Source organism: Thermoflavifilum thermophilum (genome assembly GCF_900116565.1).
Lineage (GTDB): Bacteria > Bacteroidota > Bacteroidia > Chitinophagales > Chitinophagaceae > Thermoflavifilum > Thermoflavifilum thermophilum.
Genome location: NZ_FPCJ01000001.1, coordinates 288,358 through 346,028, shown reverse-complemented (window position 1 = coordinate 346,028; position 57,671 = coordinate 288,358). Strand labels below are relative to the sequence as shown.

Sequence of the window (57,671 nt, the reverse complement as noted above, 5' to 3'; positions counted from 1 at the left end):
GCAAAATAGAATCCGTATTTCTTCACACAAATAAAGTATTTCAGCCATGCCCCGGTTTTCACATTTGCATGTACATACCCAATATTCATTGCTCGACGGCGCATCGGCTATTCCCCAGCTTTACCAGAAAGCGATTGCTGATCAGATGCCGGCACTGGCTATCACCGATCACGGTAATATGTTTGGTGTGTTTCAGTTTGTGGCAGAAGCCTATCAACATAAACTGCATCCCGATGATCCGCAGGATCAGAGGCTTAAAGTTAAACCTATCGTGGGCTGTGAGTTTTATGTTGTGGAAAATCGCTTTAAGCGTCAATTCACCCGGGAAGAAAGAGATCAGCGTTTTCATCAGGTGTTATTGGCAAAAAACGAACAAGGCTATCGCAATCTGGTGAAATTATGTTCACTGGGCTACATTGAAGGTTTGTACGGGAAATATCCACGTATTGATAAATCATTGATAGAACAATATCACGAAGGATTGATTGCAACCACTTGTTGTCTGGCAGCTTCTGTGCCTCGGGCTATTGTGAAGAAAGGAGAAGAGGAAGCAGAACAGGAATTTCGCTGGTGGCTGAATATTTTTGGTGATGATTATTACATTGAACTGCAGCGTCATGGTATTCCGGAGCAGGATCGCGTGAATGCAGTACTGCTGAAATGGGCGAAAAAATATCAGGTAAAAACCATAGCCACCAACGATGCGCATTATGTGGATCAGGACGATTACAATGCACATGATATTTTGCTGTGCATCAACACCGGAGAAAAGAAAAGCACACCAGCCATCAAGGAATTTACCGATGATGATGTAGTGGTTCGCAACAAGCGTTTTGCATTTTACAATGATCAATTTTATCTGAAGACGACTGAAGAAATGAATCGGCTTTTTGCCGATGTGCCGGAAGCCATTGATAATACCAATGAGATCGTAGATAAAGTTGAGTTGCTGGATTTAAAACGACAAATCTTATTGCCTCATTTCCCGCTTCCGCAGGGCTTCCTGTCGCAGGATCAATATCTTCGTCATCTCACTTATGAAGGCGCAAGAAAACGATATGCAGAGGTTACGCCTGAAATTGAACAGCGCATCAACTTTGAGCTGGAGACGATTGAGAAGATGGGCTTTGCTGGTTATTTTCTGATTGTGGCAGATTTTATTAAAGCTGCGCGTGACCTGGGCGTGTTTGTGGGTCCGGGGCGCGGATCTGCAGCAGGCTCTGTGGTGGCTTACTGTATAGGTATTACCAATATTGATCCCATCAAATACAATTTGCTGTTTGAGCGATTCCTGAATCCCGATCGCAAGAGCATGCCTGATATCGATACCGACTTTGATGATGAAGGCCGGCAAAAAGTAATTGATTATGTAGTGAAAAAATACGGTCGCAACCAGGTTGCGCAGATCATTACGTATGGTACGATGGCCGCGCGGATGAGTATTAAAGATGTAGCTCGGGTACTGGATTTGCCGTTGCCCGAAGCCAATGCATTGGCTCGGTTGGTGCCCGAGCGGCCGGGCATCAGCCTCAAGCGCTTGCTGCAGGCCCCACTGGAAGGAGCCGGTGGATTGATGGAGAAAGAAGGGCTGCGGCCTCAGGAAATAGAAGCAGTAAAACAACTGCGCGAAATAGCTGCAGGCAACGACTTGCGAGCATCCGTGCTTAAAGAAGCAGCCATCCTGGAAGGCTCGGTACGCAACACGGGCATCCATGCGGCTGGCATCATCATCGCTCCTACTGATCTGACGGAGTTGATACCGGTTTGCACTTCCAAAGAAACGGATTTGCTTATTACCCAATATGAAGGAAGTATCATTGAAAATGCCGGCGTAATTAAAATGGATTTTCTGGGATTGAAAACCCTGAGCATCATTAAACAAGCGCTGGAAATGATCAAGAAAAATCATAATCAGGATATTGATATTGATCAGATCCCACTGGATGATCCCAAAACCTATGAATTGTATCAACGTGGCGAAACCAACGGCACTTTTCAGTTTGAAAGCCCGGGCATGCAGAAATATCTCAGGGAACTGAAGCCGGATAAGTTTGACGATTTAATAGCCATGAATGCCCTGTATCGGCCAGGTCCGCTGGAATATATCCCGGATTTCATTCGCCGCAAGCTGGGATTGGAACCGGTTACCTACGATCTTCCTGAAATGGAAGAATATCTAAAAGAGACTTATGGCATTACGGTGTATCAGGAACAGGTGATGTTGCTTTCCCAGAAGCTGGCCGGCTTTTCCAAAGGTGATGCCGACACGTTGCGCAAGGCCATGGGTAAGAAACAAAAGGCCGTGCTCGACAAAATGAAAACCAAATTTATAGAAGGTTGTCAGCGCAACGGCCATGATCTCAAAATTTGTGAAAAAATCTGGAGCGACTGGGAAGCATTCGCATCTTATGCTTTCAATAAATCACATGCCACCTGTTATGCTTTTGTAGCCTTTCAGACGGCTTATCTGAAAGCCCATTATCCGGCTGAATATATGGCAGCCGTGCTGAATCATGCCAGCAGCATCGAGAAGATTACCTTTTTCATGGAAGAATGCAAACGGATGGGATTAAAGGTGCTGGGTCCCGATATCAATGAATCCGATAAAGGCTTTGCCGTGAATACAAACGGAGAAATCCGCTTTGGGCTGGCCGGCATCAAAGGGGTGGGGGAGGCTGTGGTAGAAGCGATTTTGCAGGAGCGGCACGCTCATGGTCCTTTTCATTCAGTGTTTGATCTGGTCAGGCGAGTTGGTACGCGGCACGTAAACCGCAAGGCACTGGAATGCCTGGCTATGTCTGGCGCCTTCGATTGTTTTAAAGATGTGCACCGGGCACAGTATTTCTACAAATCTGATCGAGACCAAACCACCGGCCTGGAAAAAATTATCCGCTATGCATCCCAGCAACAGGTAACTACCATTCAGCAATCCGCATCCTTGTTTGGTGAACAGGTAATCGTGGAATCAACCGCTCCGCAACTGCCGGATTGCCAGCCCTGGTCGTTGATTGAACAGCTGGGAAAAGAAAAGGAAGTAATCGGGATTTATATTTCAGGTCATCCGCTCGATCATTATCGTTTTGAACTCAGGCATTATCCCATCACCCCACTAGAAGAATTAAACCAGTTTATACAACAACTCAACGAGCAACCCAATGGAAACGGCAGGGAAACAAATTTCCGGATAGCTGGCTTTATTGCGGAAGCAGCACACCGAACGAGTAAGAAAGGAAATAAATTTGGTTCTTTGGTACTGGAAGATTATACAGCCAAAACGGAAATCGTTTTATTGGGCGATGATTACCTGAAATTCAAAGCCTTTCTTGAACCCGGACTTTGCGTGTATATCCAGGGAGTAGTGAAATCGCGTTACAATGGCAATTATGAATTTTTTGTACAGCAGATCTGCTTGCTGGATGAAATCAAACACAAACTCACCAAAAGCCTTACGCTTTATCTCACACCTGCAGAGATTAATGAGCAGATGATTGAATTTTTCAGTCGCCATGTGCGTACCTATCCGGGAAAGACACCTTTGCTTATACAGATTGATGACAAATTGCATACAATGAAAGTAAAACTGCATGCCAACAGGCTTGTGGAGATGAATGATGAATTGATTCAGTTTCTGGAACAGGCAAAAATTGACGTTCAGGTCACAATTCAGAACGGATAAGGACGGCAGAAATTCGTAAATTGCACAATCTTAAAAACATAGAATTATGGCTTTAGAACTCACAGATGCCAATTTCAAAGAAGAAGTGCTGCAGTCCGATCAGCTCCATGTCATTGATTTCTGGGCAGAATGGTGTGGACCTTGCCGGGCAATTAGTCCTATCATTGAAGAGCTGGCGCGTGATTATGAAGGAAAGGTAAAAATCGGCAAAGTAAATGTGGATCATAATCCCCAGCTATCGTTGGAATATAATATCACCAGCATCCCGGCTATTCTGTTTATCAAAAACGGAAAAGTAGTTGATCGGCAAATCGGAGCTGTACCCCGGTCGGTGCTTGAAAAGAAAATTCAGGCTCACCTGTAAGGTGTTTTTCTATACAAGGCCACTTCCATACAAAAAGTGGCCTTGTGTTTTTTAAGAACATATTTTCTTTTGCAAAAGCTATAAGAGCCTGTTTCCCGAAAGCCTTTGCGGGCGCAGGTGTCCAGCTTTTAAAATATCGGTTGATGGTTGCTTTTGCTTGTATGCATGATGAAGGGAAGAGCCGCTCAATGCGTCCTGTCAATCAGAAAAATCAAGACTGGCCGGGGTCTTAAGTTTAGAATTTATTTTTCCACATCATGCTTTCCACGGGCTTATAGGTGCGTTGGTTATACTTTGCATCGGGTTTGCGGTTGTAAGTATTGATCACTTCTCCATCAACCGGGAAATAGATGAGCTGACCGATGGGCATGCCTGCATAAACACGCACAGGTTGTACAACAGATATTTCCAGCGTCCAGGTGTTACAAAATCCCACATCGCCTTTACCTGCTGTTGCATGGATATGAATGCCCAGCCTGCCGGTGGATGATTTCCCTTCCAGAAAAGGCACGAATGCATGTGTTTCCGTGTATTCCTGGGTTACGCCGAGGTACAGAATGCCCGGTTGCAATACATAACCTTCCTCAGGTATTTCAATTTCCTCAATCTGATTGTGTTTTTTTGCATCCAGTTCATGATCCCGATACACGGCCAGGTATTTGCCCAGATGTACATCATAGGAATTGCTGCCCAGATATTCCCGATGAAAAGGCTCGATAACAATGTTGCCTTTTTCAATTTCTTCCAGAATGCGTTTGTCGGAAAGAATCATATACGTTTGGGATGTATTTCCGCTATCAACAGGATATCTCGCAAAAATATTATAATTGTGGGATTGTTATGCCGCTGATTGAAAACATTCGGCTGGAAGGGCATGCACGCTTGGGTATCTGGCATATCACCGAGGATGAGCAATTTTTTCTTCCACATGTATCGCTAAGCCGAGAGATTACCCATCCCCACAAACGCCTGCAGCATATTGCCGGGCGTTATTTGCTTACCCGGCTATGCCCATCTTTCCCTCTGGAGCAGATTGCCATTTTACCTTCGCGGAAGCCGGTAGTTCCGGGGCATCAATATTTTTTTTCCATTGCCCATAGCCGGGATTATGTAGCAGCCCTGATCAGTGATCGCGTGCCTGTTGGGGTAGATATTGAACATAAAAATCCGGTGGTGGAGCGCATTGCACCCAAATTTCTTTCTCCGGAAGAACTAAGCTGGCTGGAAAAACGTCGGCGGTTGCTGCAGCTAACGATATGCTGGGCGGCCAAGGAAGCCGTGTACAAATGGTACGGACTGGGAGGCATCGATTTCAGGCGTGATATCAGGCTGCTGCCGTTTCATGTGGGTCCTCCCGGTGAAATGATGGCTCGATTGGTACCTTTGCAGGTGGAATTGATAGTCAGATATCAAATCCAGCGTTCCTACTGTGTGGCTTGGACTTTGGGGTCAGGGAAGAAGCTTTAAAATACCTGAGGCATATGGCTAAGATACATGTCGTTCAAGGCGATATCACCCGCTTGCAGGTCGATGCGATTGTGAATGCGGCCAACAGCAGTTTGTTAGGTGGTGGTGGGGTGGATGGTGCCATTCATCGGGCAGCGGGTCCCGAACTGCTGGAAGCCTGCAGGAAAATAGGAGGATGTCCTACGGGTGAGGCTCGCATCACGCCTGGTTTTCGGTTACCTGCCCGGTATGTGATCCATGCTGTGGGGCCGGTGTGGCGGGGTGGGAAACATGGGGAAGCGGAGTTACTGGCTTCCTGCTATCGGCACAGCCTGCAATTGGCTGCTGATCATGGTTTGAAGCAGATTGCCTTTCCGGCTATCAGCACGGGTGCCTACGGTTATCCGTTTGAAGAAGCCAGCAGAATAGCCATCCGGACGGTAAAGGAATGGTTGCAAACCCACGACAAGATTGAAGAAGTGTATTTTGTGCTGTTTTCAAATCATCATTACCAAACCTTTTTGCAGTTGTTTCAGGAAGAAGAAGCTTCGGGCAGCTGATCTTTCAGTGGCTTGATATATGTTTCCCATTCCTGAATCGTGCGAGCCTGTTCGACCCGATAAGGGCCAATAGCCAGCCTGCGCAGGGCAAACAAATAGGCGCCGCAGCCAAGCCTGTTTCCAAAATCCCTTGCCAGGGCACGAATGTAAGTGCCGCTGCTGCACTGGACTTCCACCTGCACGAAAGGCAGGGAAACAGACACAATATCAAAGCGCATAATCTGGATGGTACGGGGCTCAATGTCAACTTGCACTCCCTGCCGGGCATAGCGGTAAAGCGGCATACCTTGTTTCTTCACAGCTGAATATAAGGGAGGGACTTGTTTTTGAATACCCAGAAATTCACCGGCGATCTGATGCAACAGCGCATCATGGATAAATTCGTAGGGTCTGTGATCTTCGGGTTCGGTTTCCAGGTCGTCGCTCGGGGTAATGGCACCCAGCCGGAAAATGCCGGCATAAGTTTTAGGAAGTTTTTGCAAAGAAGCAAGCTCGCGGGTTTTCTTACCAGTGCAGCAAATCAGCAGGCCTGTAGCCAGCGGATCGAGCGTACCACTATGGCCGACCTTGGTATGCAGGAGTTTTTTCAACTTATTCACCACGTCAAATGAAGTCCATCCCAGCGGTTTGTCGACCAGCAGCAGAGCTCCGGCTGCAAAATCCTGTGGATGCGAAACCAAACGCTCTTCCATCAAAATTGTTTTCAGCAAAAATAGACTATCCCGGAATCAGTATCTTAGCGGTTTCGGATAATTATGGCATTTGCACATCACAGGGATGAAAATCTGCGTTTTGAGCAGCAGGTGCTGAATGCAGAAAAATATGTGTTGCCCTTTTTGCAGCCAGATTTTGAACCGGCAACAAACCAGCATGTGCTGGAAATAGGTTGTGGAGAAGGAGGCGTACTAAAGCCCTTTTTGCAGCGCGGTTGCCGGGCAGTAGGCGTGGAACTGGTGGAATATCGGTTGCAGCTGGCAAAAAGCTTTCTGAAACCCTATCTGGATGCCGGACAGTTGAGTCTGCATTGTGCGGATATTTATCATATTCAACCTGAAAACATCAGTGATAGTGGCTTTGATCTGATATTGCTCAAGGATGTGATAGAACATATTCCTGATCAGGAACGCCTGTTAGGCCAGTTAAAACAGTTTCTTCGTCCCCAGGGACTGCTGTTCATAGGCTTTCCTCCCTGGTATATGCCTCATGGTGGCCATCAGCAAATTTGCGAACACAAATGGCTGAGTTTGTTTCCATACCTGCATTTGCTTCCCGGGAAACTGTATCCCAACGTATTGCGCTGGTGCGGCGAACGGGAAAGTACGATTCAAGAACTGCTGCAGGTTAAATCCACAGGGATTTCCATTGAACGCCTGGAAAGTATTATCAAAAAACAAGGCTATCGCATCGTACGCAAACAGTTGTATTTAATCAATCCAATTTATGAGTTTAAGTTTGGTATAAAACCTGTCCGACAATTGCCTGTGATTCGGTCTATTCCCTATTTGCGGGATTTTGTGAGCACCTGTGCTTATTATTTGCTGCAGCCAATGTAAAGTAGCAATCTGATGCGGGTCCGATCAGGTTTCAATCTTCTGGTGTATAGAGCCATTCAATGCCTTTGCGTTTTATTTTTCTGGCCACTATTTTATCAATGGGCAGGCTTACGCTATCCTCTGAAAATGCGTTCCAGGGGATCCAGCGGGGAGCCGTCACATCGTTGGCTCCTTCTGGAATGGGGAAGTCGAAAGGCTTTTCAATGGTCTTTGCCACAAAAGGTGATTTTGCCCTGACCACATAATAGATGGACAGGATTTGTGAATGATTGTCGAATGCAGAAATCTGGAAGAAATCGGTTGTATAAAGATGCCTAACGATTTCGATTTCCTGCTGGAGCTCTTCCTGCCATTCCCGGCGCAGGCAATCGAGCGTACCTTCACCAAACTCCAATCCACCGCCAGGGAATTTGGTGAAATAATTTCCGCGGATAAATTCATCGCTCACCAGCACCTGTTGTTGTTCATTCACCAGTACACCGTAAATCCGCACGTTCAAAAAGCTCATGGGATCTGTTAATTAAAGGGTTTGCAGGAATTCCTGAAAAGCTGTGGATGTGAGATCAATGGAACCCGTAAATACGGGAGTGGCCGGGCCACACAGCCAGATATCGGTAAAGTGCTGATCATCAATTTTTTTAAAACGCACTTCCAGCCGGCCGCCACGGGCTTGTACGGGAATGCGGTAAGAGCGTGCTTCATGACCGGCTGCCAGCAGGGCTGCAGCAGTAATGCCAGTGCCACAGGCCAGGGTTTCATCTTCCACACCACGCTCGTAGGTACGGATCAGCAGCGCATCCTGGCCATATTCAATAAAATTGACATTGATACCTTCGCTGGCAAACCGCTCGCTGTAGCGAATTTTACGCCCTTCTGTCTTTACATCAACCTGATCCAGGTGATCGGTATATTTGACCAGATGGGGAGAACCTGTATTCAAAACAGCTGTGTCATAACTTCGTTCGATAGATGCTACATCTTTCATGTGCAGGGCAATCCATCCGTTTTCCATGCGATACGCCTCGTGGGGCCCATCGATGGCAAGAAAGCTGCAACGATCTTTCCAGAGTCCGAGCCGGGCAGCAAAATCGGCCAGGCAGCGGCCACCATTGCCGCACATGGTGCTCTCCCGCCCATCAGAATTAAAATATTGCATGGCAAAGTCATATCCTTCGGCGCTGAGCAACAGGATAAATCCATCAGCACCTATGCCGAAATGCCGATCGCACAACCATTGGATTTGTTCGGTGTGAAGCTGAATTTCGCCCTGGCGATTATCAACCAGAATAAAATCGTTGCCAGCACCTTCGTATTTCCAGAATGAGATTTGCATAAAATACAAATTTAACAAGCTTTTTGTTGGTTATGAAACCATGTCGCCGACATGCATCAGCCAGGCTTTTCCCGATATGTCTGCACCTTTTCGCAGATTATGATTCCCTGCTTAGCCAGCAATCCAGAAATCGGGTAATCATCCGTTCAATTGCTTTTTGCGAATCCGAACTAAAGGTACCGGCTGCCCGGTTGGCTACAATGGTGCTAATGGACAGGCAACGATGACCTAACAATCGTGCCAGTCCATACAGAGCCGAGGTTTCCATCTCGAAGTTGGTGATGCGATGATGTTGAAAGCGAAAGCTGGAAAGTTGATCAACCAGTTGGGGATAGGCCAGCGGAGCTCTTAGCTGCCGGCCTTGGGGCCCGTAAAAGCCCGGGCAACTGGCGGTGATGCCGTAGTAAGGTGAGAGCTGATGAGGCTCTGAAGTAAAGCTTTTCAGTAGATCGGGATCAGCGGCCACCAGATAGGGCTTCAAGGGTGTCTGATCCCAACCTGCGTGCGATATGAATGCCCGAATTAGCTCCTGTTCTTCGTCAGAATAGTCCGCGGCATAATAATGCATGAGGTTATCGAGTCCTAATCCATGGGTGGAGATCACCAGTGCATCGGTGGGCACATCGGCCTGCAGGCCACCGCAGGTGCCCAACCTGAACAGCTGAAGAGAAGTGTGAGTGGGCTTGGGAATGCGTTGTTTTAAATCAATGTTCACCAGCGCATCCAGTTCATTCAGCACGATGTCAATGTTATCCGTTCCAATTCCTGATGAAATCACCGTCAGTCGCTTGTTTCCAATGGTTCCGGTATGGGTTACAAATTCGCGATGGCTGCGCTGAACTTCTATCCGATCAAAATGACGGGAAACTACCGGTACTCGGCCCGGATCGCCCACGGTGATGATAGTATGTGCAATCTCTTCTGGCCTGAGATCCAGATGATATACGGCTCCGCGCTCATTAAGGATTAATTCGGATGATGCAATCATGGCTTGAATGGAATAAAAAACAAATATAAAGGTTTATCGAAATCAGTTCTTTGTATGTTGTTGTCAAAACTCTGTCAGGACGTTGCAGGCAAAGTTTTTCTGCTTATCTTTGCTGTAACATAAATGATTTTATCTGCCATACAAACTGCTATTCTATGTGAACATTCAGGTGCCAGGATGAGGCTCTGGAATGTTCATCAGCAATTTCCTGGATTACATGAGATAGAAAAATTTTTGGTTGGATTGACAATCCAGCCGAGGATGTATATATTTACTGAACGATGATGACACCTAAAGATGATTTTTTTGGAGAATCAGAGGAATTAAAAGAAATCCTTCATCAGTTTGATCGGTTGAGGAAAGGCCAGTCACATGCATTTTTAGATGAAGAAGATTTCGAACAGATTATTGACTATTTTGATGACCGGGACGATCTTAAGCAGGCCATTCAGGCTGCTGATTTAGGCATTGAACGTTTTCCTTATTCTTCAACCCTCATGTTGAAGAAAGCAGATTTGCTTATTGCTACCAAACATTACCGGCAGGCATTGCAAGTATTGGAGCAGGCAGAAATTTATGATCAAAGCCAGATTCATTTGTATTTGCTAAAAACAGAAGCATATCTTGCCCTTGGCGAGTATGATAAAGCTGTGGCCATGCTGGAAAACCGTATTGAGCATTTCGATGGGGAGGAGCAAATGGAATTATTGCTGGAACTGGCCGATGTTTATGACGATTGGGATCAGTTCAATCAGGTTTTTGATTGTTTGGTCAGGATACTAAAGATTGATCCCAATCACGAAGAAGCACTGCATAAGATTTGTTTCTGGACGGAATTCAGCGGGAGATATGAGGAAAGCATCAAACTGCATCAATGGATTATTGATGAGAATCCTTACAATGAGCTGGCGTGGTTTAATCTGGGTGCAGCTTATCAGGGGTTGAAGCTATATGAAAAAGCCATTGATGCCTATGCCTATGCCTTGGCGATAGATGAAAAATTTGATTATGCCTATCGCAATATGGCCGATGCTTACATGAAGCTGAGGAAATACGATGCGGCCATTGACGTGTTGCAACAGCAGCTGCAGGTAGCCAATCCGGAGGATGTGATTTATGAAGCCATTGGGTTGTGTTATGAAAAGCTGAAAAAATATGCCCAGGCCAGGCATTATTATCGCAAAGCCTATCGTTTAAGTCCACATGATGAAAAGCTACAGTTACGGATTGGTTTAACGTATATGCAGGAACGCAACTGGATGAATGCGGCAGATGCTTTGCAGGTGGCTCTTGTGCTGAATCCGCAAATGGTAAAATGCTGGGAAGCGCTTGGTGAGTGCATGTTACAGCTTCACAATGAAGAGGAAGCCATTCGTTGTTTTGTGAAAGCCACCCATCTGCGGCCTTCGAGTGTGCAGGCCTGGCAGTTGCTCATCCGCGCCCTGTATCTGGCTGGAGATTATGAAGAAGCTTATCGTCAGTCTTATATGGCTGAAACACATACCGGAGCCAAAGCCATTTACCATTATTACCGTACCGCCATTCTGCTGGCCATGGGAAAAAACAAAGAAGCCCTCATTCAGCTGGAAACAGGCTTGCAGCTTGCTCCCCGGCAGGTAAAAAAACTTATTGACCTATGTCCGGCCGTGCTGCAGCGATCAGCGGTCAACGATCTCATCAGCCGCTATCGGAAAAAGAAGGATTCATAGCTATTTAAAACCCTCTGATCAATCATTGCCAGCAGGTTGTTATCTTTGCGACAACAGCATTAAACCTGACAATGTATGAATTTTAACCTCACCCAGATCCCAACCCGTACCCAGAAGCCCCGTACCTATGGACTGACCATGGTCATGGATAAAGGCATGAGTGTGTATGAAGCCCGTAATTTCTGTTCCGTGGCTGCACCTCATGTAGATCTGGTAAAACTGGGCTTTGGTACCTCATTCGTTACTCCTAACCTGAAAGAAAAAATCGCCGTCTATAAAGAATATGGCATACCCGTATATTTTGGGGGCACCTTGTTTGAAGCTTTTATTATTCGCAACCAGTTTGAAGATTATATCCAATTGCTGCAGGAATATGAGATAGATTACATTGAAGTTTCAGATGGGTCAATTACCATTCCACATAGCGAAAAATGCGGCTACATCGAAAAACTTACCAAATATGGCACTGTATTGAGTGAAGTGGGTTCCAAAGATGAAACCAATATTTTCCCGCCTTACAAGTGGATTGAGCTGATGCGTGCTGAGCTCAATGCCGGAGCTTCTTACGTCATTGCCGAAGCCCGTGAATCCGGAAATGTGGGTTTGTACAGGAGCTCAGGTGAAGTGCGGCAGGGACTTGTACAGGAAATTTTGACCCAGATTCCCGATGAAAAAATCATCTGGGAAGCCCCGCAAAAAAGCCAGCAGCTATATTTCCTGGAGCTTCTGGGATGCAATGCCAACCTGGGCAATCTGGCGCCTTCTGAAGTCATTCCCCTGGAAGCTATGCGTGTAGGCTTGCGTGGCGATACTTTCCATCTTTACCTGAATGGTTATTCCCGATTCAAACGTCCTCCCAAAAACAATCCGGCTTCTTGATCATTATACCATGGCACATCGTTTTGGCATCATCGGTTATCCGCTCGATCATTCTTTTTCACCCATTTATTTCAATAACAAATTTCAGCAGGAAGGCAGGAGCGACTACTTGTATGTGAAATGTCCATTGTCGCGCATCGAAGAATTTCCGGACTTGCTGAAACAATATGATGACTGGGAAGGATTTAATGTTACCATTCCGTATAAGGAAAAAATCATCCCTTATTTGAACCGGTTGAGTGAACAGGCTGCAGCTATTGGAGCCGTTAACTGTATTCGCGTGCGGGCAGGTGAAACTATAGGTTTCAATACCGATGCCATTGGTTTTCAGCATTCGTTAAAACCTTTGCTTAGACCTATTCATAAACATGCCCTCATATTGGGTACAGGTGGTGCTTCCCGCGCAGTGGCCTACGTGTTGCGCAAAGAAAGAATATCATATCAGCTGGTGAGTCGTCGCAAACAACCGGGCATGTTAACTTACGATGAATTGAATGCAGATATTATTTCATCACATTTACTCATAGTGAATACTACGCCTGCAGGCATGTATCCGCATGTGGATGAAGCACCGCCGTTGCCCTATGATTTTATCGGAAAAGATCATCTCTTATTTGACCTGATTTACAATCCATCACTTACAAAGTTTCTGCAACTGGGACAGCAACAAGGTGCCCGTATTCAAAATGGTTATGAAATGCTGATCCGGCAGGCAGAGGCATCCTGGGAAATCTGGAATAGCTGAACAAAAAGTTGTTTCTGATTTATTGGATATCAGCTGGCATTTGTTCAATTTGCTGCATGAGTATTTTATTCATCGGATCAAGCAGAATCCGGATCGGCTGGAAAGAACAAGGAATGATGAAGCTTTGCTGTTTTTCTACCAGATGAGCAGAAAACAAATGTGATTTGCCATGCCGATCTATCGCCTGAATTTCCAATGGCAAGTCAAATGCTTCACCATGTTGCAGTTGTTTTATGTGCAATTCAATGGCATGTTTTAATGTATCATACTTTCCATACCAACCGATAACCGGATCTTCAGGGCGATATAACCATTGTTTGAAAAACGTTTGCAACGATTGATGTGAAACCCGTTCCATGACTTGTATAAAATCTTCTGTGCTTGCGTTGCGGTGACGATACTGTTGAACGTACAATCGCATGCCTTTCCAGAAAATAGAATCTCCGATCAGTTGCCTGAGCATTTGCAGCACGTAGCCTCCCTTCTGATAACTATCAGGGTTCAGCAACTGTTCAGGATGCTGAAATTGATTGTTGATAACCGGTGTTTGATGCAATGAATCATAATGCAATATCAGCTGGCGATCATGTGCAAGTATCTTTTGCAGGCTATCTTTTCCGAAAGCATGTTCTGCATACATTTCACTCATGAAAGTTGCAAAGCCTTCGCTGAGCCAGATATGGGGCCAGTCGGCTTCCGTCACACAATCACCAAACCATTGATGGCCGATTTCATGTGCAAGTATAAGCGTCATGCGTTGTTTGCCGGTAATCAAATGTTCATCATAAAAAATGCAACTGGCATTTTCCATACCGCCATAGCGGGTCGTAGATTGTACATTGGCTAATTTCTCGTAAGGGAAAGGTCCCAAGAGTGATTCAAAATAAGCTACAATAGCGGGTGCTACTTGAAAATCCGTAAATCCTTCTGTTTTATTTTCCGGATATACCCAGCTTTGTATGGGAATATCATTTCCCTGATGAAGATATTCTACAGCAAAAGGTGCCACACCTATCACCATCACTTTGGTGGGAATGGGATGCGTTTCCTGCCAGTGCGTCAACACATATCCGTTCTTCAAATCGGTTCGCTCCATCAGTTGTCCGTTGGCAATTACTTGATCATGACAGGGCGCCTGCACGAAAAAATCAACGGTGGCTTTATCGGAAGGATGATCATTAACGGGTAACCAATCGTGTGCACGAGCAGGCCAGTTATCACCAAAATACGTGCGATCACCAAACAGGTTTTTTCCGATTATCAATCCATCTGCCGGTTGGCCATGGTAGCGGATTGTTACTTCAATCGTATCACCTGCAGCAAGCATTTTGGGGAAATGCAGTTCTATTTGTTCATCACTGGCCGAATAATAAATGCGTTGCTGTTGATAGCGTACTTCATCCACCTTCATGCCGATAGAATCGGTTGTAGCAGCTATATCAAAATCGAGTTTGCATGATTGGAGGGACTGGCGGACTACAAAGCGAATGCGGGCTTCAGCCTTTATTTCAGATGAAGTATCATGTAATTCGATGTCAAAACGATAGTGCAGTACATCTATCAATGTATCTCGTGCAAAACCTGCAGCAAGCAGCTTTTTGGATTTGCCGCACCAAACGAGCGTCGTTAACAGGAACCACAAACCAAAGTATGGTAAGCGGATGTGATACATGATAACTGTTGTTTATCGGTCAATGATGGATTACATGCAACCGGATGGATGCATTTACTCCAGATTTAATTTTTCTTCAATGAGATATTGATTGCGTTCGGGGGCGTTGCGTGTGATCAGCTCACCCAAAAAGCCCGCAAGAAAAAGTTGTGAACCGATAATCATGGCCAGCAAAGCCAGGTAAAAAATAGGTCGTTCGGTCATGCGATATTGCAGGAAGATGAATTTTGCAATTGTTAAATACACGGCAATTGCAAAACCAAACAGAAAAGCTATGGTGCCCATGGTGCCAAAGAAATGCATCGGACGTTTGCCAAAACGACCCACAAATACGATGGATAGCAAATCCAAAAATCCATTGATAAATCTTTCCCAACCAAATTTGGAACGACCATATTTTCGTGGACGATGTGTCACCACTTTTTCACCAATTCGGGTAAATCCAGCCCATTTGGCGATGACCGGAATATACCGATGCATTTCGCCATACACTTCAATGCTTTTCACTACTTTTTTACGATAGGCCTTCAATCCACAATTAAAATCATGCAATGGAATATGTGAAATACGACGCGTTACCCAGTTAAAAAAACGAGATGGAATGTTTTTCGTAAACAAGTTATCGTGTCGTTTCTTTTTCCAGCCACTTACCAGATCGTATCCTTGCTTGGTAATCATTTCATAGAGAGCAGGAATCTCATCCGGGCTGTCCTGCAGATCAGCGTCCATGGTAATAACCACTTCACCACTTGCATAGCGGAAGCCTTCGTTCAGTGCAGCTGATTTTCCATAATTGCGCTGGAATCGAATGCCTTTCAAGTCCGGGTATTGATGTGAAAGTTGCTGAATCACCTCCCATGATCCATCGGTAGATCCATCATCCACCAGAATCATTTCATAACTCCATCCGTTTTCCTTCATTACCCGATGAATCCATGCACAAAGTTCAGGTAATGATTCAGCTTCATCTTTCAGCGGAATAACAACAGAAATATCCATGGCATGGTCAACTTGCAGGTGGGGCAGATTTGCCTTCCTTGCGGGCAATGGCTGCACCTATTAATGAAGCAATAGCTCCAGCAATCAGGGTTCCGAAGATAGTTCCGGCGAGCATAAATACCGTAAAATATTTAGCAGTAAAGCTCATAGCCATATTGATCTGATCTTCAGTCATATTGCCTTTTTTCTCCATGGCTTCGCGCGCCATATTCAGTGATTGTTCTTTAAACCCGGGCACAAAAATCAGGAATAAAATCAAAAACAGTACATACAGGCTGGTTGTAACTGCTGTGGTTTTAAATCCATTGGCAAACAATTCACCATAGGTTACGCGATGTGCCATGGCTTTTCCGTAAGCTTGTTGTGCAAGGATAATCAGCACCACAAAGAGCAGAGTGGGAATCCATCGTGCAAAACCTTGCTGGGGGACGGCAAAAACATAATACACAACAAATAATACTATCATGATCACGGCGATCAATATGCCCCATTGCAGATGTGTTTTAGGCGTTGCAGGTACTTGAGGTGACTGTTCCATAATTGAATGGTTTATTGAGGTGAGGAATGATGCAAAATAAGTTGGTTTTTAGTCAATATACCATAAACAAACCCTCTTAACTGTTGGCCGATAAAAGGCGTATGGTGTGATTTGGAGCGAATAAGTTTTTCTTCAAAAATCCATTCTTTATCTGGATCAAAGATAGTGAGATTTGCTTCTTTTCCAACTGATATTTCTACGGCCGGCAAACCCAGCAGGGATCTGGGTTTGGTAGTGAGCATCGCAATTTTTTGTGTCAGCTCAACCGCAGCTAATTCCCGGTTTATGATACCAAAACAAGTTTCCAGTCCGATTATTCCTGGTGCTGCATATTCAAATTCTACCTGTTTGCTTTCCATATCCTGCGGGCGATGGTGAGTGGCAAACGCATCGATCAAACCTTGCTGAATAGCTTGTTTCAGGGCATCCACATCTTCCTGGGATCGTAGGGGGGGCATCACTTTCAGGTTGGTATCGTAGCTTTCCAGGCAGGCATCGGTAAGCGCCAGGTGATAGGGCGTTACGGAGCAGCTTACCTGCAAGCCTTCTTCTTTGGCCCGGGCAATAACCTGCAGGGCTTCGCGTGTTGATATGCCGGTGAAATGAATACGGGATGCGGCATAGCGGGCCAGTTCGGTATCGCGTTGCACCTGGATGAGTTCGCTGATTGCCGGTATGCCGGGCATGCCCAGCCGTACGGAATGGATGCCTTCGTGCATAAGCCCGTGAGCGGATAAGGATTGATGATCGGGTAGTTGCATGATTAGTCCATCGAAAGCCCGCACATATTCCAGGGCTTTGAGCAACAATCCGGCCGATTGTACCGGCTGCCAGCCATCGCTGAAAGCTACGGCTCCATGGACATGCAGATCGTATAATTCAGCAAGCGCTTTGCCTTCCAGATCTTTGCTAATGGCGCCCAGCGGCCGGATGGTAACCGGCAGGTGCCGCGATTTATGCAACAGATAATCCAGCTCGGCTTTTGATTGCACCACAGGAGCTGTATTGGGCACCAGGCACACTTCGGTAAATCCTCCCGCAGCCGCAGCCGCGCAACCGCTTGTCAGGTCTTCTTTCCGTTCAAAGCCGGGATCTCCAAAATCAGCAAACAAATCCACCCAGCCGGGTGATACATGTGCATTGGGAATGCTAACCTTTTCTGCTGTTTCATCATCTATACGGTCGGCTATCCGTTCGATATATCCGTTGACAATCAAGATATCGCAGGGTGCAGAAACCGTGAGGTGTTGGGGATCCACAATCCGTACCTGTGAGAGCAATACACGCATGGGAAACAACATAGTGTAAACGGCTGTAAAAATACAGATATCCGGTTATCTGCGTCATGTTTTCAAATTAATGCTTAGCTTTGCAACCCTGATCAGGTTCGGGGAGTAGCTCAGCCCGGTTAGAGTACACGTCTGGGGGGCGTGTGGTCGCTGGTTCGAATCCAGTCTCCCCGACCACAAAAGCCGGGGTGTTAAAACCCGGCTTTTGTATTTACAAAAATCATCATAGGCTTTTGCGTTTCCCGCCGTAATTTCGTGAACCCATGAACAAGCTCTGGCAAAAAAATATTCCGGTTCATGAAGCCGTAGAACGTTTTACAACTGCCAGTGACAGGCAGTTTGATCCTTTGCTTGCGCCTTTTGATATTCTGGGTTCGCTGGCCCATATCCGCATGCTGGCAGCTGTTGGCCTGCTGGCCGAAACAGAACAAAAGCAACTGGCCACGGCTTTGCGTGAAATTTATCAACGTATTGCGGAAAAAGGATTTGCACTGGAACCGGGCGTGGAAGACGTCCATTCACAGATTGAGCTTTGGCTCACCCAAAAGCTCGGTGATATTGGCAAAAAAATCCACAGTGGCCGATCCCGCAATGATCAGGTGCTGGTGGACATCAAACTGTTTCTGCGTGCGGAAATTGAATCATTGGTGCAAGCACTGCATCGTTTTTTTCAAAAACTGATGCAACTGAGTGAGCAACACCGCAATGATCTGATGCCTGGATATACGCATCTGCAGCTGGCCATGCCCTCATCTTTTGGCTTATGGTTTGGCGCGTATGCCGAAAGCCTGGTGGATGATATGCGCATACTGCGTGCAGCATTTGACGTAGTCAACAAAAATCCATTGGGCTCTGCAGCAGGCTATGGTTCATCATTTCCGCTGAACAGGAAAATGACTACCACCTTGCTGGGTTTCGATGATTTGCATTACAATGTGGTGTATGCCCAGATGAGCCGTGGTAAAACAGAAAAAATCGTAGCGCAAGCGTTATCCAATATCGCTGCTACCTTGGGCCGAATGGCTATGGATGTGTGCCTGTACATGAATCCGCATTTTAATTTCATTCGCTTGCCCGATGAGTTTACAACCGGATCATCCATCATGCCGCACAAAAAAAATCCGGATGTGTTTGAATTGATACGTGCCCGATGCAATCAGCTGCAGGCATTGCCTTATGAAATTACCCTGATGACAACCAATTTGCCTTCAGGCTATCATCGCGATTTGCAGCTGATAAAAGAACATTTGTTCCCTGCTTTTCAGTTGTTGAAAGATTGCATTCAGATGAGTGACCTGATGTTTAGCCATCTGGAGGTCAGGAAAAATATTCTGGATGATCCTCAATACAAGTATCTGTTCAGCGTGGAAGAAGTCAACCGCCGGGTGTTGCAAGGCATTCCTTTCCGCGATGCATACCGGCAGGTGGCAAAGGAAATTGAAGAAGGCCGTTTTCAATACAGCGGTGAACTGCATCATACGCATGAAGGAAGCATTGGCAACCTGTGCCTGGACGATATCAACCGCATGATGGAAACACAGGTAAACAGCTTCCCTTTCGAAAAAATTCATCGGGCATTGGATCAATTGCTCGCAGAAGCATAAGATTTGTTTTCACGCGCTGGTGGTGAATATTCGCCAGCCCCAAAAGGGCTCGGGAGCCTTTTACCTGGCTCCCGGCGGACAGTTGGTTTCCAGAAATTGAGTGAGCAAGGTGTACAGATGCTGGGTAGTGCCCTTGCCTTCGCTGATGCCATGTGTACGATTGGGATATTCCATCATGGCAAATTGTTTTCCATGTGCAACCAATGCATTGATCAGTCGTTCCTGATTCTGATAATGCACATTGTCATCGCCGCTGCCATGCACAATCAGCAGATGTCCCCGCAAGCCTTCTACATGGTTGATGGATGAACCAGCTTCGTAATATGCACTGTCTTCGGGCATCAGGCCCATATAGCGTTCTTCATAAATGTTGTCGTAACAGGGCAGATAGGATATGCCTGCTACGGCCATGCCGGTTTTGTAGATATCCGGGTATTGAAACATCAAGTTTTGGGTGGATGATCCGCCGCCACTCCAGCCCCATACCGCAATACGGCTGGTATCAACCCAGGGCCATTCCAAAATTTTTCTGGCTGCCATGGCCTGATCATGGATATTCAGCACGCCAATACCGCGGTAAATCGCATGTCGCCAGGCTGCTCCCTTGGGAGCAGGGGTACCGCGGTTATCAACTGAAATAATCACATATCCTGCATCGGCAAGCTGCTGATACCAGGCATTTGGTGCAAATACATCACGCACGGTTGTGGAGGCCGGCTCACCATATACGTAAAACAACACGGGATATTTTTTGGTGGAATCAAAATTTGCGGGTTTAATCATCCAGCCATCCATGGTAATTCCATCGTCAGTCGTAATGCGGAAAAAGGTTTGCGGATTGCGTGTCAGAAAATGAACCTGTTCGGCTGATAAGGGATATTGAGGCAAACTTTTCAATACCGAGCCTGATGGAAATGCAACCATTTCGGCTATTGGTGGTGTGGTGTGATTGGAAAAAATATGCAGGGCAAACAGGCCATCCGGTGAAAACTGATATTGATGTGTGCCTGTTTCATCGGCCGGAGAAATTTTTTCGGGAGTGGTGCTGCTGCCATCGAGTCGCACCCGATACAAATATTGCTGGGTGGCATTTTCGGGCGATGCAGTGAAATACAACCATCCGTTTTGTTCATCGATTCCCACGATGTCAATTACATCATAATTTCCACGGGTTAGCAGGGGTTCACCCGTACCATCGCGATGCATCCGGTAAACATGTTTCCATCCGTCTTTTTCCGTTGTCCAAAGAAAATCCTGATCATTCGCAATCCAGTCCCATCCCGGCCGGTCATATTGCCAGAAATAATTCAGGTCAATCCATGTGGTATCGCCCTCGGCATAAATGCGTTTTACGGTATGATTTTTCACGTTGGCCATGTAAAGCACGCTGCTATCCTGCCGTCTGTTCAGTTGCTGAATCATGAGTTCATTTGCATTGCCGGCCCATTCCATTCGTGGCAGATAATGCTGATAGGGATCGCCGGGAATTTTGATCCATGAAGTAACCCCGCTGCTGATATCCACTACACCAATGCGTGCGGATGAGGGGTTGTAGCCCACTTTGGGATATTGTACCGGAACGGTGAAAGAGTAAATGGAATCTGTTGTATTCAGCATCAGATAATCCCGCACGTTGCTGGCGTTGATTTGCCAGTAGGCAATGGACTTGCTGTCGGGGCTCCAGCGGAAGCCATCGCGGCAAAAAAGCTCTTCTTCATAAGCCCAGTCGAACGTGCCGTTGATGATTTTTTCTGTTCCATCGTGTGTGAGTTGTTTCCTTTTGCCTGTGGTTAAGTCTTCCACGTAGATATTATGTTCACTCACGTAGGCAGCCATTTTACCGTCGGGCGAAATTTTGGCAAACTGGAGCGATGAAGGCGGAAGCCCTTTTCCTAACTGATGAAGCCGGTGGGTTTGCAGATTATAAATCCAGAAATCGCCTCGTGTATGCGCACGCCAAACGCGTTTGGAATGGGTGAAGATGAGCAACAGATGATGCGTGCGATCGTAACTGTAAGACTCCACATGCAAAGCTTGCTGGCTGCCCGGAGGAGTCAGCTCGCTGGAATTAACCAGTACTTGCGATGAAAAACCGGAACCAGGATCGTATTCTACAATTTGCTGGTTTCCGTCATCGGCAGTGATCAATTGGGTAAACAAGTGTCCTGATTTTTCCCATTGGATTCGTTCAAAGTTCTCGATGTCGGGTAAGGGACGGGGTTCATCGTCGTTCCATACAAGGCTATTGGGCGACCAGGCATGAGCAAGGGGTTGAGCAAAAGATGCATGAATTCCGAAGTAAAGGCTGCATAAGCCAAGCATCAACCAAAGTTTGCAATATTTCATAACAGGCATGTTTTGTTGACAAAACGAAAGTAGAAAAATTGTGCTGGACTGCAACGGAATTTTGATGAATGCATAGGCCATTATGAATGGTTATTTTTACAGAAAATTAGCATGCGTGTGAAAATTCCCGGAGATGATGCTGAATGGTATCAAAGCGATGAATTTGAACGGTTGCTGATCACGGTAGATGGCCGACAGGAGCCGGTTCGGGTTGATAAATATTTAACCCGGCGCATTGCAGGTATTTCGCGTAATCGCATCCAGCAGGCCATTGAAGCAGGTTTGGTGAAATGGCTTGACCCGGACGGGCAGCAACAACCACGTCCTGTAAAAGCCAACTACAAGGTGAAACCTGGCGACCGGTTTGAAGTATGGCTTTTTGTACAGCCCGATACAGAAGAAATTATCCCTGAACCCGTTCCGCTGAATATTGTATTTGAAGATGAGCATGTAATGGTAATCAACAAGCCGGCCGGCCTGGTCGTACATCCCGGCAATGGCAATTATTCCGGCACACTGGTCAATGGATTGGCTTATCATTTGCAACATGTGGCTTCGCAAGAGCTTCCCCGATGGGGGTTGGTGCATCGGATTGATAAAAATACCAGCGGATTGCTGGTGGTAGCCAAATCTGATCTGGCTCTCCGACATCTTGCCCGTCAGTTTTATGAACATACCACAGAAAGAAAATATCTGGCATTGGTGTGGGGCGATTTGCCGCAGGATAGCGGTACTATTCGCGCCCATATCGGCAGGCATCAACGTTACCGCCAGCTGATGGATGCCTATCCCGATGGAGAATATGGGAAGGAGGCTGTTACCCACTATCGGGTGCTGGAAAGATTTTATTATGTGACTTTGGTGGAATGTCAACTGGAAACAGGCCGCACCCATCAGATTCGTGTACACATGCAACACATCGGTCATCCATTGTTCAATGATGAAACCTATGGTGGCAACCGAATTGTAAAAGGCACAATATACAGGCAATACAAGGATTTTGTGAATCATTGCTTTGAAATCATGCCCCGCCAGGCTCTTCATGCCCAGACGCTGGGCTTTACCCATCCTGTCACCGGCAAGCGCATGTACTTTGAAGCTCCCTTGCCAGATGATTTTCGCTCCGTGCTGGAAGCCTGGAGAGAGTATGTATCGGCTTTACAGCGTTAGAGTGGAGAGATAAAATTTTTTGAAACTCCACAATCTTGCTATTTTTCAGCGGTAAAAAATTTTTATTGATATTCATAACAAATCAGAAATCCAGACTGAATGGTTGGTTTCGGCTAAAGGCTATAGTCGTTGATAAAATTGCAAACAAATAACCTATGGCATATTTACTGGGGTTTGACGTGGGATCATCATCGGTAAAAGCATCTTTGGTTGATGCAGAAACCGGAAGATGCGTAGCCAGCGCTTTTTCTCCATCCACGGAAATGCCCATGCAGGCACCGCAGCCGGGCTGGGCAGAGCAGGATCCGGAGCGCTGGTGGCAGGAGCTTGTAAACGCTACTCATCAATTGCAGGCAAAGGCAAATCTGCAGGAGGTAAGGGCTATTGGTATTTCTTATCAGATGCACGGGCTGGTGTGTGTAGATCGCCACCAGCGTGTGTTACGACCGGCTATTATCTGGTGCGATAGCCGGGCAGTAGATATCGGCCGCCAGGCCTTTGAACAGCTGGGCGAATCATTTTGCCTGCAGCACCTGCTTAATTCGCCCGGCAATTTCACGGCATCTAAACTGCGTTGGGTAAAACTCCATGAACCTCATATATACGAGCAAATTCAGTATATCCTGTTGCCCGGTGATTACATTGCTATGCGGCTCACAGGTGAGCCTGCAACCACTCTCACGGGGCTTTCCGAAGGTATCTGGTGGGATTATGCCACTCAACAGGTAAGCGAACAACTGCTTCGCTATTATGAAATTGATAAACAGCTTTTGCCCCCGCTGGTGCCTGTTTTTGGTGAACAGGGCCGCGTAACAAAGCAGGCAGCTGAACAATTGCATATACCGGCGGGCATACCCGTTAGCTATCGGGCGGGTGATCAGCCCAATAATGCCTTTTCACTGAAGGTACTGCATCCGGGCGAGGCTGCGGCTACGGCAGGTACCAGTGCGGTTATTTATAGCGTTACAGATCGGGCAGCTGCTGATCAACGTTCGCGTATCAACACGTTTATTCATGTTACCCATCAGCCGGGGCAACCTCGTTATGGGCTGCTGCTTTGCATCAACGGCGCCGGGATTCTGAATAGCTGGCTTCGCAAATATTTCAACAATGGGGGTTATGAAGATATGAACCTTCAGGCAGCACAAATAGAGCCAGGAGCGGATGGATTGCTTTTTTTCCCGTTTGGAAATGGTGCGGAACGCGTACTCGAAAACCGTTTGTTGCAGGCCCATCTGATGGAGCTGGATCTCAACAGGCATAGCAGTGCACATGTATTCCGTGCCGCGCAGGAGGGCGTGGTTTTCGCCCTGAAATATGGCCATGATATTCTGCAACAAACCGGATCGGCTGTGCAGGTCATCCGGGCAGGTATGGCCAACATGTTTTTGAGTCCTGTATTCCGGGAAATTTTTACCCATACAACCGGAGCCGTACTGGAACTATATGAAACAGATGGAGCCCAGGGTGCAGCGAGGGCGGCGGGCATAGGTGCAGGCTTGTATGCCTCATGGCAAGAATGTTTTACGGGTATGCACAAAGTCATGGAACTGCATCCAGAAAACTCCTATCAACAGCGCTATGCTGCTATATACGAAAAATGGAAAAATAGATTGCAGCAGATCGTGGATCTGAAGGCTCACTGACTATAAGAACACCCTGCAAGCAGCATTTCTTGTTCACACCACGAAATTAATTCTTAACTTGCAGCCCCAATGACTCTGTAGCTCAGTTGGTAGAGCAGCTGACTCTTAATCAGCGGGCCCAGGGTTCGAGTCCCTGCAGGGTCACTTAGCTAAATTCTAAAGTTGTTTTGTTGTTCTTTGGGTTAATGACCACTTTTTAGGTATTCCCTCAAAATTGTTGTTTGCGGGTGTTCAAAAATTTCTTGCGGAGTTCCCTGTTCAATCACTTCTCCCAGGTACATAAAAATCACATGATCCGCAAGCCTTTTTGCTTGGCGTAAAATATGCGTTACCAGAACCAATGTGTAATCGGATTTTAATTCCAGAAATTTTTCTTCAATCTTTTTGCTGGAAATAGGATCCAGTGCGGAAGTTGGTTCATCAGCTAAAATAATTTCAGGTTGTACCGCCAGCCCTCTTGCCAGGCAAAGTCTTTGCTGCTGGCCAATAGATAGCTTTGAAGCCGGGCTGTGAAGACGATCTTTCACTTCTTTCCACAACCCTACTTCTTCCAGGTAATGTTGAACACGTTCCCGGATTGTATGCTTGTCTGCAATACCCTGCATTTTCAATCCATATGCAACATTCTGGTAAATCGACATAGGCAGCGGATAAGGCCTTTGGGAAAGCAACCCCATTTTCTTACGAACAGCTATTACATCCACATTAGGTTGAAAAATATCTTCATCATCAATCCACACTTTACCACTAACCTGCAATTGGGGATGCAAATCAGTTAATCTGTTTAAACATTTCAGTAATGTGGTTTTCCCGCACCCCGATGGCCCCAGTATTACCGTAATTCGATTTCTTGGAATCTTAAGGTTTATATCTTTGAGTATAACCTGTGTGGCAGTTGTTACATGCAAATTTTCAATCCTGATGATATCGTTGTTGTACATGAATAAACCCCTTTAAATTTGATACTTAGATAATCTGGATGTGCATAATCTGATGAGTAAGCTAATGGCGAGAATAATCAAGGTTAATATAAATGCAGCAGCATAAGCTCTTTCGCGTACTTCAGGAATAGGAGAGCTCAATTGAAAAAATATTGCCAATGGCAAAGAAGCTGTTGGATCATCCAAACTGGTAGGTATATGATCAGTATAGCCTGTTGTAAACAATACAGATGCAGCATCACCAATGGCTCTTCCAAATCCTATTAGCGTTGCGGTTATCAATCCCGGCATGGCCTGCCGGACAAAAATATGAAAAGCAATTTGGTTACGTGTAAGTCCCATTGCGTACGATGCTTCGAGCAGCCCTTCAGGAATGCCTTGCAGAGCTTCATCAAAAGCCCGGATAATGATAGGAGTTATCAACAGAGCCAGTGTAATAATGCCAGCAAGCAATGATGCCTGAAGATGAAAAACAATCATTAAAATAAATCCAAAAGCTCCATATAGAATGGATGGTATGCCCCACAAAATATCAAGCAAATATCGAATTCCACCCTTGATACGATTATGATGCAACAAATGAATATTCAAGTACAATGCAATTGGTATTGATATCAACAAGGACAAAAACGTTGCGCCAACTGATAAATATATTGATCCAATAATGGCATTCAAAATGCCCCCTTCTTTCCCGAAATAAAATCCACCGCTTGGAATTTCACTGATCATTTCCCATGATAATGCAGGTATTCCTTTCCAGGAAATGACAAGTATTAAATAAATAAACACCAGGATAATGCTGTAAGTGGTGATTGCCATAATACTTTTCATGATATTCTCTTCCAGAATTTTTCTTTTTCTGGATCGTAAAAGATGTGGGATATATTTCATATTCTATTTATTTTATAAATAATCCAGTGTGAAACACTGTTGAATAAACAAATAATCAGAAATAAAATCAAACTTGCAAACATTAAGGCCGAAAGGTAGTGCGGAACAGACATCATTTCACCATAGTTGTTGGCTATAAGCGCGGGAAGCGGGTAACCTGCCTGAAATATGTTTTCAGGAATTTGAGGCACATTCCCAACTACCATCAGCACTGCAATGGTTTCTCCCAATGCTTTTGATATTCCTAATCCAACTGATGCTATGATGCCTCTCCTTGCCTGCCTCAGCAAAACATGTTTTATTGTTTCCCAGTATGTGGCTCCCAGCGATAATGACACTTCCTTCAGTTCAATTGGAATGGTTCGGAAGATTTCAATCTGCAAATGAAGAATATACGGAATGCTCATTACAGCAAGTACCAATCCTCCAGAAAGTATACAATATCCCGATGAGCTGTAGCCAAATGTGGGAGCCAGTTTCTGGCTTATCCAGGGTACGATCACCAGCACGCCCCATACGCCATATACTACAGAAGGAATGCCTGCAAGAATATCCATCACTATATGAATTGTGCGCATCAGCCAGGGTTTTGCATATTGTGTAACATAAATAGATACCAGTAATGACACTGGGGCAGCCATGCACAAGCTTAATCCTGTTACCCACAATGTGCCTACTATAAAACTTATCATTCCGAATTTTCCTTCTGCTGGCGACCAAGCCGAGTTGCGTATCAAACTTCCCAGGCGATATTGCTGAAGCAAGGGCATCGATTCAATCAGTAATCCAATCCCCATAGATAGGGGCAGCATGCACATCAGCAAGGTTGCCAAAAGCATCCATTTTTCAGACAGGATCTCAATCCATTTTTCCCGATTCATGTTACTGTTGTTTGAATTCCTGCAATGAGGATTGAATCGATTGTTCCGGCAATGGCACATAACCCGCCGACTTTACATATGATTGTCCATATGTAAGTACCCATTTCAGGAATTCCAGAATATCCCGATTATCAGGTTTGCCTTTTGTAATGAAATATAGCGGCCTGGCAGGAGGAGATGGATATTTGCCTTCCGAGATAGCCTGAAGTACATGATCAAAACTATCATAAAAGTTTTCATCAGCATCAATTCTGCCATTATTGTTTATATCAATGGGAATCACTTCCAGCCCTTCTCGTTTTTTGTCGGTCGTCAGGTCATAAATGTAGATAGCATTGTTGAACCCAACGCCATACACGTCTTTTAAGACGGCATCTGCTAATCCTGGATCCCCGTAAATACCTGTGCCTTTTAGATTTTCTTGTTTCACGCCCAGATATTTTGCCCACGTTTCAGCAGCACCAGAAGCATCGGAACGGGTATATACATGAAGCGGAACTGAAACGGGTGTATCCATTACAGATTGCCAGGTAAGAGTACCACTGTTTAGGAAAATGCGTTGAAATTGTGCTTTTGTTAGCCCTTTTTGTAGAATATAATGCAACAACGGATTTTTGGCATTTATCGTTGGCAGCACAGCATCTTTTGCGATGGCCACTTTCCAGATTCCTTTTCCAGATTCCTCGGGTGTAAGTTCGCGGGAAAACATGCCTATATCAACGGCACCCGTAAGTACGTCTGTTAGCCCTTTTCCGGCTCCTCCTGCAGAAATATCGAACTGGATATCTGGATGTGTTTTTTTATACTCTTCAGCCCATTTGACAACGAGTGGATACAAGGCAAAAGCACCCGATATGCGAATATGATGAGTGTGGCTTTGCCGGCATCCTGATTGCAGAATGGAAAATACAAACATTGTGGCGATGATTGGAACAGCCTTGTACATATGATAGATTTTTGAGTTAATAAATCTTTTTCAGAATTTCAATCGATGATAAAAAGTAAGTCTGATATTATCTCGATTATAGTATTGATTGCCTGAACTCCTTTGCTGAAACCAGTTCAGATATCCCAGTTCCAACTGGACATTAGGAGAAATGCCATAATTCAGACCTGCATAAATACGATTCTGATCAAATGCATTATACACAATCTGACGACCGAAATTGAGCAAGATTTCATCCGCTAATTTGGCTGTTAATCTGCCTGCAGGTTTTGATTTGTTGATAATAGGATAGGAGAGTTGTAATTGGTACCGAAAACGGAAATTAAAACTGTAGCCAGGTGTAAGCTTACTTCCAGCATAATGATGAATCCATCGCTCTTCGAGTCGATATCTGTGATCAATGGTTAATGTGCTAATATTTTGTCTGTAATCTAATTCCTGATGAGGCCTGAGCTCGGGTACTGTAACAGATGCGGATTTTTCCGGATCGGCCGGATTGGTTGTCAGATAATAAGTAAATCCCGCAGCTGCTTGCCAGCCCGATCCAAGATTATATAACACATTTATTCTGGGCAATACCCAGTATAGTTGCCTATTATGTTGGAAGTATCGCCTGTCTTCTACTTCAAGAGTAGCCGTCCAGTTGGGTGATAATACATATTGTCCATAATATCGAATCCAGTATAATTGTTGATGGGTAATTTGCTTTTGTGCATATCCTATGCTGCTTATGAAAATCTGTACGGAAAGAATGTAATAAATTCTGCTTTTCATATTTAAATAGTTTATTTATTCTATAAACTTAGTAGATTATTATATAAAAAAATAAAATTTTCTGACAATTATTATTCACAAATAACACTTTGGAAATTAAGTTGTCCCCTAGACAGGGGACAACGATGCACAGTTGGGTACTCCTTTAACCCACTACCAGAAAGCTTGATAGTATTGACTTTTATTATTCTACTTTTTATTTGACGAAAATAGGAAAACATCCAAACCTCATTTTTTATGTTGTTGTAAAATAATTAATCAAGGTTATTTTCTAATTCTATGCAAATATAATAGACTTTATAGAATTCAAAAAAAAATTTTTTGATTTTTTTCTGTTTGATCTAAAAAGAATTCATCCAAAGAGTTTGATGGGGGCGAATTTCTGGCGGTTCTTTGGAATGATTTATTTTACAGGAGGTTTTGTGGGTCTGATCTCTATCTTACTGGGCAAGGCACGTGGATGCATTTGTAGCAAATCATAAATCAGTTCGCCGATATCTTCCGGCTGTATTTTCCAGCTATCGGCTTCAGAAGGTACGTGGTTATTGAAATAACTGGCTACAGAGCCAGGCATAATGGTAGTAACGCGTACGTCGTATTGCCTGAGATCCAGCATCAGCGCCTGAGTAAAGCCCACTACGGCAAATTTGCTGGCATTGTAGGCCGTGCCCTGGGGCATAAAATTGGTCCCTGCCAGGCTTGCGATGGTGAAGATATAGCCCTTACTTTTTTTGATTGCTTCCAGGGATGCACGAACACTGTTGTACACACCATTTAGGTTGGTATCAATGGTTTCGTGCCAGCGTTCGGGCGTCATTTCTTCGAAGGGTGCGAAATGTCCTACTCCCGCATTGGCTACCAGCACGTCGAGCCTGCCCCATTGGTTCAGAATTGTCTGTACAGCCTGCTGTTCGTCACCCAAATTTCGCACATCCGATTGCAGTGGGAGCACCCGATCTGTATTTCCCAGTTCACGGGCAGCCTGTTGGGCCGATTCCAGCTTACGGCTGCTGATGGCTACCCGATATCCTTTTTGAAGCAGATAAGCAGCTACTCCTTTTCCGATTCCTTTGCTGCCGCCGGTAATGTAAACGACCTGATTCATATGCCTTGATTTTGTTCAAAGTTCTGATTTTCCAAAGCTTATTCCATCAGGAAACTGTAAAGCTTGCCTCTGCATCCTCCAAAATTTTTTACAATCGGTTGCTGAATAGTTTTGTAACTTTCTGATCTTTTTCTAATTTTCCACGCCGTTTTTCAAAAGATTTGTTTATTTGTTAAATCATTTCAATCATGCTGCCTGTTAAGAAATTTGTTTTTTCAACAATTATTCTTTCCTTCTCCCTGTTTTGTGTGAATACATCTTTTGCTCAATCGGCACGTTTGAAAGAGAATTTTGATGCCCAGTGGCGTTTTCATTTGGGTGATCCGGTAGGCGCCGAGCAGCCCGGATATGATGATCACAGCTGGCGCTTATTGAATTTGCCGCACGACTGGAGTATTGAAGGTACATTTAGCCGGGATAATCCGGCTACTCCCGGTGGTGGCGCCTTACCTGGCGGGGTGGGCTGGTACCGGAAAACCTTTACGGTGTCGGAAGCCGATCGGGGCAAGCTGTTTTTTATTGATTTCGACGGGGTGTATATGGACAGCCGGATGTGGATCAACGGGCATTACCTGGGTGAAAGGCCTTACGGGTACAGCTCATTTGAATATGAATTGACGCCTTATTTGCATATTGGGGGAAAGAATGTGATTGCCGTACGGGTGGACAATTCCCATCAACCCAATTCACGCTGGTATTCCGGCTCCGGAATTTACCGAAATGTGTGGCTGATCAAGACCCATCCCTGTTATATTGATCACTGGGGTGTTTATGTAACTACACCACACATTACGAACAATGAAGCTGTTGTGCGGGTGCAAACCACGATTCGCAATCGGTTGGGAAGTACCCGCAACCTGCAGCTGCAAACCCGGATTGAAGATGCCACGGGGAAAACAGTTGCTGAAAACAGCGTGCCTCTGGATGCAAAGGCTGATTCTTTAACTGTTGCTCAGCAGTTGCAGGTTTCCGATCCTCACCTTTGGTCCACCGATGATCCTTATTTGTATCGGGTGGTGAGTCGCATTGTGGCCAACGGCCAGACGATCGATGATGTGATTACGCCGCTGGGTATCCGGTATTTTCATTTTGATCCGCGTACCGGATTTTCTTTGAATGGGAAACCCATGAAAATCTGGGGAGTTTGCGACCATCACGATCTGGGATGTCTGGGTGCAGCCATCCACGAGCGGGCTCTGGAGCGGCAGTTGCAGATGCTGAAAAAAATGGGAGTTAATGGTTTTCGTACTTCCCACAACCCACCTGCGCCTGAACTGCTGGATTTATGCGACAAATTGGGCATACTGGTGATGGATGAGGCTTTCGATTGCTGGAAGCGAGGCAAAAACCCATATGATTATCATATCTACTGGGATCAATGGCATCGGCGGGATCTGGAAGATATGATCAGGCGCGACCGCAATCATCCCAGCGTGATTATCTGGAGCATTGGCAATGAAATTCCTGATCAGTGGGATTCTGCCGGGGCCGACATTGCCCGTGAACTGGTGGGCATTGTCAAAAGCCTGGATACAACCCGGCCCATTACTTCTGCCCTGAATGATCCGGAATCTCCCAGAAACAGCATTGCCCACAGCGGAGCACTGGATCTGATCGGCTACAATTATGATGTGGGAGCCTATGACCATTTTCCCGAAAACTTCCCCGGCATGCCTTTCATTGCCACGGAAACCACTTCTGCTCTGGAAACGCGTGGGCATTATGATATGCCATCTGATAGCATTCGGGTATGGCCGCCCCGTGGCAACAGCCATGAAAAAATGAATTCGGACTACACGTGCTCGGCTTACGATAATTGCTGCGTGCCCTGGGGCAATCTGCACGAAGACGCTTTGCGCGCTATTATGGATCATCCGTTTGCTTCAGGTATGTTCATCTGGACAGGCTGGGATTATCTTGGAGAGCCTACACCTTATCCATGGCCAGCCAGGAGTTCGTATTTCGGAATTATTGATCTGGCGGGCTTTCCCAAAGATATTTATTACATGTATCAAAGTGTGTGGACGCAAGACACCGTATTGCATATTTTTCCGCATTGGAACTGGAAGCCGGGCGATTCAGTCGATGTATGGGCCTTTTACAACCATGCCGATGAAGTGGAGCTTTTCCTGAATGGCAAATCGTTGGGGAAAAGACATAAGGAACCCGGCCAATTTCATGTGATGTGGCGCGTGGCTTATGAACCAGGTGAACTGAAAGCGGTTTCTTATCATAATGGGCAGCTTGTCAAAACGGCTGTGGTACGCACGGCTGGCGCTCCTTACCGGATTGAACTCATCCCTGATCGTAGCGAAATTCATGCTGATGGGCGCGATCTGTCGTTTGTAACTGTAAAGGTGGTAGATCAGCATGGGACGCTGGTGCCCGATGCTGATCAGCTGATTCACTTTGATGTGCAGGGCGCCGGATTCATTGCCGGAACAGATAATGGAAATGAAATCGATCATACTTCCTTCCCATCGCACGATCGGCATGCTTTCAACGGGCTGGCTCTGGTAGTAGTGCAATCAGATGGGAAAAAAGGAACTATTCAAGTGAAAGCAACTGCAGAGGGCTTGCAGCCAGCATTCATCAACCTGAGCGCACAGTAAAAGGAAAAATCATGTGTAACCGTAACCATCGCATATTTTTTTAATTATCCACTACTAAATGTGTACGTTTATGATTCAGCTTTGTTCATGTGTTCCCGCAGTTTTGCTTGCCTCTTCCAGTATCATCAGTCTGGGTTGGGCCGATGTGCTCATTATTGTGATTTATTTTGCCATGGTGCTGGGCATTGGTTATTATCTGTCGCGTTTCACCAAAACAGGAGACGATTTTTTTCTGGCGGGGCGGAAGATGACCATGTGGATTGCCGGGTTGGCATTCATTTCAGCTAATCTGGGTTCATTAGAGCTCATGGGGTGGGCGGCTTCAGCCTATCAATATGGTATTCTGGCTGCTCATTGGTACTGGATCGGAGCTATTCCGGCCATGTTATTTCTGGCCATTGTGATGATGCCATTTTATTACATTTCCCGAACTCACTCAGTTCCCGGATATCTGAAACTGCGATTTGGTGAGAGTTCCCGTATGCTGGCGGCTATTTCATTTGCCTTCATGACCATTCTGATGAGTGGAGTGAACATGTTTTCCATGGCATTGGTGATGAAGGTGATCATTGGCTGGGATATCAATTTCAGCATCTGGGTATCTTCCATCACGGTATTGATTTATGTGGCGTTGGGTGGCTTGCTCTCGGCTATGTTTAATGAAGTGGTACAGTTTGTCCTGATCTGGGCCGGGGCATTGCTCATTCCCATTATTGGTTTGGTGGAAGTAGGCGGATGGAAAGGCATGATTGCCAGAATCCATGAGAATTTTCCGCATGGCGATTATACCCATTTGTGGAGCACACTCGGGCATTTCCGGGATAATCCGATGGGCATCAACTGGGTAGGCATTGTATTCGGATTGGGTTTTATTATTTCATTTGGCTACTGGACGACCGATTTTCTGGTGGTACAGCGGGTCCTTTCTGCAAAAGATTTGCGTTCGGCCAAGATGTCGCCCATCATTGGAGCCGCTTTCAAAATGCTGGTTCCCTTTATCGTGATATTGCCGGGATTGATTGGGTTGGCTGTGATGCCAGGTCTGGTGGGGCAGGATCAGGCAGCTGCATCGGGAGCAGCCAGCTACAACGAAATTTTGCCATTGATGATGGCCCGTTACTTGGGTCCAGGATTGCTGGGATTAGGCATTACGGCACTGATAGCCGGCTTCATGTCGGGCATGGCAGGCAATATCACAGCATTTTCCACGGTTTGGACTTATGACATTTACAAGCCTATTCATCTGGCCCTGACCGGAAAGGAGGTGGATGATAAGCATTATGTGAGCATGGGACGCTGGGCTACCATTGTGGGCATATTCGTAAGCATTGGTACGGCTTACCTGGTAGAGCATGCCGCCAGTATCATGGATTATGTACAGGCGCTTTTCAGCTTCTTCATTGCACCGTTGTATGGCACGGTTATCCTGGGGATGTTGTGGAAACGCGCTACTCCTGCGGGTGGTTTCTGGGGCCTGCTGGCGGGTACCCTCTCTTCTATTGGCATGTGGGCCTGGGTGCGGCTGGATCCGCGTGCATTGAGCATCATTGCTGGATCGCCCGATGCCAAGGCTATGGCTGAAGATATGTACCGCGCCCTGTGGTCGTGGTTAATCTGCGTAGCCGTGACTGTAATTGTTAGCCTGGCTACCCGCCCCAAGCCCGAAGCTGAATTGGTGGGGCTTGTAAGAGGATGTACAGAAATTCCGTCGGAAGGGCATCTGCCCCTGGTAAAGCGACCTATCTTCTGGGCTGGAGTTGTATTTGCTGCCTTTATAGTGCTCCAAATTATTTTCTGGTAAACAAAAACTTTTCATCATGCACGAAGAACATGGTATTTCCATCTGGTTTTTCATTGGTTCATTGTTGACCATCTATGGGTTGATAATTGTTATTGCCAGTTTACCTGCTTTGTTTTCGGCGATAAATCAGCCTCATGTGGTATTGGCAGATTTACATGCAGGATTGTGGTGGGGAGCCATTCTGCTGTTACTGGGAATTTTTTATGTGATTACCTATTGGCCGGCTAAAAAAGATCAGCCGCACTCCGAATCTTGAGCAAGCCATCTTTTGGGCTCTGGAATCCTGACAGAGGGGATAATAAGCGCATGGTAAACTATATTTGCCCGATAAATCATTTCCATGCGCACTGTTATCTTGCTTATTTGTTCCAACACATTCATGACCATAGCCTGGTACTGGCATATTGGCTCCCATAAGCTTGAGCAAATTCCCCTCTGGAAGGTGATCCTGATCAGCTGGTCGATAGCTTTTTTTGAATATTGTTTTCAGGTGCCGGCCAACCGGATCGGTGCTATTGAAGGATGGACTGGCTACCAGCTCAAGATAGTGCAGGAAGTCATTACATTGGCTGTCTTTGCCACGTTTGCCACCTTTTACCTGAAAGAACCCTTGCGCTGGAACTACCTGATTTCCTTTGTATGCATGATAGCTGCCGTGTACTTTGTTTTCAAGCGATGAGTTTTGGAAAATGAAAATTTCCCATTAATTTACTTGCTGGTAACTCCTTATTCCCACCTATGAAGGTAGATGAACAGCAGTGCAGGCAGTGGTTACCGGCTATAGCAGCTGGCAGTGAAGAAGCTTACCGGGCTTTGTTTCTTCATGTGTATACCCCCTTGTACCGGTTTGCATTATCCATCATCAAGTCCCACGAAGCAGCAGAAGAGATTGTTTCGGATGTTTTGCTCAAAGTATGGCAGCAACGTGAACGACTGGCTCGAATTGAACAAATTCGGTTATATCTCTATGTTGCTATTAAGAATACTGCGTTGAATTATCAGGCCAGGGCCAGTAAAAACCTCCTCGAGCGGCTGGAAGATCATCCTGTGGAATGGATTTCAACATCTGCCGGTCCAGAAGAATTGTTTTTAACGGCAGAGATGCAGCGTCGTATCCAGCTGGCTGTTCAACAATTACCTCCTCGCTGTAGGGTAATTTATCAGTTGATTCGAGAATATGGTTTAAAACACAAGGAAGTAGCAGAATTGTTGGGAATTTCCCAGAAAACCGTGGAAGCTCAGATGGGTATCGCCCTGAGAAAAATTGCGGAAGCCCTTGCCCCACAAATGGATAAGCCTGTGAAACCTGAGGCTAAACAAAAGACGCCGGGAGAGTAAATGGGCGGATCATCCACATACGTCACGAAAAATCTAAACCTATTGCAATGAAACCCGACACAGAAATTTCTTCATCCATTCATTCCTGGTTACAAGTACTCAATAGGATCCCGGCGCTTGTATATATTTCCCATAACCTTCTTAAAACAATCTGCTGGTGTAATGCCTTTATGGAAAGGCAGACGGGCTATACACTTTCAGAGATCAGCAAAATGGGTCCTGATTTTTTCAGGTGTGTGATGCATCCGGATGATTTTCACTTAGCCTATGAAGCGCAACGTTATTTTGAAAGAGGCGGGAGGATGTTCACCGGTTGTTGCCGGATTAGATTTAAAAATGTTAAACAATGGGAATGGTTTTACGGAACAGCATTGCCATTTCCCGGTAATAAAAAAAGCCATCTTATTCTTTGTGTATTTGTGCAGATTCCACATCAAACCCATACGCTTCATCAGCTTATACAAATGTTTAAAGATATACTTCAATATAACCATCGCTCATTGTTGGGTGTATTGACAAACAGGGAGCACGATCAACTTGATCTGGACTCTTTAATCAGTTTGTTATATTTATGTTGCTGATGCGTTCTTAAATAAGGTGAGGCTGTTATTTTGCATGAGATCTAAAAAGAGTTATGGAATACTATTACCTTATTATGAATCTTATGTAAAATAAAATTTTTTTATGATGAAATCTTTTTTCACTCTGGTATTAACATTTTATGTATTTATTTTCAAGTTTGCACATGCCCAGCAGGCTTCATCTTCATCCTCCGGTTTGGGCCTGGCACTTTCGGTGGGTGTGGAGGTTGCTCAGTTTGATGTATCGCCCATCAATACCATTTTGCAACAACATGGACTGCCTGAAGTTCCCGGAGCAGTTGTTTATCCCGTGGGTACCATTGCCCTGGAACCCGTTACATCGAGGTTTTGGGGGGATGCACATGCAGGCTCATTTGCTGTGCAGCGAAGCAATAACCAGTATGAAACCCATTATTCGGGTAACCTATTTAACACAAGTCTTTTCGGGTTGATTCTGCACAAGCATCATTTCAGGCTCTGTCCCGGCCTGGGATTTGGCATCCTAGATGCGCATTTGTTGTTGCGAAGTAAGACCGACAATCCGGTAACTATTGATGATGCGGTTACCAACCTGAGTGGTAGTCGTGAATTGGCCGTAAAGAACATGGACTACCTGAATCCTCAAATTTTTACATCCTTAGGCCTGGATCGGAATGAGCATTATTTACTGGGTCTGCGGGCTGGTTATCGCATCGGCTTAAATCGTCCACACTGGCAATTGGAAAACGGAACTTCACTTGGCAATGCACCCACTGCATCAGCCAAAGGTTTGTATGCAGAGTTAGAGTTCATTATACAATAAACAGGAATGAGGGCTTTGTTTACATAAAACCCAATTCCAGTTTTGCTTCATCGCTCATCATACCCATATTCCAGGGAGGATCGAAGGTGAGCTCTACGTGCACATCTTTCACCCCTTCAATTTGACGAACTTTTTCATCAATTTCGCTCACGATGTCGGCACCTACCGGACATCCTGGAGCGGTGAGGGTAACCAGTATGAACACTTCCCCTTCCTGATTGATGTGCAATTCATACACCAGTCCCAGGTCGTATATATTCACCGGAATTTCCGGGTCATAAACGGTTTTCAGTACGGCAATAATTTGATCCTGAAGACCCGCCTGATCGTCAATTACCATAGCTCATGCATGTTTAAGTTGTGATTGGAAAGCAATGGCATACAATTTCATTTGCTTGATCATGGATACCAGCCCGTTGGATCGGGTAGGGGATAGATGTTCTTTTAATCCGATTCGGTCAATGCAATACAGATCGGCTTTTGCAATTTCTTCCGGCGTATGTCCCGACAGAATGCGGATGACCAGGCTTACCAGTCCCTTGGAAATGATAGCGTCACTATCGGCAGTGAAATAAATTTTTCCGTCTTGTTTCAGTTCGGCATGCAGCCAAACTTTCGACTGGCAACCCTTAATCAGATGATCATCTGTCTTGTATTGAGGATCAATAGGAGGCAAGTCTTTCCCTAATTGAATCAGGTATTCATATTTATCTACCCAATCCGTAAGCATGCTGAATTCGGCAATCAACTCATCCTGAATTTCATTGATCGACATGGTTGTGTTTTTCTCCAAGTTACCAAATTATTTTAACATGCTCAGGGCCTTATCCAGGCAGCTTGTGAGCCGATCTATTTCTGCGGGTGTGTTGTACACAGCCAGTGAAACACGTACGGTTCCTGGAATACCAAAGAAGTCCATCACCGGCTGGGTGCAATGGTGGCCGGTGCGCACAGCAATGCCCATTTTATCAAGCAATACACCTACATCGTAGGGATGGGTGCCTTCTATGATAAAGGAAAGAATACTTGCTTTTTCGGCTGCCTGTCCGATAATGCGCAGGCCGGGGATCTGGCTCACCTGTCGGGTTGCATATTCCAAAAGCTGTTGTTCATAGGCAAATGCATCAGCCAGGGGGAGGCTTTCCAGAAAATCAAGTGCAGCCTGCAAACACACGGTGCCTTCGATATGCGGTGTACCTGCCTCAAATTTAAAAGGGAGGTCGTTGTATTCTGTTTTTTCGAATCGTACCGATTTAATCATTTCTCCACCGCCCTGATAAGGAGGCATGCGGTCCAGCCATTCCTCCTTGCCATACAGCACGCCGATGCCTGTAGGTCCGTACATTTTATGGCCAGAAAATGCCAGAAAATCACAATCGATGGCCTGTACATCTATCGGCATATGCGGCGCGGCCTGTGCAGCATCAATCAATACCGGTATGTTGAGCTGATGGGCTTTTTCAATGATTTCCCGAACGGGATTTACGGTGCCCAATGAGTTGGAAATCCAGGTAATAGCCAGCATTCTAGTATGTTCATCCACCAGATGGTCCAGTTCATCCAGCAGCAATTCACCCCGTTCATTCATCGGAATAACCCGCAGGGTGGCGCCATGATCTTCACATGCAATTTGCCAGGGAACGATATTGGAATGATGTTCCATAGCCGAAATCACGACGTTGTCGCCCGGCTTTAAAAAAGCTTTGCTGTAGGAATAGGCCACCAGGTTAATGCTTTCCGTGGTGCCGCGGGTAAAGATGATTTCGTGAGCATAACGGGCATGGATAAACCGGGCTACACGCCGGCGGGTTTCCTCGCTGGCTTCGGTAGCCAGCTGGCTCAGGTAATGAACGCCCCGGTGCACATTGCTGTTGATGGTGGAATAATATCGGGCAATAGCATCAATGACAGTTTGCGGTTTTTGTGTAGTGGCTGCATTATCAAAATAAATCAAAGGCTGCCCGTACACTTTTTGCTGCAATGCCGGGAAATAATCAGCTATCCGTTTATGCTGATAGGTAAATGCTGATATGGTTGAAAGTGTATTCACAATTTTTATTGTTTCAGTTAAGCGCCTGCTGGCAATGCTGATTCCACATGCAGATGCTGCCTTAGCAGTTGCATCACATGATGAGCAACTGCATCGTTTTGTACTTTCGATAAAATATCATAGGCAAAAGCCTCAATCAAAAGTTGCCGGGCTGTGAGTTCACTCAATCCACGTGTTCTCAGGTAAAACAAAGCATCTTCATTCATTTGTCCGACCGTAGAACCATGCGAACATTTTACATCATCGGCAAAAATCTCAAGCTGTGGTTTGGCATGTACAGTAGCTTCCCGGCTGAGCAGAATGGCGTTGTTTTTTTGAAAGGCATTGGTTTTTTGGGCACCTTTTTCCACAAAAATTTTTCCATTGAACACGCCTGTGCTTTTATCCTGCAGAATGCCTTTGTACCATTCGTTGCTGTTGCACGATGCTACCTGATGATCAACGATGGTATGATTATCAACCAGCTGTTGACCACCGCTCAAGTATAATCCCCAAAGATTGGCTTCAGAAGAAGATCCCTGCATACGTGCGTTGATATTGTTGCGGATAAAGCCTGCACCCGGGAATGAAAAATTCACATGGTGATAAGTACTCTGGCTATGCAGATAGGTTTCACTATGATGAAATACCACAGCTGATGATGGCAGCTGGTTGATTAAAAATATATCCATCGCCACATGCTCCTTCAAAAATTGCTCTGCGACATAATTGATGAAAACAGGAGCAGATGTAAGCTGATGAAAAGTGTCTATCCACTGTGTCTGCACGCTTTCTTCTGCAACCAATAGCAATCGTTCAGGTAAAAAAGCTGGTTCATTGGCTGCATAGAAATGCATAATATGCAGCGGACGATCTGTTGATTTCTGAATATGCAATAAGTTAAATGCAGGGATAAAGGCTGTATTCATTGCTACCAACGATACGCCTGTAGGATCGGCCAGGCTTGCAAAATATTCTTCTGCATAGTAATGATGCAATGCATCTTTTCCATCCAGAAAATGCACACCATCTGGCAAGGGATCCGAAAGCTCCCGTTGCCATTTTCCGTTTAGCAGCACGATATGATAAGCATGAGCATCTTTGATGGATGCATTGGCAATGGCTGTTTTCAAATCTGCAACTGTATCGTTTGCCGGAATATGAAACACTTGTTGCAATGGCCCTGCGAGATTGGTATATTTCCAGTCTTCCTGTTTGGTAGATGGAAATCCATGTGTTTTGAAAAACTCAAATGCCTTTTGCTTGTGTTCCAGCAAAGCTTTAGGCCAGGTAACATCGTTACGCTGATTATCTTCAGGCAAACGATAGTTCTCGATTAAATACTGGTAAAACGAATTAAATATAGACTTGCTCATGTGTGACAAATGAATTTATACATCCTTTTAAAAAGGACGAAATATTCATGAATACTCAACTCAAGGAAGCCTGCACGCTTTCCTTGATCCAGTCATAGCCTTTTTCTTCCAGCTCATAGGCCAATTCTTTGGTTCCCGATTTGATGATACGTCCATCGTAAAGTACATGAACATAATCGGGAATAATATATTGCAAAAGACGCTGATAGTGGGTGATGATAATAAAGGCATTGTCTTTAGAGCGGAGTTTGTTTACGCCATTGGCCACGATGCGAAGTGCATCAATATCCAGACCCGAATCGGTTTCATCGAGGATAGCCAGCTTGGGCTCCAGCATGGCCAATTGCAGGATTTCATTGCGCTTCTTTTCACCACCGGAAAAACCTTCATTCAGCGAACGATTCACCAGGGATGCATTGAATTCCACCAGTTCTTGTTTTTCCTTAAGCCTTTGCATGAATTCCTTGGCGCTGAGCGGTGGTAATCCTCTGTGTTCCCTGATTTCGGCCAGAGCGGTTTTCAAGAAGTTGATATTGGAAACACCCGGAATTTCAACAGGATATTGAAAAGCCATGAACAATCCTTCGCGGGCACGGATTTCCGGTGCCATTTCCAGCAAATTTTTGCCTTCAAACCATACTTCACCGCCCGTTACTTCATACAGTTCATTTCCAGCCAACACAGAGGCCAGTGTACTTTTTCCGGATCCGTTAGGTCCCATGATTGCATGAATTTCACCGGCTTTTACTTCAAGGTCAACGCCTTTCAGGATAGGTTCTCCGTTTACACTTGCCTGTAAGTTTTTAATCTGAAGCATATAATTTTCCATGGTTAAAGAAATAGTATAAAATCAAAGTAAAAAATCCTGTATGACAAAGTCTTATCCGACACTGCCATCGAGTGAAATGGCCAACAGCTTTTGTGCTTCCACGGCAAATTCCATGGGCAAATTATTCAGCACTTCACGGGCGTAGCCATTCACGATGAGTGCCACAGCTTTTTCGGTGTCCAGTCCGCGCTGGTTGAGATAAAAAATCTGGTCTTCTGCAATTTTTGAGGTAGTGGCTTCGTGTTCCAGAATAGCGGTTGGATTCTGGCAATCGATATATGGGAAAGTATGAGCTCCGCATTTATCGCCCAGCAGCAGGGAATCGCACTGGGTGAAGTTACGGGCGTAATCGGCTCTGGGGCCTACCCGCACCTGACCCCGATAGCTGTTCTGGCTATAGCCGGCCGAGATCCCTTTGGAGATGATGCGGCTGCGGGTATGTTTGCCCAGGTGAATCATTTTGGTACCGGTATCGGCAATCTGGTGATTGCGGGTCATGGCCACTGAGTAAAATTCGCCCACTGAATAGTCGCCCTGCAGAATTACGCTGGGATATTTCCAGGTGATGGCCGAGCCTGTTTCTACCTGTGTCCAGGAGATCTTGGAGTGGGGGCCTTTGCAGATTCCCCGCTTGGTAACGAAGTTAAACACGCCGCCATTGCCGTTCTTATCGCCGGGGAACCAGTTTTGCACAGTCGAATACTTGATTTCGGCATGGTCCAGGGCAATGAGTTCTACCACAGCTGCATGCAGTTGGTTTTCATCGCGTTTGGGAGCTGTGCAGCCTTCCAGGTAGCTCACATAGGCGCCTTCTTCGGCAATGATCAGAGTGCGTTCAAATTGCCCTGTATTGGAGGCATTAATCCGGAAATAGGTAGATAGCTCCATGGGGCAACGCACGCCTTTGGGCACATAGCAAAAAGAGCCGTCAGAAAAAACAGCTGCATTCAGTGCGGCAAACACATTATCGGAATAAGGCACTACCGAACCCAGGTATTTTTTTACGAGGTCAGGATGATTTTTTATAGCTTCCCCCATGGAGCAAAAGATGATTCCCTTTTCGCGAAGCTTTTCCTGGAAGGTGGTTTTTACCGATACGCTATCCATAACGGCATCCACGGCAACACCTGCCAGCACTTTCTGTTCTTCGAGTGGAATGCCCAGCTTTTCAAACGTAGCGAGGATTTCCGGATCCACTTCATCCAGGCTGTTAAGCTTGCGTTTTTTGGGAGCAGCGTAGTAGGAAATGGCCTGAAAATCGATATGAGGCAGTTTGAAATTTTGCCATTCCGGCATTTCCTGGCTGAGCCTGCGGAAATGCTCCAATCCTTTCAGTCGCCATTGCAGGAGCCATTCGGGCTCTTCTTTTTTTGCAGAAATAAAACGAACGGTTTCTTCGTTTAATCCCGGTGGAAGAATTTCCATTTCCACGCGGGTTTCAAACCCAAATTCGTATTCCTGATCTGAGTATTTCTGGAGAATATCCTGATCTGTTGTGGGCATGGTGCAATGGTTTTAAATGATTCAAAAAACTTTCATTCAGACAGCAAAACTTTCGCCACAGCTGCAGGTCTTTGTGGCATTGGGATTTTTGAAAACCAAACCTTTCCCATTCAGGCCGCCCGAATAATCCAGCTCTGTACCATACAGATATAGGAGGCTCCGGAAGTCGGTCACAATTTTGAGTCCTTTATCTTCAAACACTTGATCTCCTTCCTGGAGCTGGGTATCAAATTTCAGCACATATTCCAGACCTGCGCATCCACCCCCTTTGACACTTACCCTTACAAAGGTACCTTCGGGATGACCTTCTTCTTGCAGCAATTGCTGGATATAAGTCTTTGCTTGTTCTGATACGGTAATCATGGTCTTTCCGTGCTAAATAGTTGACAATTTTTAATCATACAAAGTTCCGAAATAGTTTGTTCTTGATCAAATCTGATTCTGCAGCAAGGCGTTAAAACTTACCCTGATGTGACAGGGTGCAGATGGATTGGCTGTTGTGCTTATCTCAGGCGCTGGCTGATATCCACAACCGGGCAAACTGCAGATGGGTCGCCTGGAAGGTGCCGGTTAGTGATTCCAGTCGCTGTCAGTAAGTGAGTAGGTGTTGGTTTGAGCGTTTTTCTGGCCGATGTTTTGCCACGTTTGCTCCTGATGTCTGTTTGGCTGAAGGGCAGCTGCAGGAGCTGATGCAGCTGGCTGGCTGTACAGGTTTGCCAGCGTAGGTGCGATGACCAGTGAAACAATACTGGTGAGCTTGATCAGGATGTTCATGGACGGTCCGGATGTATCCTTGAAAGGATCGCCAACGGTATCGCCGGTGACGGACGACTTGTGAGGTTCAGAGCCCTTGTAATGGGTGATACCGTCGATGTCAACACCTTTTTCGAATGATTTTTTGGCATTATCCCAGGCGCCACCGGCATTGCTTTGGAATATACCCATCAGTACACCGCACACGGTTACTCCGGCCAGGAATCCTCCCAATACTTCGGGTCCGAAAGCAAAGCCCACAATCAAAGGCACAATGATAGCCAGCGAGCCTGGCAGCAGCATTTCCTTGATGGAAGCGTTGGTAGAAATCGCTACACAGCGGTCATATTGGGGTTTGCCTTTCCCTTCCATGATGCCGGGGATTTCACGAAACTGCCGCCGCACTTCCTGTACCATCGACATGGCCGCACGTCCTACGGCTGCAATAGCCAGCGAAGAAAAGAGGAAAGGAATCATGGCGCCAACAAACAAGCCAGCCAGCACCTTAGCCTGGTAAATATCAATATGTTGGTCAGCAGGATTGGGCATGGCAATGCCTACGAAGGCTGCAAACAGGGCCAATGAAGTAAGTGCTGCAGAGGCAATGGCAAATCCTTTCCCGGTAGCGGCTGTGGTGTTGCCCACAGCATCCAGGATATCGGTACGTGCTCTTACTTCTTTGGGCAGTTCACTCATTTCGGCAATTCCGCCGGCATTATCGGCAATAGGTCCAAAGGCATCAATCGAAAGTTGCATAGCCGTGGTGGCCATCATGCCCGATGCGGCAATTGCAACGCCATACAAGCCAGCCAATGCATAGGAACCATAGATGCCGGAGGCCAGCACAATGATAGGCAATGCGGTGGACTCCATACCTACGGAAAGCCCACCGATGATGTTGGTAGCGTGTCCGGTTGAAGATTGTTTTACGATGCGGAACACCGGCCGGCGCCCCATGGATGTGTAATATTCGGTAATCATACTCATCAGCGTACCCACAATTAAGCCTACTACAATAGAGCTGAATACGCCGGTAGAGGTAAACACATGGCCTCGCAGGGTGAGCTGTGCTGGCAGCATGTGAATGGTGATGAAATAAGATGCAATTGCCGTGAGCAGGATAGCCAGCCAGTTGCCCCTGTTTAAGGCTTTTTGCACATCCCCATTTTCCTTGATGCGCACTACGTAAGTGCTGAGTACGGAAAACAAGGTTCCCACACCGGCAATGACCATCGGCAACAGCACGGGAGAAAGGCCGCCATAAGCATCCTGCGTATCGGGATTTTTGCTGATTTCTCCGCCCAGGACTACGGTACCAATGATGGTTGACACAAAGGAGCCAAATAGATCGGCACCCATACCTGCCACATCACCCACATTATCGCCTACATTATCGGCAATGGTAGCCGGGTTGCGTGGATCATCTTCCGGAATGCCGGCCTCTACTTTTCCTACCAGATCGGCTCCCACATCGGCAGCTTTGGTATAAATACCCCCGCCCACACGGGCAAATAAGGCGATGCTTTCAGCTCCAAGCGAAAAACCCGTGAGTACCTCAAGAGCTTTCTGTAAATCGCCTGTTCGGGCATCCAGCACGCCAAATGTGTGAAGCACTATAATCAAAAGTGCACCCAAGCCGAGCACGGCCAATCCGGTTACTCCCAGGCCCATCACCGATCCTCCGGTAAAAGAAACCCGAAGGGCTCGTGCCAGACTGGTCCGGGCTGCTTCAGCGGTTCGCACATTGGCTTTGGTAGCAATCCGCATCCCGTTGAACCCGGCAAACGCCGACAGCACAGCACCCACAATAAAAGCCAAGGCGATAGTCCAACTGGAATGTGGATTTGCGTAGCCCATATATCCCAGCAGAATAGCCGCTATGATTACAAAATAAGCCAGCGTCTTGTATTCAGTTTTCAAAAATGCCATAGCCCCTTCGGCAATATGCTTGGCGATTTCGGTCATCTTTTCGTTTCCGGAACTTTGGCGGGAAACCCAGTTGATTTTAAACAGCATGAAAATCAGCGCCAGCAAACCCATTGCAGGGATGACATATAAAAAACCATGATGCATAAACTTTTCACATTTTTTTGTAGGACGGCAAAAATAGCTTTTATCCCTAAAAAATAAAACATGGCAGTCCGCATAATTTGCTTGCACTGCTCTCGTCCCGGGGGCATGGTGTGCTTGAAACTTGATGGGCGGCCGTTTTCGCCCTAATCGGAACCACACACTGGAATCCAGATTATAGGTAATAGCGTTTTTGTGGTGGCAGGGATTGATAAATTTTTTGGAAGGCTTTTCCGATATGCGTTATGATATCACCGGCCAGCAGGGCTTCTTCTGAATGAGCAGCTGCTGCCAGGTCACCTGCAAGACCATGCAGATACACGCCCAGCAAAGCTGCCTGCCAGGGTTCATAGCCCTGGGCCAGCAAGCCCGTGAGGAGTCCGGTAAGCACATCTCCGCTTCCACCTGTAGCCATGCCGGGATTACCGGTGGTATTGAAATAACAGGTGCCATCGGGAAGGGCGATACAAGTATGATGATCCTTCAGGATGAGGATGAGTTGCAGTTCTCTGGCTTTCGTGCGCAGCAGGTTGAGCCTTTCCAGGTCATCAGATTTTGCGGAGCTAAACAGTCTTTCAAACTCTTTGGGATGGGGGGTAAGCAGGCTATGAGGAGGAATGCGGGTGAGTAGTTCGGGATGTTGGGCTATGAGGTTTAATGCATCGGCATCGAGTACCATGGGATTGCGATACCAGTCGAGCGCCTGATGCAGGTGATGCAATGCCAGGCTGGAAGTGCCCAATCCAGGCCCAATGCCCAGCCCTCTGTAGCGACTGGCCGGGCCCAGTACATCTTCGAGGTGGCAAACAGGGTCAAGAATCGTGCACAAAGCTTCGGGATGAGTGGTTTGCAGGATGGCATAGCCCTCGGGAGGTACACCAATGGTTGTCAATCCTGCTCCCGAGCGCAGGCAGGCACCGGTAGCCAATACCGCTGCCCCCATTTTCCCTTTACTCCCGCAAATCAATACGGCGTGCCCATAACTGCCTTTGTGGGTAAAAGGCTGCCGCGGCCGATAAATCTGCTGAATCAACGCTTCATCAATGGTATGATAGGGCGTATCGGCAGCTTCCCAGAAAGAGCGATTCAAACCAATGGGCAACACATGTACTCTACCCGCATATTTACCTGTGTGGGGCAACAAAAGGTTTAATTTATAATTTTCAAACGTCAGGGTGATGTGTGCCTCCACAGTTAGAAATCCTGCCGCCGGGCCATCGGCTGGCAAGCCACTGGGCAGATCAATGGCAATGCGGATATTGGGTAGTTGATTGATCCAGGCAATATAAGCCGCCACCAGCCCATCTGCCGGGCGATGAGTCCCGGTACCGAGTACGGCATCGATAGCTACCTCATCTGGCGAAGGCGTTTGAAAATCGTTTGGCTCCCGGATCGTCTGCACATCAGCCCCCATGCTTTGCAGGCGCGTGAAATTGGTTTCACAATCCGGTGAAAAAGCATCGCGATAAGCGATCAGGTGGCATTTGACCCGATAGCCCCGTTGCAATAGCAATCTTGCAATGGCAAGACCGTCACCTCCATTGTTACCCATGCCGCAGTAGATCTGAAATCCGATGTTTGCAGCGAAATGTGTAGTTAGCCATTGCACACAGGCGGTAGCAGCTCTTTCCATTAAGTCAATACTGGCGATGGGTTCATGGGCGATGGTGTAGGCATCAGCAGCGCGTATCTGTTCAGTGAGCAGAATTTTCATACAACCGGAAAATAACAGAATCAGAAAGGGATTGGCTTATTTTTTACCAAAATTACATATTCCCGCCTGTGCTTCTCGTGTACAGGAAATCGCATCCGGCTATTTGTGTTTCCGGTTGGGAAAGAACGCGCGGTGTGTAATGTATCTTACCGGTTGGTGATGCTGTTGAGCACCGTAGCACCTACCAGTTCATCGGCCCGGCCTCCGATGGGGCGGTAATAAACCAGAATGGTATAGGTATTTTCTGTTTCCCACCAGTTGCCCTCTGTGGGCTCCGTGTTTAGCTGATGACTGCCCGGTGTTACCAGTCCATAAATGTAATCATAGTATCCTTCTTTCAGGAACAAGCTGCCTTCGTAGGCTCTTGTGGCGGGATTGTAGTGCAGTTCATTGGAGGGGTTGCATTCGTAGTTGGTTAATTCCCCGAAAATATACAGATGGGCATTTGCAAAGGGTTCCGGAGTTACGTAACTGAAATGAACCGTGGCATAATCGCCGTCAACATCGGGATTGTAGCCGCTTTCAAGCATTTCGGTTGTATATCTGCCATCAATATCCCGGCGTTGCTGATAACGTTGGTTAGCCCGACTGGCATCGGGTCGGGCATATACCACAATCTGGTTGTTGTTTTCATCAATGCGTTCAACCCTTTCTGTTTCCAGCCGAAAGCTTCGCAGATCAATCCATCGCCATTCTTTCATGGCCGGAAATTCACAATCGTTTTCTGCATTGTATTCCAACACGCTGCCTCTTACGAAGGTGGGGCGGATATCATGAATGGCATTATCCCACCGGTAGTTTTGCAAGATCCAAACCTTGATCTGGTCAAAAGGATTGTTCACATTCAGCCCGCGGGTATCAACCTGAAAGTTTACTTTCTGATAAGTCTGGAAGATTTTGGGATTGATGGGTTGTTCAATTTTTCCGGCAATCTGGGCTGCCTGGTTGACCACCAGAAAGCGGCGGGTTAATACCGGTTGCGATGGATCGTCATTCAGATACACTTTGAGGATATAATTTCCAGGCCTTGCAGGTGCGCAATTTGAGTTAGGGAGCGTGAGGGTATAATGGGTATAATGTTGCAGCGGGAAGGTAGAAAAGTGATATTGGGTGATGCGGTTTTCAGAAAACCCTTTGATATATTCAAACGGGTTTAGGTTTGCAGGCTTCCAATCGGCATTGCACAGTACAATAGTGTAGTAATAATCCTTCACTCCGCCTTCCAGATCATCAAAGCCTAGGGTTAGTGTTTGCCCGCTGTTCAAGGTAATGAGCGGATAGTTCAAAGGCATGTCGGACGGATACAGATGTACGGTTTTGATATAAGGTGCGTACACATGATCTGGCGTAATCCAGTTGATGCTGCTATCAGTTGTGGGTACGGGATTGGCGAGCTGCCGGGCATGAACAGGAGGTTTGGCGTTCAGCAAGAAAATGCAGATTGTAAGCAGGAATACCCATAGCCATACCTTCAGCCAAACGTGTTTCAGTGCTGTAGTGCGGGTTGCCACGCCGGATAATTTCAGGCAAGATAAGTATTTCATCGGCTAAAATGATCAATTCACATCTGTAAGCCGTAGGGAAATAAATTTGCTATTTTGCGAGCACATTACATGCCGCTATACTGCTTTGAAAATTATTTACATTGGCATTCTCCCTTGCAGCCTATATTGCCCGTCGCATAGCCCTTAACCGGGAAAAGACTTTTTCCCGCTTTATCATTCGTATAGCCATTGTAGCTACCACTTTAAGTGTGGCGGTGATGATTCTGGCCACGGCATTGGTAAATGGTTTTCAGCAGGCTGTAAGCCAAAAGATATTCAGTTTCTGGGGGCATTTGCATGTGGAGGTGTATCAGCCGGATTATGCGCCTCTTTCCGCTCCACCACCTTTTCCGGAAAATGATAGCCTGTTGAGGGTGATTCGCGATTTGCCACAGGTGGCCTCGGTGCAGCCCTATGCTACGCAGGCAGTTATCATCAAAAGCACAGATGATCTGGATGGCGTGATTTTTAAAGGAGTGAAGCGTGATTACGACTGGCACCAGCTGCAATCCTATCTCATAGCTGGCCATTTACCAGTATTTCCGGATAGCGGCTATGCTGATGAAATTCTGATTTCGGCCGATATGGCACAAAAGCTTAACCTGCGTACGGGCGACAAAGTGGTGGTATATTTTGTGCCGGGCTCAGGCCAGGCGCCGCGTCCGCGCGTATTGAAGATATCTGGCATTTACCGAACCGGCGTACAGGAATATGACCATACCTACATCATAGGCGATCTCAGGTTGATTGCCCTGATGAATGGCTGGCAACCCGATGAGATTGGCGGATTTGAAATTTTTCTCCGGCATGTGAACGACATGGATACAGTCAATCAATTGCTTGACAAACAAATTCTTCCCCAGAACCTGATGAGTGTTACCATCCGGCAGATCTATCCAAACATCTTTGACTGGCTGCGGCTGCAAACCACCAATGAATGGATTATTCTGGTGATCATGGTTATTGTAGCTGTTATCAACATGACCACCGCCATCCTGATCCTGATTCTTGAAAGAACACACATGGTAGCTATTCTGAAAGCCATGGGGATGCAAAACAGACAGATACAGATGATATTTGTATGGCATGCCACATTGATTTTCTGCACGGGCATTTTGTTGGGAAACATAGTCGGTCTGGGGTTAGCATGGCTGCAGGATACCACGCATTTTTTCAGGTTGCCTGAAGATGTGTATTACATTGCCTATGCCCCCATTGCTATACGGTTCTGGCAGGTGATTGCCATTGATGCAGGTACTTTGCTGGTGGGTGTGGGGTTGCTGAGAATCCCCGCCCTGATTATCCGGCGTATTTATCCGGTGCAGGCTTTGCGTTTTCAGTAAGACAAAGAAATCCGCAAAGGATGCCGGTCGCAATGGCTGCATTCAGCGATTCAGCATTTCCCAAGCGGGGGATGGTAATACATTCACTGACCAGGGGCAACAATTGGCGTGAAATTCCATGGGCTTCATTGCCAATGAGCAAGAATGCCGGCCGTGATAGGTCGATTTCCCTGCAGAATTGCTGGATGGCTTTGCCGGTGAGCGTAGCGGCATAAACCGGGATATCCCGATGCTGCTGAAACAGGCTGATAAGCTCCTGTTCCACCACGTGTACATGCGCCAGGCTACCCATGCTGGCCTGTACTACTTTCGGGTGGAAAGCATCGGCACAGTCGGGCGAGCAACAGATATACGGAATCCCAAACCAGTCGGCAATCCGGATAATGGTACCCAGGTTGCCCGGATCCCGGATAGCATCCAGAGCAAGTGTTAGCCCTGTAAACTTCGATGGTAAAGCATCTTGTTGGGGCAGGCGAATGAGCGCCAGCACCTGCTGGGGCGACTGCAGGCGTGAGATCTGGGCTAAAATATCGGGTTTGATGATTTCCACCGGAACCTCCCGATGCGATTGCAAAAAAGCCTCGCGCGCCTCCACCCATGCGGGCAGGGCATATATCTGCAATACCTGATACCATGGGCTTTCCAGAAAGCTGCATACCGTTTTGTCGCCTTCCGCTACAAAACAACCATATCGCTGCCGGTGCTTTTTTAAATGGAGTAACCGAATCTCTTTAATTTGCGCTTTTGAAATCAAGAGGTATTGTTTTTGTGATGCAGTAAAATTAAACAGTTATTAGGATGCAGGCTCAGGCATTTGGGTGATGCTATCCTTCCACGTACAGTAAATGATTTGAATGGATCCATAGCATAGATTCACAGGCATGAAAGATAAACTAAACTTCTTCCGTTTGAATTCGATATGGCCTGGTCTGTGGTTCGTGTGTGCCTGCATCATCATGTTTATGACTTCATGTTCCAACACCAAATACCTTGCACAAAATCAGGCATTGCTGGTTAAAAATACCATCCGATTAAAAGGTGAATATCTGACTAAAACCGAAAAAGAAAATATCCGGAACGATCTGAATTCCTCTTCCATCTTGTTGCAAACACCGAATTACAAAACTTTGGGTATTGCACGGGTTGGTTTGTGGTTATATAATCACTACGACTCCAGCAAGGAAAGTAGCCGGTTGCTGGGATGGCTTATTAACAAGAACTGGTTGAAGCCCCCGGTAATTTACGATTCCGGCCTGGCTCGCCAAACAGCCCAAAACATGGAAGATTATCTTATCAATCAGGGATATTTCAGGGCTTCGGCTCATTATGAAGCACATATCAAGAAGCAAAAAGCAAGTGTAACCTACCTCGTAAATACCGGTAAGAATTTTTTAATCAACCAGATCAGGTATGATATTCAGGACAGCTTGATTCGCAGCATTGTGGTGGCTGATACATCCCAATCTTTATTGCATAAAGGCATACCCTACAAAACGGATTTGCTGGTCAATGAGAGAGAGCGTATTACACGGCTTTTGAATGATCATGGTTATTACCAATTTAGTACGGATGATATCGTGTTTGTGGTGGATACCGTGAATACAGCATTATTAAAAACTACAACCAATCCATTTGAAAGCATATTAAATGTATTTTCTGCTGCCAAAAGCCGCGAAAAACCTACGTTGAACATAGATGTTGTTATCAGACAGCCGGAAGATTCCACCGATTATCGAAGGTATTTTATCCGGCAGATTCATATATTTCCGGATTTACCTCTGAATGCCACAAATATTGATACTACACAGTTTTACCGCATGCCATATCGTTATTTTACGATTTATACCAGGCATAACCTGTTTCGTCCGAATGTATTCTATCGTGCTTTGTATTTTCATCCCGGTGAATTGTATTCCCGTACTGCCTATGAGCAAACGCTAAGTCAGCTTAACAGCCTGAATCAGTGGAAATTTGTGAATGTGCGTTTCAGGGTTGTGCCCGATTCCTTGCTCCATGGCAGCAGGGATACCAGCTGGCTGGATGCCAATCTATACCTCATTCCCGAAAAGCGCCAGGAGGTGGGTGTTTCACTGGAAGGCACAACAGGATCCGATTATGAACTGGGTTCTTCTATCGGACTCAGTTACATGAATCGCAATGTAAATCGTGCTGCCAATATCCTCACCGTTTCCCTGAAAGGCGGCATTGAACTGGATTCTGCGCTGAATATTTATGCTCAGGAAATGAGCGGGCAAATCAACCTGAATTTTCCCCGGTTTATCGTACCGTTTGGGCTTCGCCGCATCAGCCGTTTTGCCAATGCCAAAACCAATCTGAACATGGGTTTTGATTACATGAACCGCATTGATTTTTACAAGTTTCAGAATTATTATGCCTCATTCGGATATACCTGGAATGAAACGGCTACCAAATCCTGGATCGTGAAACCCTTTGTGCTGGCCTATAACAAGTATTCCAATTTTAGTCCGGCTTTTCAACAAGAACTGGACTCCAATCAATTCCTGCGCAACAGTTTTCAGTCGGTTTTTCTGGAAGGTGAAAATATTTCTTTCATATACAATAATCAGCTTTCTGCGAGTCAACGCAGGTTTAATTATTTGCGGCTCGATCTGGATGAATCGGGTTTATTGTTAGAAGCTGTTGATGGCATTTTAAAATCAGCAAGCGGAAACAAGACGGATTTCACCAAACTTACCACGCTGAATTATTCGCAGTATGTGAAACTCACAGCCGAGTATAAACATTACTACAACTGGACACATGCCACGCTGGTGAGTCGCATCATGGCAGGCGTAGCGGTGCCTTATAGCGGATCGCAGGCTGTGCCGTATATCAAACAATTTTTCGCCGGAGGCCCCAACAGCATGCGTGCCTGGCACTTGCGCACACTGGGGCCGGGATCGTACAAATACAACGCTTCTAACCTGGTTTTTGTGGATCAAACGGGGGAAATGAAGATAGAAGGTAATCTTGAATACAGGTTTGATATTCTGCAGTTGTTTGGAGGCGTTACTTTCCTGAAAGGAGCCTTGTTTACCGATGTGGGCAACATCTGGAATTTACGCACCGATCCATCCAAGCCGGGTGCTGCTTTCCATCTAAATCAATTTTATCGGCAACTGGCTGTGGGCAGCGGATTTGGCTTGCGGCTCGACTTCAATTATTTTTTGCTGAGGCTTGATATGGCCACACCACTTAAGGATCCTGCTGTGTCTGCGCACGATGGCTGGTTCCCCAATGGCTTCCGCCCGCTGAATCTGAAATGGCTTGGCAAAAATCTGGTATTTAGCTTTGCTGTGGGTTATCCGTTCTGATGCTTTCGATGATCGGCCTGTGGAAAGCCTTTCAGATCCTGAGGCGTAAAGGAAAAAGGCAAAAGCAGCCGTGCAGCTGGAATGATGATGATTTCGCCCATCATGCCACCCAGGATGATGCGAATGGGCTGCTGCTGGCGAATTTCATATTCCAGCAACGTTTGTCGGCATATCCCACAGGGACTGATAGGATGATCGGAATTTCCGCCGGCAGGCTGATAACTGATAGCTATGGCTTGGATGATGGCATCAGGAAATTGTGAAGTGACGGCAGACAGGGCTACCCGCTCAGCACACAACCCGGCCGGAAAAGAAGCATTCTCCTGATTGGCACCGGTAATCACCTGTCCGTTTTCAAGCAGGATGGCCGCTCCTACCCGAAAGTTAGAGTAAGGTGCGTAGGCTATTCCGGTAGCTTCACGGGCTTTCTGCAAAAGCATCAACGCATCAGCAGGCAAGCCGGCATCTTCAGCAAAATGTTCATATTGCAATTGCAAATGCTGTACAGGCATCGATTGTGCGTTTAATGAATGGCTTTAAACAATCTCCTCCAGCGGATTCCATGCGCATCATAACTGAACCAGATGAACCACGCCTTTCCTACAATATGATCTTCCGGCACAAAGCCCCAGTAACGCGAATCCAATGAATTATCGCGATTGTCGCCCATCATCCAGTAATAATTCATATCAAAGGTATAATGATCCGCAGGCTTGCCATCAATGAATATTTTACCATCCTTTACTTCCAGCTTATGATGTTCATAGGTAGTAATCAGGCGTTTGTAGAGTGCCAGATTGCTGGTATCAAGTTTTACCGTTGCACCTTTTTTGGGAATATAAATAGGCCCGTAATTGTCGCGCGACCATTTAAAATGTGTGGTATCAAACGGAAAGGCGTCCGGATCTACTGTGGTATCAATTTGCGGACGAATGGAAATGACATTGGAGAAAGCTTTTAATGCATCAGCCTCGTCTTTGGTCAGATCAAAATAATAGATCAGCCGATCACCGGCCTGCTGAATATCAAGCGGCATATCAATGCCCAGATCATTCAGCCGGTTCGTATTGAAAGGAGTGGAATTGGTAACCACCTGATAAAATTTTTCCATTTCAGGTGGGTCGGGCTGAAGCTGCCCATTCACATACACTTTTCCCTGAATCAGTTGTAAAGTATCGCCTGCAATGGCCACGCAACGTTTGATGTAATTTTCCATCCGGTCAACCGGACGGGTAACAATGGTAAAGTTAGGGTTGTTCCACACGTTGGCACGGCCATAATGCCGCACAAGCCGGTAATAGCTGTCTGTTTCCTGTGTTTGCAACACCACGGTATCACCTTCGGGATAGTTGAAAACCACCACATCATTGCGTTTCACGTGGGTGAATCCGGGCAACCGATGGTAGCCAAAATGCGGCCAGTCTGAATAACTTTTGAAATGAAAGATCGGAAAAGTATTTAAGGTAAATGGAATAGCCAGCGGCGTCATAGGCAGGCGCGGGCCGTAGCTGATTTTATTGACAAACAAAAAATCATTCACTAACAGGGTTTTTTCCATGGATGGAGTTGGAATTGTATAAGCTTCAAAGAAAAATGTGCGGATAATGGTTGCAGCAATGATGGCAAAAATCAAGGCTTCCGCCCACTCCCGTAAGGCAGACTTTTTCTTTTTAACCCGCTTATCCGAATGTTTGGAGTGGGGAACTGATGAACTTGTTTTCATTTAAACTATATTAGGTTTACAAAAATACCATTCCTTGTTTCTTTCAGAAAACGATTCTGTAAAAGTTTTCTTAAACCCATGGCTATGATGAAGCCGGGACAAAGGATAGAATTTTCAAAAATATGTAATTTTGGTGATCAGAATGTGTCTGATAACATTATGAATACCAGGCTTCGGTTCATGCAGCGACTTAAAGATTTTATGGAATGGCAGGCCTTTGGCGTTTGTTCTGCGATTGGTGATAGGCTGGGCATTGCCAGTTCGCGCATCCGCATGTGGTTCATTTATATCTCTTTCCTTACCGTTGGCTCACCATTGATTATTTACATGATTCTGGCTTTCTGGTTAAACATGAAAAAATATATTTGGTATGCTCGCCGAAATCCGCTGTGGTATTGGTAATCAAACATGAATCAGAAAACAATAACCTGAAAAAATTTTGTCATTCATTCTATTTTCGCTTATCTTCCTTTTCATAATTTCATTCAATTGTACACTTACACATGCGTAACTTGTTGTCCATCCATGCCGGAAATCTCTTTTTATGCACACTTTTGATTATCGCTGCCTGCCATTCATCTCATCAACCGGCTGCACCTGATCGCCATGCCGCCCGTTTTGCAGATTTGCTGGCATTGTTTCCGCAAAGGCAATTGCCTTATCAGGTCAATCAGGATAGTTTGCACAAACCTTTATCTGATTCCGTGCAGTTATTGCCAGATGTAGTAAAACGTTTCTTCCCGGACAGCATTTGGAAAAATACTTTCCCGAAATCATCTGTACAGGTATTTCCGCTGGCTGCAATGGCCTATGATCGCGGACATTTTCTCGTTATCCGGGTACAGCAGGGGAGCCGCATAGCTGCTTATCTGTGTTATTTTGATCGGAAAGATCAGTTTCATCAGGCCCTTCGTTTATGCTACACATCTCCTGATGCGCAGGCCGATCAATATGAAGGCAGGATTGATAGAAAAGCTGTGATTACCATTGATCATCATATCCATACACCTGATCAGCGCAGCATTTTACGCGAAAATGTATATGCACTCAATCCGGAAGGGAAATTTATCCTGGTCCTTACCAACGCCAACGGAGCGCTGAGCCTGGAAGACGTTTACAATCCCATTGATACTTTACCGACACGTCATGCTTTTTCCGGAGATTATGTGAAAGGAGATATGAGCATTGTTTCTATCCGGGATGGAAAAAATAAACAAACCTTTCGCTTCTTTATTCATTTTTATGATCCTGCAACTCGCTGCGGTGGTGAGCTGGAAGGTACGGGGCGCTTTTTAAACCGCAGTACCGGGACTTTTAAGGATGATAACGGCCCCTGTGCCATAGATTTTCATTTCAGTGCCGGCCGTGTGAGAATTGAAGAAGTAGGTGGATGCGGTGCATACCGGGGCATTCAATGTTTTTTCAATGGCACTTATACCAAAAAGAAATTGCACACCCATCAAGCGCAGATCCACAAATGACGCCAGAACGGATTGCACGAATCAAATCGGTCATCAGCCACAGGCAGTTTGATCTGACAGTGGTGATGGAAAATGTATTTGATCCGCACAATATTTCTGCTGTAATGCGTAGCTGCGATGCAGTAGGCGTGCAGGAACTGTATGTGTTGAATACGCGGATTCCGCCACATAAAAAATGGGGTGCCAAAAGCTCGGCAAGTGCTGCACAGTGGCTTACCATACATACCTTTACTGATGTGCAAACCTGCTTTGCTGCTTTGCGTAAAAAATATCAGAAAATTTATACTACCCATCTTTCATCTACATCTGTTTCGCTGTATGATCTGGATCTTACACAATCCGTGGCGCTTGTTTTTGGAAATGAAGCTGAAGGTGTGAGTGAAGAAGTATGCCGATATGCCGACGGAAATTTTTTGATTCCACAGGTGGGCATGGTAAAATCATTAAATATTTCTGTAGCATGCGCTGTAACTTTGTATGAAGCCTTTCGTCAACGCTGGCAAGCGGGGTTTTATCAGCAGTCAGATCGGTTTCAGCCACAAAAAACAGCATTGGAAAAATTATGGCTGCAGCAAAATGAAAATTCTTAACTTCATAAATCATTTCTGCATGATGAAAAATTGGTTTCTATTCCTGATTGTCATTTGCCTGGGTAAATGGGCAACCGCACAGCAAATCCCGCAGCTCACCAGTGCTCAATTGAAATCTTATACCGAAAAAAAAGATGGTATTTATGTCATCAATTTATGGGCTACCTGGTGCAGGCCTTGTGTGGAAGAATT

Annotated in this window: 53 protein-coding genes and 2 tRNA genes (1 of these 55 running past the window's edge); 26 read left to right on the top strand and 29 right to left on the bottom strand. The window is 46.0% G+C overall.

What is annotated here, in order from left to right; all coding sequences use genetic code 11:
* The first annotated feature begins 46 nt into the window (after positions 1-46).
* Positions 47-3,676 (top strand): DNA polymerase III subunit alpha, encoded by a 3,630-nt coding sequence (gene dnaE, locus BM367_RS01455; protein ID WP_092456710.1) that lies wholly within the window; start codon positions 47-49, stop codon positions 3,674-3,676.
* Between the two features lie 46 nt (positions 3,677-3,722).
* Positions 3,723-4,040: a thioredoxin gene (trxA, locus tag BM367_RS01450; protein ID WP_092456707.1), complete on the top strand. Its 318-nt coding sequence runs from the start codon at positions 3,723-3,725 to the stop codon at positions 4,038-4,040.
* Positions 4,041-4,275: 235 nt separating this feature from the next.
* Here the strand turns inward: trxA and dcd are convergent, their stop codons facing one another.
* On the bottom strand, positions 4,276-4,812 hold the full coding sequence (gene dcd / locus BM367_RS01440; protein WP_092456701.1) for a dCTP deaminase: 537 nt from the start codon (positions 4,810-4,812) through the stop codon (positions 4,276-4,278).
* 68 nt (positions 4,813-4,880) lie between these two features.
* On the opposite strand from dcd, the gene BM367_RS01435 reads away from it, so the two are divergent.
* Both BM367_RS01435 and BM367_RS01430 read left to right on the top strand, forming a co-directional pair.
* A complete protein-coding gene (locus BM367_RS01435; protein ID WP_177224064.1) occupies positions 4,881-5,507 on the top strand; it encodes a 4'-phosphopantetheinyl transferase family protein in 627 nt (208 codons plus the stop codon).
* Between the two features lie 14 nt (positions 5,508-5,521).
* The gene (locus BM367_RS01430; protein ID WP_092456695.1) at positions 5,522-6,046 is read left to right on the top strand and encodes an O-acetyl-ADP-ribose deacetylase; all 525 of its coding nucleotides are present in this window, start codon (positions 5,522-5,524) and stop codon (positions 6,044-6,046) included.
* Here the strand turns inward: BM367_RS01430 and truB are convergent.
* Positions 6,019-6,738 (bottom strand): tRNA pseudouridine(55) synthase TruB, encoded by a 720-nt coding sequence (gene truB / locus BM367_RS01425; RefSeq protein ID WP_092456692.1) that lies wholly within the window; start codon positions 6,736-6,738, stop codon positions 6,019-6,021. The genes BM367_RS01430 and truB overlap by 28 nt on opposite strands.
* A 63-nt stretch (positions 6,739-6,801) precedes the next feature.
* On the opposite strand from truB, the gene BM367_RS01420 reads away from it, so the two are divergent.
* Entirely contained in the window at positions 6,802-7,599 is a 798-nt protein-coding gene (locus BM367_RS01420) for a class I SAM-dependent methyltransferase (RefSeq protein WP_092456689.1), read from the top strand.
* Positions 7,600-7,630: 31 nt separating this feature from the next.
* Here the strand turns inward: BM367_RS01420 and BM367_RS01415 are convergent, their stop codons facing one another.
* The 3 genes from BM367_RS01415 to BM367_RS01405 all read right to left on the bottom strand — a co-directional run bounded on the left by BM367_RS01415 (position 7,631) and on the right by BM367_RS01405 (position 9,920).
* Entirely contained in the window at positions 7,631-8,107 is a 477-nt protein-coding gene (locus tag BM367_RS01415; RefSeq protein WP_092456686.1) for an NUDIX hydrolase, read from the bottom strand.
* Positions 8,108-8,119: 12 nt separating this feature from the next.
* Positions 8,120-8,932 (bottom strand): diaminopimelate epimerase, encoded by an 813-nt coding sequence (dapF, locus tag BM367_RS01410; RefSeq protein ID WP_092456683.1) that lies wholly within the window; start codon positions 8,930-8,932, stop codon positions 8,120-8,122.
* Positions 8,933-9,029: 97 nt separating this feature from the next.
* A complete protein-coding gene (locus BM367_RS01405; RefSeq protein WP_092456679.1) occupies positions 9,030-9,920 on the bottom strand; it encodes a nucleoside phosphorylase in 891 nt (296 codons plus the stop codon).
* A gap of 281 nt (positions 9,921-10,201) precedes the next feature.
* Between BM367_RS01405 and BM367_RS01400 the strand changes: the two genes are divergently transcribed.
* From BM367_RS01400 to BM367_RS01390, 3 genes are all read left to right on the top strand, one after another.
* Entirely contained in the window at positions 10,202-11,629 is a 1,428-nt protein-coding gene (locus BM367_RS01400) for a tetratricopeptide repeat protein (protein ID WP_092456676.1), read from the top strand.
* 75 nt (positions 11,630-11,704) lie between these two features.
* The gene (locus tag BM367_RS01395; RefSeq protein WP_092456673.1) at positions 11,705-12,508 is read left to right on the top strand and encodes a phosphosulfolactate synthase; all 804 of its coding nucleotides are present in this window, start codon (positions 11,705-11,707) and stop codon (positions 12,506-12,508) included.
* A 10-nt stretch (positions 12,509-12,518) separates the two neighbouring features.
* Complete coding sequence (locus tag BM367_RS01390; protein WP_092456670.1) at positions 12,519-13,253, top strand: shikimate dehydrogenase family protein; 735 nt, start codon at positions 12,519-12,521, stop codon at positions 13,251-13,253.
* 19 nt (positions 13,254-13,272) lie between these two features.
* Here BM367_RS01390 and BM367_RS01385 read toward each other — a convergent pair whose 3' ends face one another.
* Genes BM367_RS01385 through BM367_RS01370 form a run of 4 tightly spaced genes read right to left on the bottom strand, consistent with a single transcriptional unit; the run spans position 13,273 to position 17,763 of the window.
* Positions 13,273-14,925 (bottom strand): M1 family metallopeptidase, encoded by a 1,653-nt coding sequence (locus BM367_RS01385; RefSeq protein WP_092456667.1) that lies wholly within the window; start codon positions 14,923-14,925, stop codon positions 13,273-13,275.
* A gap of 54 nt (positions 14,926-14,979) precedes the next feature.
* Positions 14,980-15,924: a glycosyltransferase family 2 protein gene (locus BM367_RS01380; protein ID WP_092456664.1), complete on the bottom strand. Its 945-nt coding sequence runs from the start codon at positions 15,922-15,924 to the stop codon at positions 14,980-14,982.
* 7 nt (positions 15,925-15,931) lie between these two features.
* On the bottom strand, positions 15,932-16,462 hold the full coding sequence (locus BM367_RS01375) for a DUF4199 domain-containing protein (RefSeq protein ID WP_092456661.1): 531 nt from the start codon (positions 16,460-16,462) through the stop codon (positions 15,932-15,934).
* A gap of 11 nt (positions 16,463-16,473) precedes the next feature.
* Positions 16,474-17,763 (bottom strand): dihydroorotase, encoded by a 1,290-nt coding sequence (locus BM367_RS01370; RefSeq protein ID WP_245759865.1) that lies wholly within the window; start codon positions 17,761-17,763, stop codon positions 16,474-16,476.
* Between the two features lie 87 nt (positions 17,764-17,850).
* Between BM367_RS01370 and BM367_RS01365 the strand changes: the two genes are divergently transcribed.
* Positions 17,851-17,928, top strand: a tRNA-Pro gene (locus BM367_RS01365).
* Positions 17,929-18,014: 86 nt separating this feature from the next.
* Positions 18,015-19,355 carry an argininosuccinate lyase gene (argH, locus tag BM367_RS01360; RefSeq protein WP_092456658.1) on the top strand — a complete coding sequence of 447 codons (1,341 nt, stop codon included), beginning with the start codon at positions 18,015-18,017 and terminating at the stop codon, positions 19,353-19,355.
* A gap of 60 nt (positions 19,356-19,415) precedes the next feature.
* Here argH and BM367_RS01355 read toward each other — a convergent pair whose 3' ends face one another.
* Positions 19,416-21,701 carry a S9 family peptidase gene (locus tag BM367_RS01355; RefSeq protein WP_222842551.1) on the bottom strand — a complete coding sequence of 762 codons (2,286 nt, stop codon included), beginning with the start codon at positions 21,699-21,701 and terminating at the stop codon, positions 19,416-19,418.
* A gap of 111 nt (positions 21,702-21,812) precedes the next feature.
* On the opposite strand from BM367_RS01355, the gene BM367_RS01350 reads away from it, so the two are divergent.
* The 3 genes from BM367_RS01350 to BM367_RS01340 all read left to right on the top strand — a co-directional run bounded on the left by BM367_RS01350 (position 21,813) and on the right by BM367_RS01340 (position 24,661).
* Entirely contained in the window at positions 21,813-22,871 is a 1,059-nt protein-coding gene (locus tag BM367_RS01350) for an RluA family pseudouridine synthase (RefSeq protein ID WP_092456655.1), read from the top strand.
* Positions 22,872-23,026: 155 nt separating this feature from the next.
* Positions 23,027-24,517 carry a xylulokinase gene (locus tag BM367_RS01345; protein ID WP_092456652.1) on the top strand — a complete coding sequence of 497 codons (1,491 nt, stop codon included), beginning with the start codon at positions 23,027-23,029 and terminating at the stop codon, positions 24,515-24,517.
* Between the two features lie 71 nt (positions 24,518-24,588).
* Positions 24,589-24,661 (top strand) — tRNA-Lys (locus BM367_RS01340).
* A gap of 38 nt (positions 24,662-24,699) precedes the next feature.
* On the opposite strand, the gene BM367_RS01335 is transcribed toward BM367_RS01340, so the two are convergent.
* The 6 genes from BM367_RS01335 to BM367_RS01310 all read right to left on the bottom strand — a co-directional run bounded on the left by BM367_RS01335 (position 24,700) and on the right by BM367_RS01310 (position 30,055).
* Positions 24,700-25,458 (bottom strand): phosphate ABC transporter ATP-binding protein, encoded by a 759-nt coding sequence (locus BM367_RS01335; protein ID WP_092456649.1) that lies wholly within the window; start codon positions 25,456-25,458, stop codon positions 24,700-24,702.
* A 12-nt stretch (positions 25,459-25,470) separates the two neighbouring features.
* Positions 25,471-26,289 (bottom strand): PstA family ABC transporter permease, encoded by an 819-nt coding sequence (locus BM367_RS01330; protein ID WP_222842550.1) that lies wholly within the window; start codon positions 26,287-26,289, stop codon positions 25,471-25,473.
* Positions 26,290-26,345: 56 nt separating this feature from the next.
* A complete protein-coding gene (pstC, locus tag BM367_RS01325) occupies positions 26,346-27,230 on the bottom strand; it encodes a phosphate ABC transporter permease subunit PstC (RefSeq protein WP_222842549.1) in 885 nt (294 codons plus the stop codon).
* Position 27,231: 1 nt separating this feature from the next.
* Positions 27,232-28,176 carry a PstS family phosphate ABC transporter substrate-binding protein gene (locus BM367_RS01320; RefSeq protein ID WP_092456643.1) on the bottom strand — a complete coding sequence of 315 codons (945 nt, stop codon included), beginning with the start codon at positions 28,174-28,176 and terminating at the stop codon, positions 27,232-27,234.
* Between the two features lie 30 nt (positions 28,177-28,206).
* Complete coding sequence (locus tag BM367_RS01315) at positions 28,207-28,950, bottom strand: DUF2490 domain-containing protein (RefSeq protein WP_092456640.1); 744 nt, start codon at positions 28,948-28,950, stop codon at positions 28,207-28,209.
* A 403-nt stretch (positions 28,951-29,353) separates the two neighbouring features.
* On the bottom strand, positions 29,354-30,055 hold the full coding sequence (locus BM367_RS01310; protein WP_092456637.1) for an SDR family oxidoreductase: 702 nt from the start codon (positions 30,053-30,055) through the stop codon (positions 29,354-29,356).
* Positions 30,056-30,333: 278 nt separating this feature from the next.
* On the opposite strand from BM367_RS01310, the gene galB reads away from it, so the two are divergent.
* The 7 genes from galB (at position 30,334) to BM367_RS01275 (ending at position 37,189) form a co-directional block, all read left to right on the top strand.
* Positions 30,334-32,667 carry a beta-galactosidase GalB gene (gene galB / locus BM367_RS01305; RefSeq protein WP_245759864.1) on the top strand — a complete coding sequence of 778 codons (2,334 nt, stop codon included), beginning with the start codon at positions 30,334-30,336 and terminating at the stop codon, positions 32,665-32,667.
* A gap of 70 nt (positions 32,668-32,737) precedes the next feature.
* Positions 32,738-34,468, top strand: coding sequence for a sodium:solute symporter family protein (locus tag BM367_RS01300; RefSeq protein WP_092456631.1), 1,731 nt, complete (start codon positions 32,738-32,740; stop codon positions 34,466-34,468).
* A 16-nt stretch (positions 34,469-34,484) separates the two neighbouring features.
* A complete protein-coding gene (locus BM367_RS01295) occupies positions 34,485-34,724 on the top strand; it encodes a hypothetical protein (RefSeq protein ID WP_092456628.1) in 240 nt (79 codons plus the stop codon).
* Between the two features lie 84 nt (positions 34,725-34,808).
* Positions 34,809-35,147 (top strand): DMT family protein, encoded by a 339-nt coding sequence (locus tag BM367_RS01290; protein ID WP_092456625.1) that lies wholly within the window; start codon positions 34,809-34,811, stop codon positions 35,145-35,147.
* A gap of 59 nt (positions 35,148-35,206) precedes the next feature.
* On the top strand, positions 35,207-35,806 hold the full coding sequence (locus tag BM367_RS01285; RefSeq protein WP_092456622.1) for an RNA polymerase sigma-70 factor: 600 nt from the start codon (positions 35,207-35,209) through the stop codon (positions 35,804-35,806).
* 47 nt (positions 35,807-35,853) lie between these two features.
* Positions 35,854-36,387, top strand: coding sequence for a PAS domain-containing protein (locus BM367_RS12300; RefSeq protein ID WP_092456619.1), 534 nt, complete (start codon positions 35,854-35,856; stop codon positions 36,385-36,387).
* 106 nt (positions 36,388-36,493) lie between these two features.
* Entirely contained in the window at positions 36,494-37,189 is a 696-nt protein-coding gene (locus BM367_RS01275) for a hypothetical protein (RefSeq protein WP_092456616.1), read from the top strand.
* Positions 37,190-37,208: 19 nt separating this feature from the next.
* Here BM367_RS01275 and BM367_RS01270 read toward each other — a convergent pair whose 3' ends face one another.
* From BM367_RS01270 to BM367_RS01225, 10 genes are all read right to left on the bottom strand, one after another.
* On the bottom strand, positions 37,209-37,529 hold the full coding sequence (locus BM367_RS01270) for a DUF59 domain-containing protein (RefSeq protein WP_092456613.1): 321 nt from the start codon (positions 37,527-37,529) through the stop codon (positions 37,209-37,211).
* Between the two features lie 3 nt (positions 37,530-37,532).
* Complete coding sequence (locus BM367_RS01265) at positions 37,533-37,964, bottom strand: SufE family protein (protein WP_092456610.1); 432 nt, start codon at positions 37,962-37,964, stop codon at positions 37,533-37,535.
* 27 nt (positions 37,965-37,991) lie between these two features.
* Positions 37,992-39,239: an aminotransferase class V-fold PLP-dependent enzyme gene (locus tag BM367_RS01260; protein ID WP_092456607.1), complete on the bottom strand. Its 1,248-nt coding sequence runs from the start codon at positions 39,237-39,239 to the stop codon at positions 37,992-37,994.
* A gap of 17 nt (positions 39,240-39,256) precedes the next feature.
* Positions 39,257-40,594 carry a Fe-S cluster assembly protein SufD gene (sufD, locus tag BM367_RS01255; protein WP_092456604.1) on the bottom strand — a complete coding sequence of 446 codons (1,338 nt, stop codon included), beginning with the start codon at positions 40,592-40,594 and terminating at the stop codon, positions 39,257-39,259.
* 55 nt (positions 40,595-40,649) lie between these two features.
* Positions 40,650-41,423 (bottom strand): Fe-S cluster assembly ATPase SufC, encoded by a 774-nt coding sequence (gene sufC, locus BM367_RS01250; protein ID WP_092456601.1) that lies wholly within the window; start codon positions 41,421-41,423, stop codon positions 40,650-40,652.
* Between the two features lie 51 nt (positions 41,424-41,474).
* Complete coding sequence (sufB, locus tag BM367_RS01245) at positions 41,475-42,926, bottom strand: Fe-S cluster assembly protein SufB (protein WP_092456598.1); 1,452 nt, start codon at positions 42,924-42,926, stop codon at positions 41,475-41,477.
* Between the two features lie 36 nt (positions 42,927-42,962).
* Complete coding sequence (locus tag BM367_RS01240; protein WP_092456596.1) at positions 42,963-43,289, bottom strand: HesB/IscA family protein; 327 nt, start codon at positions 43,287-43,289, stop codon at positions 42,963-42,965.
* Between the two features lie 207 nt (positions 43,290-43,496).
* A complete protein-coding gene (locus tag BM367_RS01235; RefSeq protein ID WP_092456593.1) occupies positions 43,497-45,752 on the bottom strand; it encodes a sodium-translocating pyrophosphatase in 2,256 nt (751 codons plus the stop codon).
* Positions 45,753-45,924: 172 nt separating this feature from the next.
* Complete coding sequence (locus BM367_RS01230; RefSeq protein ID WP_092456590.1) at positions 45,925-47,463, bottom strand: NAD(P)H-hydrate dehydratase; 1,539 nt, start codon at positions 47,461-47,463, stop codon at positions 45,925-45,927.
* A gap of 146 nt (positions 47,464-47,609) precedes the next feature.
* Positions 47,610-49,007 carry a type IX secretion system plug protein gene (locus tag BM367_RS01225; RefSeq protein WP_092456587.1) on the bottom strand — a complete coding sequence of 466 codons (1,398 nt, stop codon included), beginning with the start codon at positions 49,005-49,007 and terminating at the stop codon, positions 47,610-47,612.
* Positions 49,008-49,108: 101 nt separating this feature from the next.
* On the opposite strand from BM367_RS01225, the gene BM367_RS01220 reads away from it, so the two are divergent.
* Positions 49,109-50,350 carry an ABC transporter permease gene (locus tag BM367_RS01220; protein WP_092456584.1) on the top strand — a complete coding sequence of 414 codons (1,242 nt, stop codon included), beginning with the start codon at positions 49,109-49,111 and terminating at the stop codon, positions 50,348-50,350.
* Here the strand turns inward: BM367_RS01220 and BM367_RS01215 are convergent.
* Positions 50,307-51,104 carry a TrmH family RNA methyltransferase gene (locus tag BM367_RS01215; RefSeq protein ID WP_177224062.1) on the bottom strand — a complete coding sequence of 266 codons (798 nt, stop codon included), beginning with the start codon at positions 51,102-51,104 and terminating at the stop codon, positions 50,307-50,309. The two genes, BM367_RS01220 and BM367_RS01215, sit on opposite strands and share 44 nt — an antisense overlap.
* Positions 51,105-51,312: 208 nt before the next feature.
* On the opposite strand from BM367_RS01215, the gene tamL reads away from it, so the two are divergent.
* Entirely contained in the window at positions 51,313-53,685 is a 2,373-nt protein-coding gene (gene tamL / locus BM367_RS01210) for a translocation and assembly module lipoprotein TamL (protein ID WP_177224061.1), read from the top strand.
* Here tamL and cdd read toward each other — a convergent pair.
* Positions 53,673-54,197 carry a cytidine deaminase gene (gene cdd, locus BM367_RS01205; RefSeq protein WP_092456576.1) on the bottom strand — a complete coding sequence of 175 codons (525 nt, stop codon included), beginning with the start codon at positions 54,195-54,197 and terminating at the stop codon, positions 53,673-53,675. The genes tamL and cdd overlap by 13 nt on opposite strands.
* Before the next feature lie 11 nt (positions 54,198-54,208).
* Complete coding sequence (lepB, locus tag BM367_RS01200; protein ID WP_092456573.1) at positions 54,209-55,408, bottom strand: signal peptidase I; 1,200 nt, start codon at positions 55,406-55,408, stop codon at positions 54,209-54,211.
* Between the two features lie 180 nt (positions 55,409-55,588).
* Here lepB and BM367_RS01195 point away from each other — a divergent pair, with 180 nt between their 5' ends.
* From BM367_RS01195 to BM367_RS01180, 4 genes are all read left to right on the top strand, one after another.
* Positions 55,589-55,810 carry a PspC domain-containing protein gene (locus tag BM367_RS01195; RefSeq protein WP_092460854.1) on the top strand — a complete coding sequence of 74 codons (222 nt, stop codon included), beginning with the start codon at positions 55,589-55,591 and terminating at the stop codon, positions 55,808-55,810.
* A 101-nt stretch (positions 55,811-55,911) separates the two neighbouring features.
* Positions 55,912-56,889, top strand: a complete 978-nt coding sequence (locus BM367_RS01190) for a hypothetical protein (protein ID WP_092456570.1) — start codon at positions 55,912-55,914, stop codon at positions 56,887-56,889.
* On the top strand, positions 56,886-57,479 hold the full coding sequence (locus BM367_RS01185) for a TrmH family RNA methyltransferase (RefSeq protein WP_092456566.1): 594 nt from the start codon (positions 56,886-56,888) through the stop codon (positions 57,477-57,479). Before BM367_RS01190 ends, BM367_RS01185 begins: the two co-directional genes overlap by 4 nt.
* Positions 57,480-57,498: 19 nt before the next feature.
* Positions 57,499-57,671: the 5' portion of a TlpA disulfide reductase family protein gene (locus BM367_RS01180; protein WP_177224060.1), read on the top strand. The gene runs 310 nt beyond the window's last position; only the first 173 of its 483 coding nucleotides appear in the window; it begins with the start codon at positions 57,499-57,501; the stop codon falls past the right edge of the window.

What these genes read in the sequence shown, in the direction of transcription:
- dnaE (WP_092456710.1), top strand. Translation starts at nt 47, where the DNA reads ATGCCCCGGTTTTCACATTTGCATGTACATACCCAATATTCATTGCTC.
- trxA (WP_092456707.1), top strand. Translation starts at nt 3,723, where the DNA reads ATGGCTTTAGAACTCACAGATGCCAATTTCAAAGAAGAAGTGCTGCAG.
- dcd (WP_092456701.1), bottom strand. Translation starts at nt 4,812, where the DNA reads ATGATTCTTTCCGACAAACGCATTCTGGAAGAAATTGAAAAAGGCAAC.
- BM367_RS01435 (WP_177224064.1), top strand. Translation starts at nt 4,881, where the DNA reads ATGCCGCTGATTGAAAACATTCGGCTGGAAGGGCATGCACGCTTGGGT.
- BM367_RS01430 (WP_092456695.1), top strand. Translation starts at nt 5,522, where the DNA reads ATGGCTAAGATACATGTCGTTCAAGGCGATATCACCCGCTTGCAGGTC.
- truB (WP_092456692.1), bottom strand. Translation starts at nt 6,738, where the DNA reads ATGGAAGAGCGTTTGGTTTCGCATCCACAGGATTTTGCAGCCGGAGCT.
- BM367_RS01420 (WP_092456689.1), top strand. Translation starts at nt 6,802, where the DNA reads ATGGCATTTGCACATCACAGGGATGAAAATCTGCGTTTTGAGCAGCAG.
- BM367_RS01415 (WP_092456686.1), bottom strand. Translation starts at nt 8,107, where the DNA reads ATGAGCTTTTTGAACGTGCGGATTTACGGTGTACTGGTGAATGAACAA.
- dapF (WP_092456683.1), bottom strand. Translation starts at nt 8,932, where the DNA reads ATGCAAATCTCATTCTGGAAATACGAAGGTGCTGGCAACGATTTTATT.
- BM367_RS01405 (WP_092456679.1), bottom strand. Translation starts at nt 9,920, where the DNA reads ATGATTGCATCATCCGAATTAATCCTTAATGAGCGCGGAGCCGTATAT.
- BM367_RS01400 (WP_092456676.1), top strand. Translation starts at nt 10,202, where the DNA reads ATGATGACACCTAAAGATGATTTTTTTGGAGAATCAGAGGAATTAAAA.
- BM367_RS01395 (WP_092456673.1), top strand. Translation starts at nt 11,705, where the DNA reads ATGAATTTTAACCTCACCCAGATCCCAACCCGTACCCAGAAGCCCCGT.
- BM367_RS01390 (WP_092456670.1), top strand. Translation starts at nt 12,519, where the DNA reads ATGGCACATCGTTTTGGCATCATCGGTTATCCGCTCGATCATTCTTTT.
- BM367_RS01385 (WP_092456667.1), bottom strand. Translation starts at nt 14,925, where the DNA reads ATGTATCACATCCGCTTACCATACTTTGGTTTGTGGTTCCTGTTAACG.
- BM367_RS01380 (WP_092456664.1), bottom strand. Translation starts at nt 15,924, where the DNA reads ATGGATATTTCTGTTGTTATTCCGCTGAAAGATGAAGCTGAATCATTA.
- BM367_RS01375 (WP_092456661.1), bottom strand. Translation starts at nt 16,462, where the DNA reads ATGGAACAGTCACCTCAAGTACCTGCAACGCCTAAAACACATCTGCAA.
- BM367_RS01370 (WP_245759865.1), bottom strand. Translation starts at nt 17,763, where the DNA reads ATGTTGTTTCCCATGCGTGTATTGCTCTCACAGGTACGGATTGTGGAT.
- argH (WP_092456658.1), top strand. Translation starts at nt 18,015, where the DNA reads ATGAACAAGCTCTGGCAAAAAAATATTCCGGTTCATGAAGCCGTAGAA.
- BM367_RS01355 (WP_222842551.1), bottom strand. Translation starts at nt 21,701, where the DNA reads ATGAAATATTGCAAACTTTGGTTGATGCTTGGCTTATGCAGCCTTTAC.
- BM367_RS01350 (WP_092456655.1), top strand. Translation starts at nt 21,813, where the DNA reads ATGCGTGTGAAAATTCCCGGAGATGATGCTGAATGGTATCAAAGCGAT.
- BM367_RS01345 (WP_092456652.1), top strand. Translation starts at nt 23,027, where the DNA reads ATGGCATATTTACTGGGGTTTGACGTGGGATCATCATCGGTAAAAGCA.
- BM367_RS01335 (WP_092456649.1), bottom strand. Translation starts at nt 25,458, where the DNA reads ATGTACAACAACGATATCATCAGGATTGAAAATTTGCATGTAACAACT.
- BM367_RS01330 (WP_222842550.1), bottom strand. Translation starts at nt 26,289, where the DNA reads ATGAAAAGTATTATGGCAATCACCACTTACAGCATTATCCTGGTGTTT.
- pstC (WP_222842549.1), bottom strand. Translation starts at nt 27,230, where the DNA reads ATGAATCGGGAAAAATGGATTGAGATCCTGTCTGAAAAATGGATGCTT.
- BM367_RS01320 (WP_092456643.1), bottom strand. Translation starts at nt 28,176, where the DNA reads ATGTACAAGGCTGTTCCAATCATCGCCACAATGTTTGTATTTTCCATT.
- BM367_RS01315 (WP_092456640.1), bottom strand. Translation starts at nt 28,950, where the DNA reads ATGAAAAGCAGAATTTATTACATTCTTTCCGTACAGATTTTCATAAGC.
- BM367_RS01310 (WP_092456637.1), bottom strand. Translation starts at nt 30,055, where the DNA reads ATGAATCAGGTCGTTTACATTACCGGCGGCAGCAAAGGAATCGGAAAA.
- BM367_RS01300 (WP_092456631.1), top strand. Translation starts at nt 32,738, where the DNA reads ATGATTCAGCTTTGTTCATGTGTTCCCGCAGTTTTGCTTGCCTCTTCC.
- BM367_RS01295 (WP_092456628.1), top strand. Translation starts at nt 34,485, where the DNA reads ATGCACGAAGAACATGGTATTTCCATCTGGTTTTTCATTGGTTCATTG.
- BM367_RS01290 (WP_092456625.1), top strand. Translation starts at nt 34,809, where the DNA reads ATGCGCACTGTTATCTTGCTTATTTGTTCCAACACATTCATGACCATA.
- BM367_RS01285 (WP_092456622.1), top strand. Translation starts at nt 35,207, where the DNA reads ATGAAGGTAGATGAACAGCAGTGCAGGCAGTGGTTACCGGCTATAGCA.
- BM367_RS12300 (WP_092456619.1), top strand. Translation starts at nt 35,854, where the DNA reads ATGAAACCCGACACAGAAATTTCTTCATCCATTCATTCCTGGTTACAA.
- BM367_RS01275 (WP_092456616.1), top strand. Translation starts at nt 36,494, where the DNA reads ATGAAATCTTTTTTCACTCTGGTATTAACATTTTATGTATTTATTTTC.
- BM367_RS01270 (WP_092456613.1), bottom strand. Translation starts at nt 37,529, where the DNA reads ATGGTAATTGACGATCAGGCGGGTCTTCAGGATCAAATTATTGCCGTA.
- BM367_RS01265 (WP_092456610.1), bottom strand. Translation starts at nt 37,964, where the DNA reads ATGTCGATCAATGAAATTCAGGATGAGTTGATTGCCGAATTCAGCATG.
- sufD (WP_092456604.1), bottom strand. Translation starts at nt 40,594, where the DNA reads ATGAGCAAGTCTATATTTAATTCGTTTTACCAGTATTTAATCGAGAAC.
- sufC (WP_092456601.1), bottom strand. Translation starts at nt 41,423, where the DNA reads ATGGAAAATTATATGCTTCAGATTAAAAACTTACAGGCAAGTGTAAAC.
- sufB (WP_092456598.1), bottom strand. Translation starts at nt 42,926, where the DNA reads ATGCCCACAACAGATCAGGATATTCTCCAGAAATACTCAGATCAGGAA.
- BM367_RS01240 (WP_092456596.1), bottom strand. Translation starts at nt 43,289, where the DNA reads ATGATTACCGTATCAGAACAAGCAAAGACTTATATCCAGCAATTGCTG.
- BM367_RS01235 (WP_092456593.1), bottom strand. Translation starts at nt 45,752, where the DNA reads ATGCATCATGGTTTTTTATATGTCATCCCTGCAATGGGTTTGCTGGCG.
- BM367_RS01230 (WP_092456590.1), bottom strand. Translation starts at nt 47,463, where the DNA reads ATGAAAATTCTGCTCACTGAACAGATACGCGCTGCTGATGCCTACACC.
- BM367_RS01225 (WP_092456587.1), bottom strand. Translation starts at nt 49,007, where the DNA reads ATGAAATACTTATCTTGCCTGAAATTATCCGGCGTGGCAACCCGCACT.
- tamL (WP_177224061.1), top strand. Translation starts at nt 51,313, where the DNA reads ATGACTTCATGTTCCAACACCAAATACCTTGCACAAAATCAGGCATTG.
- cdd (WP_092456576.1), bottom strand. Translation starts at nt 54,197, where the DNA reads ATGCCTGTACAGCATTTGCAATTGCAATATGAACATTTTGCTGAAGAT.
- lepB (WP_092456573.1), bottom strand. Translation starts at nt 55,408, where the DNA reads ATGAAAACAAGTTCATCAGTTCCCCACTCCAAACATTCGGATAAGCGG.
- BM367_RS01195 (WP_092460854.1), top strand. Translation starts at nt 55,589, where the DNA reads ATGCAGCGACTTAAAGATTTTATGGAATGGCAGGCCTTTGGCGTTTGT.
- BM367_RS01190 (WP_092456570.1), top strand. Translation starts at nt 55,912, where the DNA reads ATGCGTAACTTGTTGTCCATCCATGCCGGAAATCTCTTTTTATGCACA.
- BM367_RS01185 (WP_092456566.1), top strand. Translation starts at nt 56,886, where the DNA reads ATGACGCCAGAACGGATTGCACGAATCAAATCGGTCATCAGCCACAGG.